Source organism: Leucobacter sp. NPDC058333 (assembly GCF_042726155.1).
GTDB lineage: Bacteria > Actinomycetota > Actinomycetes > Actinomycetales > Microbacteriaceae > Leucobacter.
Map to the genome: position 1 here is coordinate 1 of NZ_JBHXHV010000001.1, position 55,613 is coordinate 55,613.

Here is a 55,613-nt window from a genome sequence, read left to right on the forward strand (position 1 = left end):
TGTCGGGGATTATAAATTAAATTGGCATAAGACAATTTAAGTGCACACTATTGAGTTCTCAAAGACCAGACACCACCCGTCACCCCCAACCAAGGAGGTTCCGAACAGTAACTGTCATCTACCGCTGGGAGTGTTGAACACTCCAGCTGGACCACCCTGCGGGTGTCCACCTTGCGGTGAGATCGAGTCTCTTACTTTACACGCTCCTGCAAGACTTTTGCAAGTCTTGCTCTCGGTGATCGTAAGAGAGCCGAAGTCTGAGCCGGACTCGGCCGCTTTCGCGCCGTTTTCCGTCTTGCTGACAAGGGAATACATTACGGACTTTCTGCACCTCCAGCAACTGCAGCCCCCATCCCGGGCGTGTCTCGCGACGTTCCCGCTCCGTCCCCGTTCCACTCCCGCGCGAACGCGGGAAACCACGCCCCGCAGTTCACGGACGCCTGCCGTCAGACGGTCAATGCAAGCGCCCGAAACACCCAGGGGACACGAGAGCACAAAAAAGACCCCGACTCCGCTGATCTCTCAACAGTGTCGGGGTCTTGCTTGTGGCGGGTGAGGGATTCGAACCCCCGTAGGCGTTGCCAGCTGATTTACAGTCAGCCCCCTTTGGCCGCTCGGGTAACCCGCCATTGGCCACGCGAACGCGACCAGGAACCAACCCTAGCGGCTCGGTTGCTCGAACGGAAATCGAATCTCACACCGCTGCGACAGACCAAGACTGACCGTGGCAGTATCAGTGCATGACTGAACTTCACCCTGGACTCGCGTTGCGTTCGGCCCACGTCGCCGACATCTCGACCCCGACGTTCTATCGCATCGCCGCCCTTCGCCAGCTCGTCTTCGTCGTTGAGCAAGACTGCGTCTACCTCGACCTCGATGGCCGCGACCTTGAGCCCGGCACAGTGCAGGTGTGGGCTGAGGATTCCAACGGCGACATCGCAGCAACCGTGCGCATACTCGCGGAAGACAGCGCCGAGCCCGGCCTGCGCAGCATCGGTCGGGTCGTCACCGATCCCGAGTGGCGCGGCCGCGGTGTTGCGGCAGCGCTGCTTGAGGAGGCCATTGCCCAGTGCGCCGGCCACCCGATCTCGCTTCACGCGCAGTCTCACCTCGTCGCGTGGTACTCCCGGTTCGGGTTCGAAACGAACGGGCCTGAGTACCTAGAAGACGGGATACCCCACACGCCCATGCGCCTGGGCTAGCACGTGGGCAAGACGCAACCCGAGTAATGAGGGCTCCGCTCCCCTGACTACGGGTCGATCAAACCGTCAAGGCCGGGCACTGTCACCGCGAGACCGTGCCGATGCGCCCGCGCCGAGATCGCCTGCTCGCGCACAAGTGCGAGCAGCTCCACCGGACCAGCCATAGTCACGGGCTCGGCCCAGATGGCAACGCGATCCTGCCCGCCGAGCCATTCCGCAGCGCGCACGCGATCACCGTCGATGAGCCGCACACGCAGCGCGCGCGAGCCGTCGGCGGCCGTGGGCCCTGACACCGCGAGGCGTTCAAGCCAGTCGTCGTCGCGCTCAAGCGATACCTCGATCTCGCGCCGCTCGCAGTATTCGGCGAGCTCGGCTGGCAGCACCTCACCCGTCGAGATCGTAATGGGTGCACGTACCAGCAGCGCCGCCGCGACTACCCGCGCGAGCGAGACGACGGCACCGCCCTCGGCGAGCCTGATGTGCGTCGCTACGGGACGGTGGCGCACGAGATTTCGCTCGATGCCGAGCCCCACCGTATCGCGGTCGATGCCGAACGACGTGCGCCAGGTGAGCGCGTCGGCGAGCGCTGCGCGACGGAGCGCGTCGAAGGCCTCGTATTGCAACAGCGGTTGCAGCGTCTCGATCAACTGCTGCACCTCTGGCTCGAGCCCGCGCAGGTGGAGGGTGTCACTGCGACTGCCCTCGCGCGCACGCCAAGCGCCGAGCGCGAGCAATCGGTTGGGGCCTCCGGCGAGTCCCGAGAGACCCATGCCAGCGTCGTTCCAACCGCCGCCGGGTTGACGCTCGACGCGTGCGTGGGCAGTCGATAGGTTGACGGCCAGCGCGGCCGCGTCGATGCCGTCGAGCCAGACAGCGATCTCGTCGCCATCGTTCGAGTGGATCGCGGCGACGCCGCCGGATCCACCGCTGTTTTGCAACGCAATGGCTTCCGTGAGGGAGTGTGCCGTCGCGATGCCAATCACCGGCACTTCCCGGACGTCATCCCAGAATGACGCGTGTGCCGAGACCCCGAGGCGTATGCCGGGGCTCCAGACGCGCCCCTCTTCATCGAGTTGCACGGGTTGCACGAGCCACTCTTCACCTCGAGCGAGCTCGGTGAGCGCACGCCTCCCGGCAGCAGTCGGCACTGTGGCCAACGGGCCAAGCTGCACATCGAGCCCGTCGAACGCATCGCCGCCAGTAGTGGCGGCACGTTCAGGGTCAACGCGCGCCGTATCCCCCACGTGCAGCGCGCGTACGGCGTCGGCGAGACCGTCGCGGAAACGCTTCGATCGTGCCACACTTCCCAGCAGGATCACGCCGCGCGCGGCGCGTAATCCGCCGTGCGCCCGGCCGAAGGCGGAGTCGATCACGTCGGCCACCGCGCGGTCGAGATCCGCTGACGGGGTCACGAGCACAAATCCGCGAGCACGAAACCAGCCTTCGACCCGCAGATCGGGGCGGCGGTGCGCGAGCTCGAGTGCGTCGGCACGCGATCCCAGCACGACCGCGCGGTCGATGCCGGGGTGGGCCGCGAGTTCGGCGACGGTTCGGCCAACGACGGTGGGCTCAAGCCGCACAACTCCCGGGGTCAGGCCGCCGACCTCGCACTCCTCGATGAGCGCCGCCGCGGAAGCGTAGAGCCGCTGCGGCACTGCCCAGAGCACTCCGCTTCCCGCTCCCAGTGCGGCGAACACGGCCTCCGCCTGGGCGGCAAGCGGAGTAGGAGCGTCGGCCACAACGAGCACCAGCCGCTCCGGCACAAAGGTGGCGCCGCGCACAGCGCCAAGCCCCTCCGCCAACTGCCCGCTGTAGCGGGCTGCGTCGACGAGATCGTCAACCTCTGCGTCGAGTTCTGTAATGGGAGCGCCCGTATCAGCGGCGAGCAGCTGAATCAGTCGGTCACGCGCTGCGACAATCGCGAGGGCTGAGCGGCGCAGCCGCGAGGCCCGGGTGCGATGCGGCTGCGCCGACCAGGCCTCGGCGCGCGACCGCGCCTCGTCGGCGACGTGTTGGGGGTCGAGATCTGCAGGCGACAGGGCGATGGTCTCGTTCGCCTCGTCAAGCTCGCGCGCCTGCTCGCCCGCGTGGGTGAGCAGCTCTCTGGCCCACTCGCGGTTGGCGGCAACCGTCGCATCGGTGCCCGGCTCGTTGGCGAATCCGGACTCGGAGACGGCCGGGATCGCGCGCGGCGGCGCGATCGCCTCGAGGGTGAATTCGCCGGTCGAGCCCCGGGTCAGCCCGAGCACCGCGGCCGTGAGCCCGCCGGTCTCGAACCGGGCCGGTTCGTCGGGGGCTCGATAGAACAGCGCACTGTCGCGCTCCGACGGATCCCACTCGCGCGCACGATTCTGCGTGCGGTGCGAACTCGGCGCCGGCTCGAACGCGCGCGCCGCCGCCGTCGCGAATTCGGCCCACGCCTCCGCCAGCGACCCGGTGCCGCTGTCGGGCTGCTCGGGGCTGCGGGCGACGAGTGCCTCGAGTCGGGAGATGCCCGATTCGGGGTCGGCCGCCTCGGCAGCGACACCCACGAGCAGATCAACAGCGCCGCCAAACTCCTTCGGAGGGACGACGGGAATCGCGACGCGCACGTCCGGCAGCGACTCTCGCAGCACCGCAGCGAGGCCGGGCGCGGTGCCACTGCGCAGCTGCACCGCGCTGAGTTCGAGCGAGCCGAGCTGCTCGGCCAGCGCGACAGCGGCGGCCAGTACGCACACCTCTTCGGTCGCGAGCACGGGGCGCAGCACGGCCGCCCGACCCGGGTGCAGCGCCAGTTCCAGCAGCCGCAGCAACTGCGCGAGCACGTCGGCTCGTTCCTCGATCACGGGCACCGGCAGGCCTGAGTTAATCGAGGCGATGCGTTCGGCACCCGCGACACCGCCGATCCCGATCACCACCTCGGCTGGCGCTCCGCCGTCAGCGACGCGGCGCTGCGCCCACCGGCTCAACCGGCCGTAGTGCTCCCGCGACTCGGGCAGCTCGGCGAGCAAGCGAACGCCAATGCGCGCGCGGTCGAGTGCCGGGTCAACGAGCGCTCGCACGGCGATCTCCGGGAGCATGCGCGCCCAACGCACGTCGCGCGCCTCGAGATGAATAGTGGTGCCGTGCTCCGCCGAAGCCCGCAGTATCGGCTCGAGCGCGGCAGCGGCTCGCGCGACGTCATCGTCAAACGACCACTCGGTGCCGCCCGGTGCAATCCGCTGCGGGTCGACCACCAGGTGACCAATGGTCGAGTGGGCTGCGAGCGTCACGAGGCGCTCGATTTCTCGCGCCGCGCCCACTCGGCCGTGCACGCCGTCCCCGAGCGGCCGCGTGACGGGCTTGAGCCCCGCATCGACGTAGCTGCGATGTGCGTCACCCAGGGCGGTGCTGCCGGCGCCACCCGGCAGTTTGGCGGCGAGCACGAGACCGGAGACGCGATCCCGAAGCCACCGGCGAGCGACCGGCATCACGGCCCACGGCAGCCCGAGCGACGTCGCGCCGCCCGCCCGCACCGCGAAGCGATCGCGCGCCGGCATTGAATCGGGCACCTCCTGCGACATCGCGTGCAGGCCGAGCGCTGAGGCGAACGCGTCTTCCGTTCCCGCGACGAGCTCGAGGAGCCGCCGCGTGAACTCGAAGCTGTCTGGATCACGACGCAGGCCCTCAAGGAGGGCTGAGCTGCGCGGTTCGAGCGTTGCACCGGGAGCGCGGTTGCGCAGCGCCGTGATCCACTCGCTCGCGAGCAACTCGGAACGATCGGACACGCCGTCCCACACCGACGTCGGGGCGATGGGTTCAGCTGCCATGACCCCACTGTATGAGGGTCACCGCGGATTCGCGGGAGCGCGCGCCGAGGCGCTGACCTCCCGCCAGCGGATCAAGCCAAAAGCGCGCGATCGTCGAGCTGAGCGCCCTTGATCTTCGCGAACTCCGCGAGCAGACCCGGCACGGTGAGGTGCTGCTTTTGCTCGGCCGAAGCCTCGAAGACGATGTTGCCCTCGTGCATCATGATCAAGCGGTTGCCCAGGCGCAGCGCCTGTTCCATGTTGTGCGTGACCATCAGCGTCGTGAGCTTGCCCTGCGACACGATGCGGTCGGTGAGTTCCGTGACGAGTGCTGCGCGCTGCGGATCGAGCGCTGCGGTGTGCTCGTCGAGCAGCAGAATGCTCGGGTGCGTAAACCCCGCCATGAGCAGCGATAGCGCCTGCCGCTGCCCGCCCGACAGCAGACCGACCTTGGCCGTGAGGCGGTTTTCGAGGCCGAGTTCGAGCGAGGTCAGCTCTTGCCGAAAACGATCGCGCAGCGTGCGGCTGAGCGCGATCCCGAGCCCGCGGCTCTGACCCCGACGCTCAGCGAGAGCAAGATTCTGCTCGATCGTGAGGTCGGGCGCGGTGCCCGCCATTGGATCCTGAAATACGCGACCAATGAACTTGGCGCGCTGGAATTCCTTGAGCTTGTTGACGCGCTGACCGTCGATTTCGATGCTGCCGGAATCGACGCTGTAGCGACCCGAGATGGCGTTGAGCAGCGTGGATTTACCAGCACCGTTCGAGCCGATGACGGTGACGAAGTCGCCCTCTTCGAGCTTCAGACTGAGACCACCGAGGGCACGGCGCTCATTGACTGTGCCGGGGAAGAAGGTCTTTTCGATGCGGTCGATGGTGAGCATGCGGCTACCTTCCGGCGGTGGTGTCGGGGCCCGAGGGCGCGTCGGCTGGCTGCGTTACGGACGCCGCGGGAGCGGGATCAGCCGCTTCCGCGGCAGGCGCTCCAGTCGTCGCCGGTGCGATCACGACGTGACCACCCGAACGACGCAGCGACGGGAATTTGCGGAGGAAGCCCCAGCGCGGCAGCAACAGCGCGAGAATCACAAGCAGCGCCGTGATCAGCTTCATGTCGTTCGGGTCGAGCCCGGCGCGCAGGGCAAAGAAGATGATGAGGCGGTAGATGACCGCGCCGAGCACAACGGCGAGGCTCGCAAGCCAAATAAAACGCTGACCGAAGATGGCCTGGCCGAGAATCACCGAGGCCAGGCCGACGAGGATCAGGCCAACGCCCATGCTGATGTCAGCAAAGCCCTGATACTGCGCAACGAGCGCCCCGCACAGCCCGACGAAACCGTTCGAGATTGCGAGCGTCAAGATGGTGGTGCGATCGGTGCTGACACCGAAGCTGCGGATCATCGGGCCGTTGTCACCGGTGGCCTGGATCGCGAGGCCGAGGTTCGTCGAGAGGAACCAGTCGACGATCACTTTGAGCACGAGCACGGCGAGCAAGATGATGGCGACGCCGCCCCAGGTGCCGAGCAGATCACCCTCGCGCAGCGGAGTGAAGACTGTCTCTGCGCGCAGCAGCGGCAGGTTCGCGGCGACCGCCGTGCCCTCTTTCGCCGTGCCCATGATGCGCAGGTTGATTGACCAGAGCGCGATCATCGTCAGGATGCCCGAAAGCAGCCCGTCGATGCGGCCCTTCGTGTGGAGCAGGCCGGTGATAATGCCGGCGATGACCCCCGCCCCGCCACCCGCGAGGGTGGCGAGGACGGGGTTCTGACCGTTCGTGATCAGCGCGGCCGCAACGGCGGCGCCGGTGGTGAAGCTGCCGTCAACCGTGAGGTCTGGGAAATTGAGCACTCGGAACGTCAGGTAGACGCCGAGAGCCATCACCCCGTAAATGAGGCCGAGTTCGAGCGCGCCGATCATGCGATGGTCTTTCTGTTCGTGTCGTGGATTCGGGTAAGACCCGAATTACTCGACGGTCTCCGCCTGATCGAGAATGTCCTTCGGGATCTCGACGCCCATGCGCTTCGCGGCGCCCGGGTTCACCACGTAGGTGAAGCTCTTCGAGACCTCGACTGGCATTTCAGCGGGGTCAGCGCCGTCCTTCAGAATCTTGATGGCCATCTCACCGGTCTGGTGACCCAGGTCGGTGTAGTCGATGCCGAGCGTCGCGACGGCGCCGCCCTCGACGGTGCCAGCCTCTGCGCCGATCACGGGGATCTTCTTCTCCTCGGCGACCTGCACGAGCGACGAGATGCCCGAGACAACGAGGTTGTCGGTCGGCACGTAGATCGCGTCGACATCACCGAGGGCCTCGGTCGCCTGCGCGATGTCGTTGGCGGTGGTCACGGTCTTCGTGACGATCTCGATGTCGAGATCCTTCGCAGCGGCCTCTGCGGCCTTGACCTGCACCTCAGAGTTCACCTCGCCTGAGGCGTAGACAATGCCGACCTTTTTTGCATCGGGCACGATCTCCTGCAGCATCTTGAGCTGCTCATCGAGCGGCGCGAGGTCGCTCGTGCCGGTGACGTTGCCGCCGGGGGCATCGTTCGAGTCGACGAGCTCAGCCGAAACAGCGTCGGTCACCGCGGTGAAGACGATCGGCTTGTCGGTGATTGCCTGGGCGGCTGCCTGCGCGGCGGGAGTGGCAACGGCGAGAATCAGGTCGTTGTCGGAGGTGGCGAAGCCCTGCGCGATGGTCACGGCGGTGGCCTGCTCGGCGTTGGCGTTCTGCTCGTCGAAGGTGACCGTTTCACCCTCGACGTAGCCCGCATCGATGAAGGCCTGCTTGAAGCCCTCGGTTGCCGAATCGAGTGCGGGGTGCTGCACGAACTGGCTGATGCCGATCTTTACGGACTTCGCTGCGGCATCGTCGCCGCCCGCTGAATCGGATGATGATGAGCAGCCACTGAGGGTGAGCGCGGCTGCTGCGGTGAGACCGGCGATCGCGAGTGCGCGGCGTCGGAACGAGGTGTGTCGCATGGGTATCGAATCCTTCGTAAGGGGCGTCGCCGGGTCAGTGCTTCGGCGAACTGAGCGAGTCGGCGAGAACAACTGCCGATCCAAGCATCGTAGACCGCGGGGCACCCAGGAGCGCAAACCCTGGCCGCTTCGTGACCGAGCCGTTGTGTTGCGTGCTCGAAATGCGGGGCAAACTGCGAGGTCGAGTTGTAGGTCTCGTCACAGCGGTCAAGTACCCGCGGCCGCACGGCGGCAACGCTCGGGCGGCCAACCCACGCGCTCGATATACTGAGTTTTCGGCATCGGCGCACCCCGCGCCCCACGAAATCGGAGCGACCATGGCAGTGACCACTGGGTCAGATCGAGCACGCGCGACGCTCGCCTACCTGCGTCGCAAGATCACGACCGGCGAGTGGCCTGTCGGCGGTCGGATTCCCATTGAGCCAGAGCTCGCTGAGCAGACCGGTGTCGGTCGCTCGACGGTGCGCGAAGCGGTGCGGTCGCTCGCCAGCATCGGCATGCTCGAGACGCTTCCCGGGCGTGGCACGTTCGTGCGCTCTGCCGCTCCGACCAGCTCACTGCTGAATGAATTTCTCACCGACTTCACACTCGAAGAGATCTTGAGTTACCGACGGGCACTCGAAATCGAGGCTGCCCAGCAGGCCGCCCTGCACCGCACCGACGAAGACATCGCTGCGCTCGAACGCGCAGCCGTCGAAGAGGTCGGCTGCACCCGCTGCCCCGTGCTCGGCTTCGCCGGAGACGTCGACACGGCCTTCGACAGCCGCTTTCACCGCCTCGTCTTCGACGCGGCCAAGAATCGGCTGCTCGCCGCGCTCTACGCGGGCATCAACGATCGCCTCCGCACCCCCGAGCACCGCGGCCGGCTCGCGAACGTCGCGACCGGCGCCGAGATGGAACGCGATCACGCCCGCGTACTCGACGCGATTCGTCGCCAAGACTTCATCGACGCCGTGCACGCGATGGTCAACCACGTCGATCACGACGTGGTGATTGTGAACGACCAGCACGAGGTCGTTCCCCCGCTCGTGCGCTCGCCCGAACAGCAGCAGCGCATTGACGACGCGCAGCTCGCCCAAGATCTGACGCAGGCGCAGGCCCAGGAACTCGCCCAGCAGCAGTCACGCGCGTAGCTCGCACCATGGCCACGAGCGACCTCGGCAGCCGGCCCGCGCCCATCGTGCGCACCGTGGCCGGAGCCGTGCGCGGCACGTGGGAATCGGTTGATCCGTGGCAGTCCGGCGGCGAACCAGTTGCGGTTTTTCGAGGCATTCCCTACGCCGAGGCCCCGGTCGGTGAGCTGCGATTCGCCGCGCCGGTGCACCGCGCGGTCTGGAGTGGCGTGCGAGACGCCACTCAGTTTGGGCCGACGCCGCAGCGGGGCGAGACCGGCATCACGCTGATTCCTGAGCACTCGATCGCCGGCGACGACACGCTCAGCGTCAACGTCTGGACACCGGCGCCTTCAGTGGCGGCGACTGCGACAGCAGCGGCCGCGGCGGCTGGGGTGCGCGAAGACGCCGGCGCAGGGTTGCCCGTGATCGTCTGGATTCACGGTGGCGGCTTTGTGTCGGGTTCACCCGCGAGCCCGTGGTACGACGGACGCGCGTTCGCGGTGCACGGTGCGGTGTGCGTCACCATCTCATACCGGCTGGGCTTCACGGGCTTCGGCTGGATCGAGGGCGCGCCCCCGAACCGCGGCGTACTCGATTGGGTGTGCGCACTCGAGTGGGTGCAGCAGAACATCGCGGCATTCGGTGGCGATCCGGATCGCGTCACCATCGCCGGGCAGTCGGCAGGCGGCGGGGCGGTGCTCACCCTGCTCGGCGTTCCCTCGGCGCGCGGACTGTTCTGCGCGGGCTACGCAATGTCGGCGGCGGTCGCGGCACCGTCGGTGAGCGCTGCGGCCGAACGCACCGACCATCTTGCCCGCCTCGCGGGCGTCAGCGCAGATCTCGCCGGCATTTCGGCACTGAGTGAGGAGCGCCTCCTTGAGCTGCAGCGCAAGATCACCGTGCCCGCTGCACCGCGCATTATTCGGGACCTGCACGGCTTGCTGCGTGATGGGCTGATGATCGGGCCGCTCGCTGACGGCGAGATCGTTCCGCACGACACCGTTACCGGCGTGACCGCCGGTGCGAACGCCCACGTGCCCCTCGTGCTGGGCACCGCCGACGACGAACTGGTCGGCCTGTTCACCCCGCGCCCCATCCTCGACCACGCGCCGAGGCGGGCCCTGTTGCGCGCGCTCGGGGCGACACCAGCGGTGGCGGATCGGTGGCTCGCTGATCCCGAATCGCTTTCGACCGCCAGCAGCGTTGTGCTCGTCGGCCGCTATGCCACGGACGCCGTATTTCGGGCGTGGGTGCCGCGCATCGCAGCGGCCCGGAGCGCAGCGCCGGGCGCGGGTGACACCTGGAGCTACCGCTTTGCCTGGCACGCCGACGCCGGTGAGATGACGTCGACCGGCGCGCCAGCCCCGGTGTTCGCCGGTCACTGCATTGACGTGCCCTTCGTGTTCGACCGGCTCGCCGAGCCCGGGGTCGAACGAGTAGCGGGGCCGCATCCGCCGCAGGCCATCGCCGATTCTGCGCACGGCGCGCTGCTCGCGCTCGCGCGCGACGGTGCTCCCGGGTGGCGCGCCGACAACGCCGGCCGCGGACCCAGTCGCATTTTTGACGTGCCCGAGCGCGAAGAAGAGGACGCGTACGCTTCGGCACGCACCCTCCTCGATACGGCTAGCTGAGCTCGCGCTCGGCGTAGGTAGTGAGCGCGTCGCGTACGAAAGTTGCGCCCGCGATTCCGCCATAGTTTGCCGCAAAGCGCTCGTCGGCGACGTACATCTCGCCGAGTCCGCGCACGTAGCCCGCGATGTCACCGTTCGGGTCCGTGGCCGGGGTGCCCGGGATGCCGCGCAGCCAGGCGACGTGCCTCGCGGCGAGATCTTGCGCCTCGGCTGAGGTCGGATCGGTACCGCGTTCCGCAGCTACCGTCCACGCGGCCGAGAGTTGCGCCGTGCGCTCCTGCCAGGTCGCTCGCTCGTCTCCGCCGAGACCGCGCCACCACTGGTCGCTGTCGGCGTAGGCGCGAGTTCCCCAGCGTCGCTCGACCTCTTCGCGGTGCTGCGTGTGATCGAATCCGTCAAACATGTTCTCGGACATGAGATCTCCTGTCGTGTGAGCAGCGCTCTGCAGCGCTGCGATGGTGCGTTCCACCGCGCCGATCTGGGCGGTGAGGCGGTGCTGCTCCTGGTGCAGCAGGGCGAGGTGTGCTCGCAATATGTCGGCCTCGGCGGATGCGGCCCCGCGATCCGGCGCCGCTTGTGTGTCTTGCTCAGCGAGCACCCTGCCGATCGCATCGAGGCCGAGACCCAGTTCGCGCAGCAGCAGCACGCGCTGCAGGCGCACGAGCGCGCGGTCGTCGTAGTAGCGGTAGCCGTTGCTGCCGATCTCTGTGGGCGGCACGAGCCCGATGCTGTCGTAGTGGCGCAGCGTTCGCGACGTCGTGCCTGAGGCTTGTGCGACCTCTTGCACGCTGCGTAAGCGCGGCGAGGGTGTCGCGAGGTGTGCGGGCCGTGCGGCGTGAGCTGAGCGCATGGGGCTCCTTTCGGGTCGATGGTCGCGTTGGGTTTTGGGTCTGCGGTTGGGTGTGCGTCTGCGTTCGGCTCCACGATAGAACTTGACGTAACGTCAATGTCAAGGCGACGGGCTCAGCGAGTTGCTCGTACGATTGACGAGTGAGTGAACCCAAGATTCTGCTGTACTACGTGTTCGCCCCGATCGCAGACCCCGAGGCCGTGCGGCTGTGGCAGCGTGAACTGTGCGAATCGCTCGGGCTGCGCGGGCGCATCATCATCTCCCCGCACGGCATTAACGGCACTGTCGGCGGCGAGCTCGACGCCTGCAAGCTGTATTTGCGGCGCACGCGTGAATTCGGACCGTTCGCTGGCCTCGAAGTGAAGTGGAGTTCGGGAACGGCGTTTGACGGCACCCCCGAGGAGCGATTGCACGGCGTCGACCGTGGGCCCCGCTGGAAGCGCATCGCAGATTTTCCGAAGCTCAGCGTCAGAGTGCGCGACGAGCTCGTCGCGTTCGGCATTCCCGCCGAGACCCGCGTGGACGCCGACGGTGTCGTCGGTGGCGGCACTCACCTGTCACCCCAGGAGGTCAACGATCTGGTCGCTGAGCGCGGCGACGACGTCGTCTTCTTCGACGGTCGCAACGCGTGGGAGGCAGAAATCGGGCGCTTTCGCGGAGCCGTGGTGCCCGACACCCGCACCACTCACGACTTCATCAAGCAGATCGATGCCGGCGATTACGACGAGCTCAAAGGGCGGCCCGTCGTCACCTATTGCACGGGCGGCATTCGCTGCGAGATTCTGTCGGCGGCGATGCTCGAGCGCGGCTTCGGCGAGGTCTACCAGGTCGACGGCGGCATCGTGAAGTACGGCGAGGCGTTCGGCAATGACGGGCTCTGGGAGGGGTCGCTCGCCGTGTTCGACGGCCGCGAGTCGATCGACTTCGCGCCGGGCGCCGCGGTGATCGGCGAGTGTCGCGTGTGCGGCGCGCAGTCGAGCACGGTGTCGGACTGCGCCGACGCGTCCTGCCGCAACCGCTTCGTCGTGTGCGCGGCGCACGAGGGCGCACCCTGCGCGGAGCACGCCTAACGCGTCACCCGCCTGCTCTCGCCACCCACCCACCCAGCCACCCACCCCACCCAAACCGGAGCGGGGTAACTCTTCGGGGGTGTTGGTCGTGCGACACCCGTCACAAGTTACCCCGCTCCGGTTTGGGTGGGGAGGGTGGGGTGGGGGTGAGTGGGTGGGTGAGGATGGGTGAGGGTTAGTGGGCGGCGACCCAGGCGATCCAGTTTTCGGCGGAGAACGCCGGATCCAACTTTGCTCCGACCATCGGGAGCGATCCCAGCACGGCCAACCCGGCATCTTCTCGCTTCGCTGCGACCGCCAGCGCCCAGGGGTCACCGCCACTCTCAGCGACGAACTCGTAATACGAGCCAGCCGCGTCGTAGGCGGCGGCCGCATCCGCAGAGTCGAACCGCGCATCCGCCAACGCATCTTCCCCCGCTTCACCGACGAGCTGTTTCACGGCGGGCGTGACGAGATCGCGGCGTTCTGATCCCGATCTGGTTTCCATAAACCGCGCAAAGCCCTCGAGTACCGCCGGCGATCGGAACGTTCCGGAGTCGGGAACGGCCGCGAAGTGCAGCACGTGCGCGAACTCATGAACGAAGGTCGGGATCAACTGGTCAGCGGAGCCCGGCCCAGCGACCACGTAACTCCCCGAGTTCTCACGACCCGTCGCGACCCCGGGCTCGATGAGATCGGTGGGACGACTCGGGCGCACCGTCGGGCGCGCGACCGCTGCGGCCTTGATCACCGATGGCTCTGTGGGACCAAATGCCCACTCCGAGAAGCGATCAGGATCATCGGTAATCGCTGACAGGAATCCGTCTTGCGGGATCTCTGCACCGAGCTGCTCGGCCGTATCGAGCGCGAGCACGGCTGCATCCTCCGCGTTATCGATGTTGGCGTCGACGAGCGCCCGCTCGGATTCCAATCCGAACAGCACGACGTGGGCCCGCTTCTGGACATACAACGGGCCGTCGTCCCAAGGGTTGGGCGCGCCCTTCGGTGAGAACGATGTGATCTTGAGATCCGCCCCCTCACCACTCGTCTTGATCGTGTAGTAACTGCCGTGCAGCAACTTTTGTCCCGCGTCGGACCGGCCACTGCTGCGCACAGGCGCCGCGGTGAACGGGAGTTCGAGGCCGACGAGCGCCTCCTGGGTCCCGTCGTCGTTCGTGAACGGCTGGATGTACCCGTCTTCCCAGCCGAGATCCTTCGATTGATCCCACCACTGCGCGAGCTGCGTGGCGGCATCACCCTCCGCGAATGCGAGGAATGCCTCTCGGTCGCCCGCCCGCATCGCGTCGTTCATGTCGGCCCAGGCCGCCTCGAAGAGTGTGAACTCGTCGTAACCGGCGTCTGTGCCCCACGGTTCGGAGTCGACCGCGGTCGCGAAATCAGCCGCGGCTCCCGCTTCGGGTCGCTGCGGGAAGGCAATCAGGATAGCCACGCTCACGAGGACCGCAGCGATGACAAAACTGACCGCGGCGATCGTGAGTCTCAGTGCTTTCGTACTCATCGCGCGACCTCTTTCTGAATGCCCAGGATCCGCAGGTGGTAATCATCGAACGTGATCATCGCGCCTCCGACACTCGCCGCTCCGAGTGTGACGATGTAATCGCCGTCCGATGTACTGATCGGGTACTGCGCGAGAAGCGGATTTCCCTCGAGCGGGGTGCGGAGCTTGAAGGACGATTCGGGGACGTGCGACGCGTCGAACAGGGGGAACTCTTTCGCCAGCAGCTCGAGATTCACGTCATCTCCAATCACTGACGAACCATCCTCCCTGAGCCAGCAATCGGACTTCAATTCTCCGTTGGTTCGTGCTGCGTTCGAGAGCTGCGCGAAGACGCCGCCGACGCTCGAGCACGTTGTGCCGCCACCGCGCTCAGTGGTTTTCAGGGTGGTTTTCGCGGGCGTCTGGCCCATTCCGGGATTCGCGCCGGAGGCCTGCGGCGACGAAAGGGCCGTCGCTCGCCACGGTCCGATTGCGGTCGGAGTGCGATCGGCGTCCGCCCGATCCGGGGTGTCGTTGCCATAGTAGAACGGGCGGGTGAGCCAAAGCTGCTGCGGGATCGCGAAGGTAAAGTCGCTGCCGAACGTGGTGTACGAGTACTTCAGGTCGATCATCACGAAAGCCGTGTCCGCCTGCTGTTCATCGACGGTCTCGTCGACCTGCGCGCTGCGCACGAATCGCGGTTCACCAGCCCTGGCAGACATGGTGACGTCGAGCGCCTGCATGGTGGCCTCGTCAAGTCGAAGCGGGGAGCGGTCGAGGGTGGAATTTCGCATCCGGTTGCTCGACAGGTCACGCCACGCGTCGTCTTCCGCGGTGGTCGCAGATGCGACGAACTTCTCCGCGACCTTCGCCGCGTCACCGGTCCCGTGGGCGCGCGCCTCTGCGCCCGCGACAACGATGCCCGCCCCGGCGAGAAGCACGAGCACGACGCCGGCCGCGAGCACGGCCCAGGTTCCGGCGTTCCATTTGCGAGACGTCGTTTGAGGGCGGCGTCCGCGGGCCTGGGTGCGGGCAGGTTCGCGGGCAGGCGCCGATCCGGGTGCCGCTTCTGGCTCCGCTCCGGGATCCGCTCCAGGATCCGCTCCGGGCTCCGGGTGAATTGGCGGCGTGGCCATCAGATGCTCCTCCTCATGAATCGCGCACCGCGTACCGGCAATCCGCGCATCGAGCATACTTCACGCGCGGTCGCTGTGCCGCGTTGCGTTACGCCCGCGCTGAGCCGCCGCCTCGCCTTGCCCCTCCCCTCCCCGCCGCCTCTCCGGAGCGGGGTAACTATTAGGGGGTGTTGGCCGTGCGACACCCCTCACAAGTTACCCCGCTCGGGTTTGGGTGGGAGGGGTGGGGAGGGAGGTGTGGGGTGGGGTGGGAGGTGTTTGGTGATGAGGTGGAGGAGGGGGTGGGCGGGGGCGGCAGCGACAGAGGCGTCGGCAGATTGCGCCGACGCCTCTGCTGCGAGTCGGGGGCGGTCGATGTAGGGGGCCGACGCTTCGACGAGATCCTCGAATGATGTCACCGAGCGCAGCCCGCCCGTGGGCAGTGCTACCGTCCAACCGTCGCCGAACACCGCGATCCTTAGCCGGCCGCCACTGAGGCGCTCCAGCTCGCGCGCGGCGCGCGCCGCGCCGCCCCGCCCACCCCACAACTCATTTAATTGCAGGGTTGCGGCGCTCAAGCGCGCGCCTCCCGGGCAAGCTCCACACACGATCCGCCCCCTCCTCTCTGCCGGGACTCCGCTCGAATCCCTACGGCATCACATCGCCGCTGTTGGGGCCGAGCGTTTGCCCCGTGTACAGGTCGCCGCTCGGGGACGCCGCGAGCAGCAGCGCGGTCGGCGCCACCTCCTCGGGCCGCCCAAAACGACCGATCGGCAACTCGGCACGCTTCGCCGCCCTCCAATCATCGGAGAGCCCGGAGATCAGCGGCGTCTCGATCGGGCCGGGCGCGATCGTGTTGACGAGAATCCCGTGCGGAGCCAGTTCAAGCGCGAGCGCCTTGCCGAGACCAATCACACCGGCCTTCGCCGCCACGTAGTGCGCGAGCCCCGTACCGCCCTTAATACCGAGCTGCGACGCGACGTTAATAATGCGCCCGCCGCCCCGCTTGATCAGGTGCGGCGCCGCGTACCGCGACGTGTAGAACGCGCCGGAGAGATCGACCGCGATCGTGCGCTCCCACGCGGCCGGGGTCATCTCGAGCACGGACGTCTCGTCGAGAATCCCGGCGCTGTTCACCACGATGTCAATACCGCCGTGGCGGGCCGCGATCTCGTTTGTCACGGCCTCCACCGATGCGGCGTCTGAAATGTCTGCGATGTGCCCGCTTACTGGAGTCCCACCGACGAGCTCGGCGAGGGTGCGTTCGAGTGCCTCCTCGCGCAGCTCGACGATCGCGACCGTCGCTCCTTCAGCGTGGAACAGTCGCGCGATCGCGGCACCTATGCCGCCACCGGCGCCGTAGACAACCGCCACCCGATCACTGAGTTGTGCCATTATTTCGGTCCTTTTGCTTGTCGGTTCGGAAATACATCAGCGAGGAATCAGCGCACGGCGGCCGGGTCAACTCGGCCAGCGCACAGTGAGCCCACCGTCGACGATCAGCTGCTGCCCGGTCACGTAAGCCGAGTCGTCGGAGGTCAAGAACCGGATGACGCGCGCGGCCTCGTCAACGTTGCCGACGCGACCCCAGGGAATGATGCGTCCAGCTGCCTCTAGCCCGTCTTTGCCGAGCGAATTTTTGCCGTCGAGCGACTGGGGGCTCTCGATCAGGCCGGGAATCACGGCGTTCACGCGAATCTTTCTCGGTGCGAGTTCGACCGCGAGCGAGCGGCAAATGCCGAGCACGCCCGCCTTCGACGCGGCGTAGTGGCTGTGATTCTCCCAGCCGTAGACGCCGCCGGCGATCGACGAGGTCGCAACCATCGCGCCCGCCCCGGCCATCACAGCGGCGCACGACCGGAACGTGCGCAGCACACCCGCGAGGTCGACCTGCAGCATGTCGTCCCAGGCATCGTCGGTCATTTCTTCGAGCGACTGACGACGCAGAATCCCCGCCGCAGCGATTGCGATGTCGAGCCGACCGAACGAATCGATCGCTGCTGAAGCGAGGGCGTCGGTGCCCGACGTGTGACGCACGTCCATCTCGACAGCGACGCAGCGGCCACCGGCCGCCTCGACGAGCTGGATCGTATCTGCCGCACCGTACGGGTCTCCCGGGTACACCCCGATGACCGAGTGCGCGCCGGCGCGGGCGTAGGCGACGGCGAGCGCCTGCCCGATCCCGCTCGCGCCGCCGGTGATGACCGCGACCTTGCCTTCCAAACCATCATCACGTGCGGTCATCGTGCGACCTCCGAAACCTCGCTGGCGCCCGCATTCGCGCCCTCGTCATTCGACCCAACCCTGCGCGTGAACATCATCGCCACGCCAGAGAGCAGCATGAATAGTGAGCCGGTGAGCACGGCCGCGACGCCGACCGAGATTCCGGCGGAGAGCATGATCGCGAGCAGTGCCGAACCGGTGATGCCACCCACCGGCGCCATCACGTGGGCAACGTTGGTGCCCATTCCGCGGACGTGCGCCGGGAACGATTCGCCCATGTAGTACAGCAGCGCCGCGTACGGGCCGGTCAAGAAGAACAGTGTGAGCGCGTACATCACGTAGATGAATCCGGTCTGGCTCGGCCCCATGAGCATGATCAGGCTCATGATGCTGCCCAGCGTCCACCCCAGGATCACGGTCAGGCGGCGGCCGATCTTGTCGCCGATCCAGCCGTGGAAGACGTAGCCGACGAAACCGACACCGTTCGCGAGCACGAGCACGAGCAGTGCGTTGTCGAACGAGATGCCCTTCGCCTCGACGAGCACCGTGGTGCCCAGCACCGAGAAGATCTGAATGCCGACCCAGTTGGCGAACCATGCGAGCGCGAGGGCGATCGTGTGCTTACGCAGGCCCGGCCCGAACACCTCGCGCAGGCCGCCGGAGCTCCCGACGTTCTCATCGAGCTCGTGTTCTGCTGCGAGTGTCGCGGCACCGGCAGTATCGCCGGATTCGCGGCGGCGCTTGACCTCGCGCATGGCAGCGAACGTCGGCGATTCTGGCAACCGCGAGGCGAGCAGCACCACGACGATCGACAGCACGCCGGCGACGACGAAGCTCCATCGCCAGCCGATGATCGGGAGCAGCAGCGCCGACAGCCCAGCCGAGACGAGCGCGCCGATGGGCCACCCGCCCTGCACGAGCGCGTACATCAGCCCGCGGTTCTTGACCTTGCGGTAGATCTCGTTCAGGTAGACCGCGTTCACGACCTCCTCAGACATCGAGAAGCCAGAGAACGCCCGAATGATGATGAGGCTCGCCGCGCCGGCAGCGAGCCCGGTGAAGCCGGAGGCGACCGCGCCGCCAATCATCAGCAGAATGAGGGCGCGCTTGCGGCCGAGTCGGTCGAGGATCGTGCCGATCGACAGTGACACGACAAACACGCCAATGGTCGCGTAGGTGTTCACGGCGGCCATCTCGGCCGTCGTCCAGCCGAAGTCTTCAGCGATGACGGGAAGCAGGGTGCCGAACAGCGTGTAGTCGTAGACGGACGCGACCCAAGCGATGAAGCAGACGATCGACACCTGGGTGATGGTTGACTTGGTGATGACGACGTTCCACGGCTCGACGGAGTGCGTCGAGCCCGGTTTTGTCGTGGTGTTCTGAGACATGGGTTCCTCTTCGAACAATCAGATCTGAGTAAACGGGCGAGCGCTAGGCGCGGGGAAAGCGGTGAGCAAAGTCGCGGGCGACGTCTTCCATGAACATGAATTCCACGCCGTCATGCTGGCCGATGTGGTCGAGCAGCCGCTCGAGCATGAGCAGGTTCTGCGGGCGTCCGCTGACGTCGGGGTGAATGGTGATCGGGAACACTGCGTAGTCGAGCTCGCGGTACACCCAGTCGAACTGATCGCGCCACAGCGTCTCGACGTCGCGCGGGCTCACGAACCCGTGGCTGTTCGCGCTCCCCTTGATGAACATCATGGGCGGCAGGTCATCGAGGTACCAGCTCGCCGGAATCTCGATCAGGTCGGTCTCAACCCCGCGTTCGAGCGGCTTCATCCACTCCTTCGCGGAGGCGGCGTCGTAGTTGATCTTCGTCCACGTGTCGCCGACGCGTACGTAGTACGGAGTGTGATCGTTGTGCATGAGCGAGTGGTCGTACAGGAATCCGCGTTCGAGCAAGATCTCGTTCGTGACCTTCGAGAACTCCCACCACGGTGCAACGTAGCCGACCGGGCGCTTTCCGGTGCGCGATTCGAACAGCTCGATGCAGTGATCGAGCACCTCGGTCTCTTGCTCGCGCGTCATCGCGATCGGATTCTCGTGGCTGTAGCCGTGCACGCCGACCTCGTGCCCCGCGGCGACGGTCGCCTCGAACTGCTCGGGGAAGGTCTCAATCGAGTGCCCCGGCCAGAACCAGGTCACCGGGATCTCGCGGTCTTGCGCGAGCTTCAGCAGCCGGGGCACGCCGACCTCGCCCGCGAACAGGCCGCGCGAGATATCTCCCGGCGAATCCTGGCCGCCGTAAGATCCGAGCCAGCCGCCGACTGCATCGACGTCGATGCCGATGGACACCATGATCTTCTTTGACATTGTGGTTCTCCTTGTGCGATTTCAGGTGAAAGGGATGGGGGTCTGGATCGGTCCCCGCGCCGCTACGAGGCGTGGCGACCGAATCGGGTGCGAAGGTCGTGAACAGTGGTGAAGTCTGGCTGCGCGAGCAGGGTTGCGGCGAGCATGCGCGCCTGCGGAGCACTCAGCTCGCCCGCAGAGATCGCTCCGGCCCGCAAGAGATCGGCGCCACCGCCGTTGCCGTAGATCGGTGAGATCGGGCCGGCGGCGACCCGGCTGGCGAGCACCACTGGCGTGCCCCGATCGGTCGCACGCGCGACCGCCTCGGCGAACCCGGGCGCGGCATTGCCGACGCCGGTGCCGACGAGCACGACGGCATCAGCGTGCGCCGCCGCGTGCTCGAACAGCGCGGGATCGGCGCCCGGGTAGCTCATCACCATCTCCACGCGCAGTCGATCGAATGCCGGATCAGCGGCGAGCGGAGCAGGTTCGCTGCGGGCCGTCGCGTGCACCGCGATGCCGCCCGCACTGCGACGAGCGAGGAGCACCCCGCCCGCGAACGGGTTCGGGTCGATGCTGTGCATTTTGCGCGTGCCACGCGCAGCGAGCAGATCACCGCCGAACGCGATGCCGACACCGGCGCCCCGCCCCGGCGACCCGGCCACGCCGGTTCCCCGAAGCTCGACCGCCGCCGCGAACTCGATCGCGTCGCGCAGGTTCCGCGGGCCGTCGGGGGCAATGTTGTCGGCGGCGAACTGCGCTCCCGTGAACACGATCGGCGATCGCCCCGCGTAGTAGAGGGACGTGAGATACGCCGTTTCTTCCATCGTGTCGGTGCCGTGCGTCACAACGACGCCCGCGACGCCCGGCTCCGCGGCCGCGGCGGACGCCGCCTCGGCAATGTGGCGCATCTGCGCAAGGGACAGCTGGTAGCTGCCGACCGTCATGAGGTCGCGAATCTCGATGTCGTGAGGACCGGCGAGCCCGGCGACCAGGTCGCTGCCGGAGTGTGTCGCGACCGCGCCGCGACGAGGATCGCCGGTCGACGCGATGGTGCCGCCAGTACCGATAATAATGACCTTCGCCACGAATGACACTCCTTTGGGTGATTCGGATTCGAACCTTAGACGCTATTCTGCACGACACAATCGATTGCCGCAAACGTGTGTCGCAAACGATTGTGTTACGGATAGGTAAAGATCTCTCTGCGATCCTCATCTGATTCACTCGGCCGGGGATCGGTACTATTCAGACACGGATCCAGTTCGGTCTCCGCCCGCAATGCAGAATGAGGCTCCCCCGATGCAATCGCCCCGACCTGTCACGCTGAAGGCGCTCGCCCAAGAGCTCGGCCTGAACGCGTCGACGGTGTCGCGAGTACTCAAGGATCCGACCGACGAAAGCGGGCGCTGGGCCTCCCCGGGCACGGCCGCGAGGATCCTCGAACTGGCTGATCAGCGCGGCTATCGTCGCAACCCTCACGCAGCGTCTCTCCGCACAGCGCGCTCGAACATGATCGGCGTGATCGTGCCGCGGCTGCAGGACTACGTGCTCGCGACTATCTACGAGGGAATCGACCAGGCGGCGAGCGCCCGCGGCTACTTCACGATGGTGTCGAACTCGCTCGACGACGAGGACGCGCGGCGCGTGAAGGTTGAGCGACTGCTTGAGCAGCGCGTCGACGGGCTCATTTTCGGAGACGCGCGATTCGATCAGATGTCGGTGTTCGAGGAGCTTGATCGCCGCGATTTTCCACACGTGCTCGTGAGTCGTCGCGTACCGAATCAGGTCTCGGTCACCTGCGACGACGTGCGGGGCGGGCAGCTGATGGCCGATCACCTCTGGGATCAGGGCCGCCGCACGTTCGGCGTCATCGCCGGGCGCGCAGGTACCTCGACCTCGCACGACCGCACCGGCGGATTCGTCGACCGGCTGCGCGAGCGTGGCGTACCCGAGACAGACATTCGCGTCGTGCACGGCGGGTTTGACACGGCCGCGGGCCGCATCGCCGCCGACGAGTTGCTCTCTCGCGGTGACGCACCCGAGGCGATATTTGCGACCAACGACTTCGCCGCGATCGGCGCACTGGGTGCGCTGCAGGCGCGCGGCATGCGGATCCCCGATGACGTCGCGCTCTGCGGCTACAACGACACCCCGCTTGCCGCGGGCGTGAATCTCACGAGCGTGGGGTCCCCGATGCACGAGATGGGAGTGCGCGGGCTGGAACTGCTGTGCGAGATGCTTGGCGGTGCGCGCCCCGAGAGCGAACTGTTGACCCCAACCTTGGTGATCCGAGCGAGCACGGCGTAGGGCGCTCGCCTTCTACGCCTACCTCCCCCGACCCCCCAAACTCCCCTACCCCCTACCTCCCCACCCCCTACCCCGCGCTTCTCGCGAGCGGGGTAACTTTTGAGGGGTGTTGGTGGTGCGACACGCGCCACAAGTTACCCCGTTCGCCCGGGGGGGGCGTGAGGGGGAGGGTGGAGTGGGCGGGGGCTACGGGGTCGGGAGGCGCGGGATCGCCGCGATCAGGCGCTGCGTGTAGGTTTCGCGCGGGGCTGCAAGCACGGACGCGGTGTCGCCCGCTTCAACCACGCGCCCGGCTTCAAGCACGACGGTGCGCTCGCACGTTGCCGCAACCGCGCCCAAGTCGTGCGACACCATCACCAGCGCGAGCCCGTGCTCGGCGCGCAACTCGTTCACGAGCTCAATCACCTGCGTACGCGTACTGACGTCGAGCGCGCTCACCGGTTCGTCGGCGATCAGCACGCGCGGCTGCACCACCGTCGCGCGCGCAATCGCGATGCGCTGCCGCTGCCCGCCAGAAAACTCGTGCGGATACCGCTCAGCCGCGTCCTCGGGGAGCCCCACCGACTCCAGTGCCTCGCGCACGCGCTGCCGCGCCTCTTCGCCGCGGGCGAGGCCGAGGGATTCGAGCGGTTCCGCGACGATGCGGTCCACGCGCTGCCGGGGGTCGAGCGACGAATACGGGTCCTGAAACACCGCCTGCACGCCAGCCCGAAACCGACGCATCAGCGCGCGATCGCGTAGCCGCAGCGGTTCGCCGTCGAAGCGCACCTCGCCGCGCTGCGGGGATGCGAGCCCGAGCAGCAGCGCGAGCAGCGTCGACTTACCGGCACCTGATTCGCCGACGATACCGACCGACTCCCCGGCGCTCACCGCAATATCGACGCCGCTGAGCGTGAGTCGTTTGCCGTACGAAAAGTCCACCCCGCGGGCCTCAAGCAGCGTCATGGTCTCGGCTCCGTTTCGGGCGCTGAGCCGTCAAGCGCGCTGTCGAGCACGCGCGCGTGCGCGACCAGCTGCTCCGTATAGGGGTGGTGCGGCGAGCGCAGCAGCTCAAGCACGCTGCCCGATTCGACGACGCGGCCGTGCTGCAGCACCAGCACTCGGTCGGTCATCTGCGAGACGACGGCGAGGTCGTGGCTCACGAAGAGCAGCCCCATGTTGCGCTCGGCGACGAGCCGATCGAGTAGCCCGAGCACCTCGGCCTGCACCGTGACATCGAGCGCGGTCGTGGGCTCGTCGGCGATGAGCAGTTTCGGCTGCGCCGCCAGGGCGATCGCAATTGCGACGCGCTGCCGCTGCCCACCCGATAGCTCGTGCGGAAACGAGCGCGCGAGCCGCGGTTCGTCGAGCCGCACCTCCGCGAGCGCCGCGCCCACGGCGGTCTCAAGAGCCGCGCCCGAGAGCCCGCGGTGGCGGCGGATCGGCTCGGCGATCTGCCGCCCGACGCGCATCAGCGGATCGAGCGCGGTCAGCGGTTCCTGGAACACGATGCCCGCGACGGGACCCCGCAGCGGACGCAGCGCATCCTCGCTCGCGCCGATCGTTTCCACTCCGCCGAGCTGCACCGACCCTGCGGCGCGGAGGCCAACGGGAAGCAGGCCGGTTACGGCGAGGGAGGTCAACGATTTGCCGGATCCGGACTCGCCAATCAACCCCACACGCTGCCCAGCAGACACCTCAAGATCGACCCCGTCAACGAGGGTTGCGTCGGCCGATTGCACCGTTAGGCCGCTGATGCGGAGCAGTGGCTCGCTCCTGTGCGGCAGCCGGTCACTCATGCGGACCTCCCCCGCCTGGTCGGATCGGTTGCGTCGCGCAGCCCGTCAGCGACGAAGTTCACGCCGAGCACCAGCACCACGAGGGCAATGCCGGGTGCGATCGCGCCGGCGGGTGCGGTGAGCACCGTGCCCTGCGCCTCCTGCAGCAGTCGCCCCCACGAAGCGTTGGGCGGGGGTGCGCCCAGGCCCAGGTACGAGAGGCTCGCCTCGGCGAGCACCGCCGCGCCGAACTGCAGTGCGAGTGTCACGGCGAGCGTCGGCGCCATGTTCGGAAGCAGGTGCCGCCGCACGATACCGAGCGTGCGCGTGCCGCTCGTGCGGGCAGCGATGACGTACTGCGATCCGACCGCGCGCTTCGCGAGGATGCGAGCCACGCGAGCGACGATCGCCGACATCGCGAGGCCAATCGCGAGAATGGCCGAGCCGAGCGATGGCGGTTGCAGGGCGACGATCAGCATCGCGGTGAGCAGCACTGGGAACGCAATTGCGACGTCAATAAACGCCGAAATCGCGTCGTCGAGCCACGGTGCGGCGAGCGCGGCGATGAGGCCGATCGTGACGCCGAGCACGGCGGCAATAATGACCGACCCGGCCCCGACCATGAGCGCGATCCGCGCGCCGACCATGAGCTGACTGAGCAGGTCGCGGCCGAGCTTGTCGGTGCCGAGCAGGTGCTCGGCGCTCGGGGGCGCGAGTCGCCCGCCCGTCGTGTCGTCGAGCGGAAACGGCAGCCAGACGAGCGAGACGAGCGCAGCGAGTACGACCAAACCGACGAGCACGATGCCAACGATCAGCGTGACGCTGCGGCGGGAACGCCGCGAGCCACGCCGCGAACTGCGCCGCGAGCTACTCTCCGAACCGCGCCGTGAGCCGCGATCGCGCGGTGCTCGCTCGCGAATACCCGGTGTCGCGCTCATGCACCCACCCCCACTGACCGACGCAGCCGCGGGTCGACGACGCGCTGCACCACGTCTGCGGCAAAGCCGACGATCAGCACGGCGAGCGTCGTGACCACGAGCACGCCCTGAATGGCGGCGAAATCGTGCCGGGAGATACCGTCGACGAGGTAACTGCCGAGACCCGGCAGCGCGAAGACGCTCTCGACGACCACGGCGCCGAGCAGTGTCGACGCGAGTTCGATCCCGAGCACCGAAATCACCGGCACGGCGCCGTTGCGTAGGCCGTGTCGCCACAGCGCCTCACCGAAGCCGGAACCGTGCGCGCGAGCGGTGCGCAGGTAGTCGCTCCCCAGCACGTCGAGCGTCGCCGAACGCACGTAGCGGGTGAGCGACGCTCCCATCACGCACGCGATGGCGAGCGCTGGCAAGACGAGCGAGGAGATTGCCCCCGCCGGATCAGCCCAATCGTCGATCGGGAATCCGCCCGTGGGGAACCATCCGAGTACCAACCCGAAGATCCAGACGAGAATGATGCCGACCCAAAACACGGGCACCGCGATCCCGAGCTGCGCGACCCCGGAAAGCAGCACGCCGTACCAACGATCCGCCCGGACAGCCGCGGTGACGCCCGCTAGCAATGCTCCGACCACCGCGATGACGAACGCGAAGAGTGTGAGCGGGATGGTCACGACGAGGCGCGCCGCGACTTCGTCGCCGACCGCCACGCCCGTGATCAGCGAGTCGCCGAGGTCGAATCGCAGCATCTGCGCGACCCAGCTGCCGAACTGCGCGAGCAGCGGCTGATCGGATCCGACCTGGGCGCGCGCAGCCTCGACCTGCTCGGGCGTCGCGTTCACAGACAGCAGCGCGTTCGCGGGATCTCCGGGCAGCAGTCGCAGCAGGATGAAAATCAGCACCATCGCTATGGCGAACGAGCCCAGCAAGAGGAGGCCGCGCCGGATCACGTATCCGAGCATCGGCCCTCCCCTCCTGCGACTGCGCTGATCACGCGTTGTGCGTCGTTTACGCGTGGTGCGCGCGGTTCACGCGCCGTGACTACTCCTTGACGATGTTATAGGCGAAGAACTGCGAGTTGAGCCCGTTGACCGGGTATCCCTTCACATCGTTCGATGCCACGACGATCTGCGGGTACAGGTACAACCACGCGCTCGCGGCGTCGCCGGCGATCTGGCGGTTCGCCTGCTTCAACAGATCGGTCTGCTCGTCTTCAGTGCTGGCCTGCTCGGCGTCGCTGATGAGCTTCGTCACCTTCGCATTGTCGTAGCCCCAGTAAAAGTCTGGGTTGCCGTACCAAACGACGTCGCGATCGTTCACGTGTTCCTGCAGCGTCGCCTCGAAATCGTGATCCTTGAACACCTTGGTGTACCACTCGTCAGCGCTGATTGTGTTGATCTTGACGGTGACGCCGACCTTTTTCAGCTCCGACTGTAGAAACTCAGCCACCGCGGGGTGCGGGTCATAGCTCGGGGTGTCGAGCGTGAATTCGAAGCCGTCGCCGAGGCCCGCCTCATCGAGCAGCGTCTGGGTGCGCTCGGGGTCATACGGATTCAGGTCTGTGAGATCTTCGTACCAGGGGTCGGTCGGAGGCACCATCGATCCGGTGACGGTTCCGTAGTCACCCCAGATCGCGTTCAGCAGCTTTTCGCGATCAATTGCCGAGTAGATGGCCTGGCGCACCTTCACATCGTCGAACGGCGCAACCTTGTCGTTAAACGCGAGCAGTTCCTTGGTGGTCGACTGGCCGTCGTTGACGGTGAACTTGCCGCCGTCTTCGAACTGCGACAGCGAATCAGGATTCTGCACGCTCGTGATGAGGTCGATGCGGCCGCTCTGCAAGGCCGTATCTTCAGCCGTCGCGTCGGTGAAGTAGTTGTAGACAACCTCGGCGTTCTTCGCGGCGTCGCCCCAGTAGTCGTCCCAGCGGTTCAGCGACAGGCTGCTGCCGCGCTTCCATTCGCCCACGGTGTAGGGGCCGGTGCCGTCCTCGGACTTCTCGAGGTCGGTCGCGTCGGAGTTCACGATCCAGATGTAAGAGAGCAAGTACGGGAACGAGATCGAGCGTTCCTTGAGCGTGAACACCACGGTCTGGTCGTCGGGCGTCGCGATGTCAGAGACGACCTCGACGCTCGACTTGCGGGCCGACTGCGAGTCGGGGGCCACAACGGCCTCGACGCTCGACTTCACGTCGGCGGACGTCATCGCCTTGCCCGAGTGGAACTTCACGTCGTCGCGCAGCGTGAACGTGTAGGTCAGGCCATCGTCGCTCATCTCGTAGCCCGTCGCGAGCAGCGGTTCCGTCGTGCCGTCGTCGTTCAGACGGTAGAGCGCCTCGTACACGTTGCCCGTGAGCGCCTCGGTCACGCCCTGACCACCGCCCGCGGTGTTGCTCAGGTTGATGGGTTCGTAAAGCGAGCCGATGCGGATCGTGGCGTCGGCGCCACCCGCCGACGCGCCGCCATTCGACGCGCAAGCGGTGAGCGCGATCGCGGCGACCGCGATGGCACCGACCGCTGCAAGCGCAGATTTCTTGAAGGAGGGCATGGTGTTCCTTTGGGTGAGGAGGCCCGGGCGGGCCTAGAAAAAAGGGGGGGGGACGCCGGCGAAGGCGGAATTACACCGTGTAGATGTCGAAACCGTCAGCGAAGCGCGGCAGGCGCTCCCCCGCGTGCACCGGCCACGGGAGTCGGTTTTGCGCGGGCGGCATCGGGCAGTTGTACTGCGCCGAGAAGCCGCACGGCGGCACAAACGCGCGGTTGAAGTCGAGGCGCACGTGGCCCGTTTCGCCGTACTGGTCTGCCTCGCGCTCAACGAACAGGAAGCGCCCGGCGCCATACGTGCCGGTCTCGTCATCGCGCCCGTTCGTCGGATCGCCGAACACAAGCAGCAACTGCCCTGCGTCGTCAAACGCCGCGAGCGTGAACGTCTGCCCGTCGCGCTCGAACGTGATGTCGCCAGGCACCACGAGATCGCGGCTGCCGCCGGCATCGCGAATGTGTTCGAACGGCACGGTACGATCCGCCGATACCGGGGTAAATTCTGCGTCGATGATCCAGCTCGGGTCGAACGGGAAGGTCTCGATGCGCTCGAAGGCGCGGATCGCGGGAGCGTTTGCATCCCACACTCGCAGGCCGAATTCCGCGTGTCCGGTCGAAATGTTCTTCCGTTCGAGCGGGGTCACGGTGATGCCCGGCTTCGCCGCAGCACGCTCCGACTCGACGAGGCGCTCGGCCTCTGCGGCGTCGATGTCGGCGTGGGCGTTGGCGGCGCCCGCGGCGTTGGCTGCGTTGGCGGCGCCGCCCGCAACGCCGCCCGCGAACCAGCGGGTCTCGATGAGGCTCAGGTTGCCCGTCGCCGAGGTGACCGCTGCGTGGCGCGCTGCGCGCCACGCGTCGTGCTGCGCCTCGGGCGAGTGCGGCTGCGCGTTATCGGCTGGTGCGGCTGGTGCGTCGGCTGCGTTCATTGTGTGTTTTCCTCCTGAGCCCGTGGCCGCGCCCCGGGATGAAGCCCCGCGAATGCCACGCATTCACAATCTGCAAGTATCGCGCATCCCGGCTAGACACGCGAACGCGCAAGGAATGAAACGACATCCGCCGCTCCCCTATTCCGCTGCGCGCGTACGCCCCTCCCCACCTCGCCCCACCCCTCCCACCTCCCCACCCCTCCCCGGCCCCATACCGGAGCGGGGCAACTTGTAGGGGGTGTCGCGCCACCGACACGCGTCGTAAGTTACCCCGCTCCGGTTTGGGGTGGGGTGGGGTGGGGTGGATGGTGCATGCCACGTTTGCGCAGGGGCATGATCTACCATTCCGGCATGGCTACACCTTCGCGCACACAGCGCATCATCGCGCGCGTCACGTCGCCGCGCCCCACCACCGGCGATGCCGCACCTCGCCCAGTCACGGAACGATCGCTCGACCGGCTCCTCGCCGTACAGCGCCCACCCGTGCTCGCGCACCTGCGCCGTATCCGCAAGAAGTATCCGCACGCGACCCCCGACCAGATCGTTCGGGTGCTCGAAACGCGCTACCTCGCCACCGTCACGGCGGGCGGCGCTGGCGTCGGCGCGGCCGCGGTGATTCCGGCGGTGGGCACCGGGATCGCGCTGGGTCTCGCCGGGGCAGAAACACTCGGTTTCGTCGAGGCGACGGCGCTCTTCGCGCACTCCATCGCGGAGGTACACGGCATTGCGGTCACCGACCGCGAGCGCACTCGCGCGCTCGTACTCGCACTCATGCTCGGCCAGGAGGGCGCAGATCTTGTGCGCCAGGTCACCGCGCAGGCGGTCGGCGGGGGTGGATCCCGACGTGATTACTGGGGGAAGATGCTCACCTCGGCTGTTCCTCGGTACGCCATGGGCCCGCTGCTTGACCGACTGAAGACGTCCTTCATGCACCGTCTCGCGGGTATTGGCGGTGCATCGGTGATCGGCAAGGTGCTGCCGTTCGGCATCGGAGCAGTGGTCGGCGGCACCGGCAATCACCTGCTGGCGCGACGCGTCATCAAGGCCTCGCGGGAAGCGTTCGGCCCCGCCCCGTACGTGCTGCCGACCGAGCTCGAGCCCGTGCGCGGCCAGCTCGCGCAGCCCGTGGAGCACGTGCAGCAAGCGCAGTACGCACAGCCGACGCAGTACGCCCAGCCGACGCAGTACGCGCAGCCCGCGCAGTACGCACCGCCCACGCCTCCCGCGCAGTAGATCCCCCGGCTGCTGGCCCCGGATCGAAAGGCGCTCGCCGCGCCCGCCAACTACCAGATCGTGACGCGCTCCGCGGGGTCCAGCCACAGGCCGTCACCCTCGCTCGTCTCGAACGCCGCGTGGAACGACGCGAGGTTGCGCACGATCTGGTTGCAACGGAATTCGTTCGGCGAGTGCGGATCGATCGTCAGCAGCCGCACCGTCTCTTCAGGGCGCGACTTCTGCTGCCAGGCCTGCGCCCACGCGAGGTAGAAGCGCTGCGCGCCGGTGAGCCCGTCGATCACCGGCGACTCGGCGCCGCCGAGCGACCGGAGGTACGCCTTCCAGGCGATTTCGAGGCCCGAGAGGTCGCCGATGTTCTCGCCGATGGTGAGTTCGCCGTTGACCGTCTGCCCGTCGGCGCCCTCGGGCGACAACGCGTTGTACTGTCCGATCAGCGCGCTCGTCAGCTTCTCGAACGCCGCGCGATCGTCTTCGGTCCACCAGTCAGTGAGCTTGCCGTCGCCGTCGTAGCGCGAGCCCTGATCGTCGAAGCCGTGGCCGATCTCGTGCCCGATGACCGCGCCGATTGCGCCGAAGTTCGCCGCATCGTCCCAGCTCACGTCGAAGAACGGCGGCTGCAGGATCGCCGCGGGGAAGACGATCTCGTTGAAGCCCGGGTTGTAGTACGCATTGACGGTCTGCGGAGTCATGAACCACTCGTCGCGGTCGATGGGCTTGCCCACTTTGCCGATCTCGCGCGCAAACTCGAGCTCGGCGACACGGCGAGAGTTGCCGGTGAGATCGCCGGCGTCTGCGGCGAGCGCCGAGTAGTCGCGCCACTTCACCGGGTAACCGATCTTCGGGGTGAACCGGTCGAGCTTCTCGAGAGCACGGGTGCGCGTCTCGGGGCTCATCCATTCGAGGCGCTCGATTGAGTCACGGTACGCCTCGATGAGGTGCTCGACCAAAATGTCCATGGCTGCCTTGGCGCGCTCGTCAAAGTGGCGCTCGACGTAGAGGCGGCCGACCGCCTCGCCCATCGCGCCCTCGACGAATGAGACGCCGCGGCGCCACCGCTCGCGCTGCTCTGGAGCGCCCGTGAGCGCCGTGCCGTAGAAGTCGAAGTTCGCGCGCGAAATCTCTTGCGACAGCAGCGCGGCAGACGACCGCACGAGGCTCCATGCGAGCCACGCACGCCACGCATCGAGTTCGTCGGCGACGAGCAGCTCGGCCAGGCCGGTGATTGCCTCGGGCTGGGCTGCGACGACCTCGGCGAACGCCGATTGCGGTGCCCCCATAGCGTCGAGGTAGGCGGTCCAGTCGAGCTGCGGAGTCAGTTCTTGCAGCTCGGCGAAGGTGCGCAGGTTGTACATTTTCTGGATGTCGCGGCTCGCGACCTTGTCCCAGTGTGTCGCTGCGATGCGCCGTTCGAGCTCGTAGGCGAGACCGGCCAGGCGCTCGGCATCTGCGACCCCCGCGAGGCCCAGCATGCGCGCGATGTGCGCCTGGTACTGCTCTCGGATCTGTGCAAACTGCTCTTCGCGGTAGTACGACTCGTCGGGCAGGCCGAGGCCACCCTGCATCACGAACACGATGTAGCGGGCTGGATCGCCCGGATCATTGTCGATGTACATGCCGTAGAAGCCGCCCAGGCCCTGCCGCTCGAACTCGGCGACCACGGTGAGCAGCTCGTCGATCGAGCCGACCGCCTGCGCGCGTGCGATGTCGGCGGTGATCGGCTCGGCGCCCAGGGCGTCTGCCCGCTCAACGTCCATGAAGCTCGCGTACAGCGCCGCGACCTTGTCTGCCTCGGTCGCAGCTCCGTCACCGGCGGCTGGCGCTTCGGTACCGGTGATGATGTCGCGTACGGCCTCTTCGGCGTTCTCGGCGAGCACAGCAAACGAGCCATAGCGAGCCTTGTCTGCTGGGATCTCCGTGCGGTCGATCCAGCGACCGTTCACGTGGCGGTAGAGGTCGTCTTGCGGCCGCACCGCAGGATCGAGTTCGGTCAGGTCGATTCCGGAGGTGGACGCTGCGTTGCTCATGCGACCACCCTACTGGTGGCGTCAGGCATTCCTATGAGCGTTTCGCCGCCAACCGCTACCGTTGATCCATGACCTCAGCCGCCCCGCGGGCCGAACGCCGCGGCATCGACCGAAGCATCGCGCATCTCGCGATCCCGGCGCTGGGCGCGCTCATCGCGGAGCCACTGTTTCTGATTGTCGACTCCGCGCTGATTGGCCACCTCGGCGCCGTGCCGCTCGCGGGTCTCGCCGTTGCCAGTGCAATTCTGCAGACCGCAGTGGGGCTGATGGTGTTTCTCGCGTACGCGACGACGCCGCTCGTCGCACGGCGGCGCGGCGCGGGGGATCTGCCGGGTGCCGTGCAGGCGGGTGTCGATGGCCTGTGGCTCGCCCTCGGCGTCGGAGTCGTGGTCGGTGGCGCGCTCTGGTTCGCGAGCGGCCCCCTCGTGGCGGCCTTCAACACGGCCGAAGACACTGCGCGGCAGGCACTCGCGTACCTCTCGGTCTCGTGCCTCGGCATTCCGGCGATGCTCATCGTGTTCGCCGCGAGCGGCCTGCTGCGCGGCCTCCAAGACACGCGCACACCGCTCGCGGTAGCGACGATCGGCTTCGCGCTCAATGCGCTGCTGAACTGGTGGTTCATCTACGGGTTGGGGTTCGGCATCGCGGGCAGCGCATGGGGCACCGTGCTGGCGCAGTGGGCGATGGTCGCCGTCTATCTCATCGTCGTCGTGCGCCACGTGCGCCGCACTGGCGCGAGCCTGTTGCCACGGCGTGATGGCGTCGGCCACGCGGGTCGCAGTGGCGGCTGGTTGTTTATTCGCACGGTCGGGTTGCGCGCCGCGCTGCTCGTGACGGTGTTCGCGGCGACGAGCCACGGCACCGCGGCGACCGCCGGATATCAGGTGGTATTCACCATATTTACGACCGCGGCGTTCGCGCTCGACGCCCTCGCGATCGCGGCGCAGGCGCTGATCGGCGACGCTCTCGGTTCCAGCAACCGGGATCGCGCGCGAGCGGTGATGCGTCGCACCGTGTTCTGGGGCATCGGGTGCGGCGTGGTGTTCGGCGGCGCTCTCGCGCTGGCGAGCCCCGTGATCGGCCGCGTGTTCACGAGCGACGCAGAGGTGCTCACGATGTTGCCAGGCGCGATTCTGGTGCTCGGCGTTTCCCTGCCACTCGCTGGGCTCGTGTTCGTGCTCGACGGCGTCTTGATGGGCGCGGGCGACGCGCGCTACCTCGCCTGGACGAGTCTCGTGAATCTCGCGGCGTATCTGCCGCTGCTCTGGGCGCTCACGGTGCTGGTGCCCACGGGCACCGGTGCGCTCATTGCGCTGACCGCGGGCTTCACCGTCGTGTTCATGGCTGCGCGCGCGGTCACCCTCGGCATCCGGGCACGCGGAGAGCGCTGGATCACCCTGGGCGTCTGAGCCTCACCGCGATCTGCGCACGCTCGCGCGTGGCGACGGCGCGCGTTGATACGCTGAACTCCTTCGGTCCGTCGAACTGCACAGGAGCCTCGTGACCCGCTCGCCCGACCCCCGCTTCGCCGTGCGCTGGACATACGGGGTACTCGTTATTTTCGCCCTACTGGGCTTTGGCTTCGGCAGCTGGCTGGGGCGCCTCCCGTCACTGCGCGACCACCTGGGCGCCAGCACGCTCGAGATGAGCTGGTTCGGTCTCTCCCTCGCGCTCGGATCACTCACCGGACTCGTGTTCTCGGGCCGCACGGTGTCGTGGCTCGGCCCTCGGCGCACGCTCGCCGTCGGCATCACCGGCCAGGCATTCGCGCTGCCCGTTGCTGCGACGCTGTTCTGGGTGGGCGCCCCCGCGCCCGCGGTCGTGTTCCTGGTGATCTACGGGCTCACATTCGGCACCTCGGACGTGGCGATGAACGTCAGTGGCGCGGGCGCGGAGCGCGCACTCGGTAAACCGCGCATGCCGCTGCTGCACGCCGCCTACAGCCTCGGCAGCGTGAGTGCGATGGGCGTCGCAGCGCTCGCAGAATCGACGGGCATCATCGTGCCGGTGCACCTCGGAGGCGTGTACGCCCTGATCCTGATCCTCGCGATCTTCGCGCTGCCGAATCTGCCGCCGGGCAACCGCGACGAACCACTCCCGGAGGGGATCCCGAACGTGCACACGGGCCCCATTCCAGTGCCCACGACGACCGGCGGTGTACCGATCGGGGCCCGCCCGTATTCGCCGTGGCGCGAACCGCGCATCATCGTGATCGGGCTGATCGCGATGTCAATGGCGCTGGCCGAGGGCACCGCGAGCGACTGGTTGCCGCTCGCCCTCGCCGACGGCCGCGGTTTCGCGAACGAATCTGCGGCACTCACGCTCGGTGTGTTTTTCGTGTCGATGACGCTCGTGCGCATCGCCGGGTCTTGGCTGCTCACTCGCTTTGGGCGTGTGCGGGTGCTCCGCGGGGGCGCGATCCTGGTGATCACCGGTCTCGCGTGCGTGATCCTCGTCCCGTTCTCGTGGGCCGCGATTGTGGGGGCCGTGCTGTGGGGCGTCGGATGCGCGTTTGGGTTCCCGATCGGCATCTCTGCCGCGGCCGACAACCCCGCGACAGCGACGCGTGACGTGGCCGCCGTTTCGGCCATCGCTTACACCGCATTTTTGCTCGGCCCGATGAGCATCGGATTCCTCGGCGAGCACGTCGGCCTGCTGCAGGCATTCTGGCCGCTCGCTGCGTTTGCCGCGTTCGTGTGCCTCGCCGCGCGCGCCGCCCGCGAGCCTCAGCTGGGCTTCGGATCATCACGCTAAGCCGGACCCGGTAAACTCTCGCGGGTGCGAATCGTTGTTGCAGACTGCTCAGTCGACTATGCAGGCCGCCTCTCGGCGCACCTGCCGCGTGCGAAGCGCGTGCTCATGCTCAAAAACGACGGCAGCATCCTCGTGCACTCGGACGGCGGCTCTTACAAACCGCTGAACTGGATGAGCCCGCCGTGCTCACTCTCCGCCGTCGAACTCGATGAAGATCAGACCAGCGCCGGCATCGTCGAAGCGTGGCAGGTCACGCACAAGAAGACCGCTGACAAGCTCATCGTGTCGCTCTTTGAGGTGTTTCACGATAGCTCCCACGATCTCGGCGTCGACCCCGGGCTCATTAAGGACGGCGTCGAGGCGCACCTGCAAGAGCTGCTGGCCGAACAGATCGAGCTCGCGGGCGAGGGACACACACTCGTGCGCCGCGAATACATGACCCCGATTGGCCCGGTCGACATCCTGGCGAAAGACGAGAACGGCGGATCGGTAGCGATCGAGATCAAACGCCGCGGCGGCATTGACGGCGTCGAGCAGCTCACCCGCTACCTCGAACTAATGAACCGCGACCCAAAGCTCGCGCCCGTCGTCGGCGTCTTCGCCGCGCAAGAGATCAAGCCGCAGGCGCGCACGCTGGCAGAGGACCGCGGCATCCGCTGCCTGTTGCTCGACTACGACGCGATGCGCGGCATGGAAGACAAGAACACGCTGTTCTGAGCCTTTTGAGCTTCTGAGCATCTGAGATGAAGCCAACATGGAGCTTCCGGCCGAGCGACAGCTCTGACGCGAAGTGGATGGCCGAGGTGCGGGCCGAAGTGATGCGCCCCGACCTCGAACGCCTCGGTCGCTTCGATGCGACGCGGGTGCGGCAGCGCTTTCTCGACGCCTTCGCACCGGAATACACGCGTGTGATCGAGGTGGACGGTCACGATGCAGGGCTCGTCGCGATTCGACCCGATGCCGAGAGCTACTGGATCGAGCACTTCTACTTGGCGCCGCACCACCAGGGTGCGGGTATCGGCGGCGAAGTGCTCACCTATCTACTCTCTGACCCTGGGTACGCAGGGCGAGTCTTCCGGCTAAACGTGTTGCAGGGAAGCTCGGCGCGCCACCTGTACGAACGACACGGCTTCGAGCTCGACCACGAAACCCCCATGGACATCTACATGCACCGCACCCCACCCTCGCACACCCCCACCCCGGTCGAGAGCACTGAAATGGACCGTAAGTCACGGCAATAACGGCCATTTGCGTGCGTTGGATGAATTGCACAGGCGATGCATGTTTCAGCATGAAGATGACTAGCCCAGCGTCGAATTTACGGCGTGGAATTTCTTTGGTCCCCCACCTGTGGAATGCTGTCGATCATGGGGTATTTGATTCATGGGGGCCATGAGTACGAGTTCGAAGACCGACTTCTGCTGCACTTGAAGTTCGTGATCGGACAAAAACTACGTAAGCAGGAATGTTTCTTCCTGAGCTGGCACAGGGGAACGGGTGAGGGCAGCGGGCGGGTTTCCGTCTGGTTGTCGCCCTACGTAACGGTGGCGTTCCGGTTCTCGGGCAGCCGCGAGCCGGAATACAACCAGATCTGGTTGAAAGCTCTCACCGCGCTTGCGCACACGCCGCGCGGCCTCGTCGTCATCTCAGAGGACGACGCCGAACGCTATGCGAAGAAGAATCCAGATCTCGTCTGAGCTCATCTCGTCTGAGCTCATCACGTCTGAGCTCGTCACGGTGACGTCGAGCGGCCACCTCAGGGCGCGAGGCGCTCAGCTACCCAGCTGACGCCCTCGCGCCGCACCGCGAGTTCGAGCTGTTCGGCGCCACCGTCGCGCTTCACCGTGCACCGCCAGCCGGTGTGACGCTCATCCGAATGCGTAATGAGCGGGTGCATGTGCCCATCGGGCACCTCGATAATGGGAAGCGGGTCGCCCTCGACCCGCCACCTGGAACGCTCAAATACGAGCCGCGCTGGCCGACCCTCGACCAACCAGACGACGACGGTGTCGTCGCTCATCGACATCTGTGGACCGATCACTGTTTCGAACATACGTTCGAGTGTAGACGCATCGATCCCACGACATGCCGACTACAGTGACGCAAGCAATTCGGCATTCCGCCACGCAATCAGACCGCGCAGATACGGCACCAGCACGACGTCCTCGACCAACCCACCAAAGACTGGCGACGCGAGCGTAATCGTGTCGCTCATGCGGGTGCCCATGCGCGCGCCCACAGCCGCATCAGCACCAATCGCTTCAAAAACGTGCTCGTGCCGGAAACGCCGAAATGGCCCGGCAATCTGCTCATCAACAAACCTGAGCGGTGCCTCGAGCTCGGTAATGCGCGAGGTCATCGTGAACCAGACGCCGAAGTGCCGCGCCCGCCACGTCACGTGCTCGCCCAGCCCGATCGATCCCGACGTCACCCCACCGATCGCCCGCTCGCGCGACCGTGCCATCGAGGCGACGTGCCGATCAATATCGAGCGAGGCCGCGAAGAGCACCTCCGGCGGCACGTCGGCCACGGTCACCAGGGTGAAGGATCGGGTCACCCGTGTTCACTCCCCCGCTGCGCCCGGCTCAGGGTCAGCGCCAGTGAGCTCGCGGCGATCCAAGCCGAAGTGAATGAGCAGCGCGCCCGCGAGAAACACCGAACCCGTCGTCGTGCCGACCGTCCCGATGAAGCTCACGAGCCCCATGAACACCCAGTAAAAATCATTTGCGCCCACGAACGCCGGAGTCAGGAAGTTGAGGGCGTAGCTACACAGGAACGACAGCACCATGATGCCGACGCCTACCCAGGCGAGTACTTTCAGGTTCTTCCGCACGCGACCACCCCTCAGCTGCGGCGCTCGTCGAAACGCACAGCGCCTGAGCCCTACGCTAACGAACTCGTCGCGTTTCCCATACCCGCTGATCGAGTCCCCAAGAAGTCCAGGATCATCGACGCCACCGGCTCTGGGCTACGAATCATTGCCTCGTGACCCCGATCCGGGATCTTCTCCATCGTGCCGTCTGGCAGAGCCGCTGCAACCTCGGCCACCCAGTCGAGCGGGCAGACGCGGTCGACCTCGCCGCTCAGCACGAGCGTGGGCACCTCGATGTGCGGGCAGATCGCCTCGATGCGGTGCGCCAGCATGAACCGCAGCTTGTTCAAGAACCACTTCGGGCTCGTCTTCGCGTACTCCCACATGCCGAGCAGCAGCACCCGGGGCGTCTCTCCCGCAAGGTCTTGAACCATGCGCAGCCCCTGGCGGATCGCCGTGCGCTCGTGCCGATTCACGGTCGGGGCAATGAGTACGAGTGCCTCGACGAGCTCGGGGTGCCGGTACGCGACCTCGGCAACAATCTGCGTGCCCATAGAGTGCCCGACGAGTACCGCCCGCCCCGGCACCCGGTCGCGCACGAACTGCGCGATGACCTCGGCCGTCTCTTCGAGCGTCGCGACCGTGCCCGGCTCGGGCGAGTCGCCGAACCCCGGCAGATCGACTGCGAGCACTCGCGCGTTCGCCGAGAGCTCTTCTCCGACTCCCGCGTACACAACGCGTCCCATGCCGATGCCGTGTATCAGCACAAACACGCGATCGCCGCCGTCGACTGGGCCACTCGTCTCCGTGTAGGCCATCGTCACCGGGCCGTGTTCGTAGGTCAGATCACGCGAAGCCATGAGAGCAGGGTACCGTGAGCCCGGCAACGACAATGTCGAGCCCCCGCTCGAAGGAAGCGTCGAGATCGGCTGCGGGATCCGCGTCTGGTCGTGTGGTCTGGACCCCATCCGCGGCACCACTGTCGCCGTCGCCGCCCCCCACGAGGCCGCCGAGCGCACCGAGCGCCGCCGCCTGGCGATGCGTCTGCGTCGCCTGCGCGTGGCCGAATGTGTAGAGCAGCAGCGTGCGCGCGCCGTCGGCCCCGACGAGTGCTGCGAGCCGTCGCTCGACGGCCGACGATCCGAGTCGAAACGCGGCCGCGGTCGCCACGACATCCGCCCCGTCACGCACCTGAAGCATCGCACCCCGCAGCGCGAGACAGATGAAGCGCGCGCGGTCGGTGTCGTCGGACGCGGCAGCATCACTCACAGAGAGCAGCTCAGGATCGGGCACCGCGGCGACAATCTCGTCGGCCATGAGCGCGAGCAGGCTCTGCTTGTTGGGAACGTGATGGTACAGCGCGCTCGGCTGCACATCGAGCTCGGCGGCGACACGACGCATTGAGCATCCTTCGAGACCCTGAGCGTCGAGCACGCGCAGCGCTGCGGCGACGACATCGGAGAGCGTGTTGCGCATTTCCCCAGCCTAGCGCTAACCTGAACACTGTTCACCAGAACACTGTTCAGGTTGGTGTCATCACCGGCCGCCGAAGCGCATCGAACACCACGCGCGCACTACGCTGCGCACGACACACTCCGGAGGCATCGTGACCGCTACTAACCCAGCCGCCCCGCCGCACGAGGCGCCGAACGAGACGCCGCACGACACTGCAACGCATGCCGCGCCCCGCCGCCGCAGCGTCGCGACCGACCTCGCTCTCATCGCCACATTCGCGGCGCTCATCGCCGTCTGCGCCATCATTCCCGGCATCAGCCTCGGCCCCGCCTCGATCACGCTGCAGACACTCGCGGTGTTGCTCTCGGGCGCGGTGCTCGGTGCCAATAGAGGGTTGCTCGCGGTGCTGCTCTACATGGCGGTCGGCGCAGCCGGTCTTCCTATTTTCAGCGGCGGCTCGGCCGGGCTCGCGCCGTTCGCCGGGCCGACCATTGGCTACCTCGTGAGCTTTCCGCTCGCCGCGTGGCTCACCGGCTTTATCGTTGAGCGTCTGCCGCGGCGCAAGATCGCCACGAGTGTGCCGCTGATCTTTCTTGCCGGTCTGATCGCAAACCTCGTCTTCGTGCACCTCCTCGGGCCGCTCGGCCTCGCGTGGCGTGCTGACATGACCATTGGCGCGGCTTTCCTGTTCGACCTCTCCTTCTGGCCCGGCGACCTCATCAAGACGCTACTCGTCGCCATCATCGCGACCGCGGTGCATCGCGCCTTCCCCGCCCTGCTACCCTCTCGTCGATGACCACTGACGCGCACGCAGCACCCGCGGCACCCGGCTCGAATGAGTCGGGTGCCGCGGGTGCTGTCGCGGGTCGCGCTGCGGCGCAGAGCGCGGTGCACCTGCGCGACGTCATCGTGACAGCGCCAACCGCGACGGAAGACCTCACGATCTTGCGGTTGACCACGCTCTCGCTCACCGAACGCCGTGTCTCGATCATTGGCGGTAACGGGTCGGGCAAGTCGACGCTCGCGCGACTTGTCAACGGGCTCGTCGAGCCCGCAGCGGGTTCCGTCGGGATCGAACTGGGCGAAGAAGATGCGTCGGCTCGAATGCTCGACACCCGACACGACGGGGCAGCCGTGCGCCGCCGCGTCGGCTTCGTCTTCACCGATCCCGCCGCGCAACTCATCATGCCGACGGTGATCGAAGACGTCTCGCTCTCGTTTCGCCGCAGCCACCCCGACAAGGCTGAGCGCCGTGCCGCGGCCCTCGCAGCACTCGAACGCTTTGGGTTGCAGCACCTCGCCGACCACAGCGTGCACACGCTCTCAGGCGGGCAGAGACAGTTGCTCGCCATTACGTCGGTGCTCGCCACTGACCCCGCGATCCTCGTCGCAGACGAACCCACGACCCTGCTCGACCTGCGCAACGCCAGCATGATTGGCGACCTGCTGATGTCGCTGCCGCAGCAGGTCATCGTCGTGACCCACGATCTCGACCTTGCCGCCCGCGCCGACCGCACGCTCGTGGTCGAAGACGGCCGCGTGGTGTTCGATGGAGCGCCCGCCGCCGCGATCGCGCACTATCGACGCGCGGCGACCCAGCCACCCGATCACCTCAGCACCCCGATCAGCCGGTGACGCGATGATCTCCGCCTCACCGCTCGGCGAATACATCGCCCGCCAGAGCCCGCTGCATCGACTCAGGCCTGGCGCGAAACTGCTCGGCCTCTTCGCGTTCGCGATCGCGATCATGGCGACTGGCGGCCCACTGTTCACCACTGGGGGATTGGTCATCGGCGTGGTGCTAGCGGCACTCGCCGGTCTGCGCGGTCGCGAGTTCTGGCGGGTGTCGCGTCGCTTCGCCCTGATCGCCGTGCCGCTCCTCCTGTTTACCTCGACGAGCGCGGCATTCGCAAGAGACGGCGGCTGGGGGGCGAGCGGTCTCATAGTGCCGAGCGCCGACGCCTGGGCCGCCGGTTTCGCTCGCGGCTACTCCGTGATCGGCGACCTGTTTGCGTTGATCCTCGCCGCGAGCACCGTCACCGCGAGCACCGCCGTCGACGACATGCTCGACACCATCACCTGGCTGATCGGGCCGCTCAGGCGCTTCGGCGCGAAGCCGGAGCGGGTTGCCCTCGCATTCTCGCTCGTGATCAGAGCGATCCCGAGCATCCTCGGCATCGCCCACGAGACTGCCGCGGCCGCCCGCGCGCGCGGGCTCGAACGCGACCCGCGAGCGCGCGTCGTACCGCTCGTGTTGCGCACGGTCGCGCATGCGCAGCTCACCGGCGAGGCACTCGCAGCGCGCGGCATCGGCGAGGAGTGAACGCGTAGGCTGGTGCCCATGACCGAGCAGCCGCCGATCCCAGATGACGTGCACGCCGACTACGCGAACGAGGCGGTGCGTGAAGCCCTCAACGCACTGCAGGCCACCCCCGATTACGAGCATCTCGCAGCCTTTCTGAATGCGCTACGCGACGGCTACCTCGTCGTCGATGTGACCGGCACACCGTCGAAGAAGCGCGGGCACCGTGCGCGCACCATCCGTTCGACGACGGGCAAGCCCGTGCTGCCCATCTTCACGTCGATGGCCGAATTGCGCGCGCTCGCGCCCGCTCGCCGCGGTGAGCAAATCAAGGGCGCCGTAATGCCCGCCCGCGACGCGCTCGCGCTGATCGGCAGCGACCAATTCGTCGCCGCCGAGTTCGACAAGGCCTCCGCCGCACTCGTCATGCTACGCAAATACGTCATGCTCGCCTCAGGCGAGGGCGAAATCACGGCCGAGCTGCTCGAGGGCATGCGCTAGCCAGATCGAGCGTGGGCGGGCCAGGTGGGTCCGTCGCCTAAAAGTGCATCTGGCGGAGCGTGCCGTACTTGATGAGGATCGCCTCGAGCTCTGGCAAATCCTTGTACTCGAATTGCACGCGCTTGTTGGCGCCGTCGGCGATGATGATGTCGGGGCCGTTCGAGAACGTGAGCGTTGCCCACGGCGAGCCCCACACGACGGCGCCGGCGGCGTCACGGGCAGCGACGCCCTCCGCATCGAAGTCAACGATGACGGCTTTGTTCGTGCCCTTCACCGGGAACGAGACAGGAAACTCGGCGCGCTCCCACGGCTCGAAGTAGACCGACAGACCGAGTTTCGCCTTCGGCCATCCGGCTCGCAGGCTGCGTCCGACGCGCGACACTCGCAGGTCGGTCGGCACACCCTCGCCATTCGGCCCGGGCACCGGCACAGCCTCAACAATGCTGCCAGCGGGATGCGCCTGCCGAAACAGTTCTTCTTGGCGCTTGTCGTGCAGTTCCAGGTCAGTACTCTCAAGCACTGGCTGTCCCCCGGTCCAGCTCACGCGAGTCTGCCAGGTCGGCGCCTCGGCCACACGCTTCTTGCGCGAGCTGCGAATCCCGAAGAAGACGATTGCGACGAGCACCAGCACGCCGATGCCAAGAAAGATCAGAATGCCGGTGTCATCGCTCACGAAAGTAGCTCCTCAGTCGCGTTTGAGCGGGGCGCATCCCCGCCAGTCGAGTTAGACGGTCTTCATGCCGAACGCACGCACGGCCTGCACGATGCCGAGTACGAGCATCGAGATGCCGAGCAGCAGCCACAGCGTGACCGCGCCGAGCAGCGGCGAGAGAATCAGGGTGAGACCGGCGAGCACGCTGATCACGCCGTGAATGATGCCCCAGACCCGGTTCGGCGCCTGCTTCAGCGTGGTGAACGCGAGCACACCCTCGAACAGCCACAGCACGCCGACGGTCACCGACAGGAAGATGGTGAGCAGCGCAGCGGTCGCACCGAGGTTGACGAGCATCACGACGCCGCCGATCACGTACAGCAGCCCGAGCACGATGTGCCCGGTGCGCGCCCAGCCACCGATACCGCGGCCGAACAGCGCGGTGCCGAGGTAGACAACGCCGACGACGAGCGCGTAGGCCGCGGTCACCGCAGCCACGATCTGCATCGTTACCGCACCCGACTTCGCGGGGAAGAAGATAATCAAGAGGCCCAGCACGACGGCGATGAGGCCACCAATGCCGAGTGCGGTGCGAAACCCATCGCCCAGTGAAGACTTCTGAGCGGCTCCGGTTGCTTGTGTAGACATGTGTGCTCCTCGATCGTGTCCCTATGGCACGCCTTCACGTACCCCCACCCCTCATCATGGCGGAAGCTGAGCGAAAGCACGAGAGGCGTGCACGGGAGATGTGAGAGCTAGCGAATCTCCCCGTTAAAGGTCCACTGTTCGCGGGGTACCCCTTCGACCGTTACCCAGGTGTCTGGGCGCGCGCCGTCGGGCCCCGTGCAGTACTCAGCGACGAGTGCGTCGACCGCGACCGCGAGCCGTTTCGCGAGCTCGGGGTCGTTTTGCAGCCGGTGTTCGAACATCTTGATCGTGACGAGCGGCATGGCGTTCCCTCCCTCTTCCTATGACCAGACCCGCGTGAAGCGGGCTGTGCGCTCAGCGCGTGCTGCGAGCGCCTCGTCCATCGTGACGGCCTGGAACCGCACCTTCGTGCCGGGGGCCATGCGCGCGAAGAGATCCATGTCGGCACTGATGACCGTGCCGGCCTGGGCGTAGCCGCCGCCAGACACCGCATCGCAGTGCAGCACGATCGGCTGAGTGCCACCGGGGATCTGGATCGAGCCGACCGCATAGCCAGCGTCCGTGATGTTCGACGGATCCTGACCGGCGCCAAACGGCTGCTCTTCGTGCTTCCACTCCGCACCGGGGCCGTCAAAGCGCAGCCCCATGCGGTCGGCGACGGGCGTCAGCGTCCACTCTGCCTCGGTCAGATTCGCGAGTCCGCCCTCGGTGAGTTTGTGGTCGTATAGGCCGAGCATGATGCGCACGGTGACCTCGCGACCAAAGTCGGGGCGCCACTCCTCAGGCACCTCGTCGAGGCGCGGCAGGCTCTCGGGGAGCGGCTCGCCGACGGGCACGACGTCGCCCGCCTGCAGCGCCCGACCCTCGAAGCCGCCCATCTTGCCGATGGGGTAGGTCGAGCGCGAACCCAGCACCTCCGCCACATCGATGCCGCCGGCCGCCGCGATGAAGAACTTCGCGCCGCCCTTAATTACACCGAACGACAGCTCGTCGCCAGGAGCGAGCTCGACGCGCGAATACTCCGCGACGGGAGCACCGTTGACGAGCACGTCGACGGGGGCGCCAGTGACGGCAACCACCGTCTCGGCGTCGACGCGAATCTTCGGGCCAAGGTAGGTGCACTCAAGCACCGCCTCGTCGCGGGTGTTACCGACGAGCCGGTTCGCGAGCGCGGCGGAGTACTGGTCCATCGCACCGCCCTGCGGAATACCGAAGCGGTAGTACCCGAAGCGGCCACGGTCTTGCACCGTGGTCGCTAATCCCGGTGTGAGAATCTCAAGCGACATCGAGGGCCTCCAGCAACGTGCGGTTGTAAGCGTCGGGGTCAGCGAGGGCGTCGGCCAGCGTAAACGTGACCTTGGCCTGCTTGTAGCGGTAGGTGCCAGCGGCGACCTGCGCCTCGATTTCGCGGTACTCGGCCTCGTCGACCGGGCGGTACTTCACGATGTCTCCGGTGCGGAAAAGCACCATGAAGTCGGCAAAATCAGCGAGCCGCTGTTCGGGATCGAAAATCGGCGTCGGCGTGATCCCGAGCATTTGATAGCCGCCCGCGCCCCGCACCGAGTAGTGCGCGGTGAAGCAGCCACCGTAGCCGATGGTGAGCGCGGGGGTGTCGGTGCGTGGGCTCAGGTACTTCGGCACTTCGAGCTGCCGCTCGCGCGGTGTGAGCTGGAAGAGGAAGGGAAGCCCCGCGACGAAGCCCACCATCGAGACGATCCAGGGGGTTTCGTGGTGCCGACGAATGAACTCTTCGGCCGACGCGAGCCCGTTCACCTCCGCGCTGTAGTCGAGGTCCGTGCCCTCGGGGCGCTGGTGGAAGCCCTCGCGAAAGCGCTCCTCGACCTCTCGCGTGTAGGGATCTGCGTACCAGACGGGCATCTCGACGATGCGGGTGTCGAGCTGCTGCACCGTGGCCTTGCGCACCTCGGACTCGATCTCGCGCAGGCGCGCCTCGAGCACACCGTGGTCGAGCGCGTCAGGGTCGAATCGCACGAGGAGCGAGGCATTGGCGGGGCAGATGTCGACGATGCCGTCGAGTGCGGCCGTCTCGAGCCCGAGCGCCATCGCGTTCGCGATGAAGTTCGATTCGAGCGACATATCCGGGGTGATCTCGACGAGCAAGAACTCGTCGCCTCCCCAGGTGTAGCGGGCGTGCTCTGGCAGGGTCATGCTGGCTCTCCCAACAGTCCGGGTACCGATTCGATGTAGGTGGTGTAGTGCTGCGCTGTGCCGAAGTCGTCAAGCTCCACGAGCCGCCGCATCAGCGGCACCGTCGTCTTGATGCCCGAGATTTTCGTCTCTTCGAGCACGCGCACCGCGCGGGCGAGCGCCTGGTCGCGGTCGGCGGCCCAGACGACGACCTTGCCGAGCAGTGAGTCATAGAAGGGCATCACGGTCTGACCGGCTGAGAAACCGAAGTCGGCGCGCACGCCCGGCCCGCCCGAAAGCTCGAGCGTCTCAATTACGCCGGGGCTCGGCATGAAGTTGTTCTCGGGATCTTCGGCGTTGATGCGGAATTCGAACGCGTGCCCCTCGAACGTGATGTCGGCCTGCGTGTAACCGAGCTTTTCGCCCGCGGCGACGCGCAGCTGCTCGCGCACGAGGTCGATCCCGGTGATGGCCTCACTGATCGGGTGCTCGACCTGTAGTCGGGTATTCATCTCGATGAACGCGACCTCGTGACGCACCGGATCGTACAGAAATTCGACCGTGCCCGCGCCCGTGTACTTGGACTGGCGCGCGAGCTCGACCGACGTCCCGCGCATTTGCGCGCGAATGTCGTCGGGCAGATCGGGGGCCGGGGCCTCCTCGATGACCTTCTGCTGACGACGCTGCATCGAGCAGTCGCGGTCGCCGAGGTGCACCCACGATTCGCCGTCACCGAAGACCTGCACCTCGACATGGCGGGCGCGGGTCACAAAGCGCTCGAAGTAGACGTCGCTCGAGCCGAACGCCGCGAGTGCCTCGGCCTGAGCGATGTCGACTGTGCCGCGCACGTCGGCGCGGGAGTTGATGCGGCGAATGCCGCGCCCGCCGCCGCCCGCCGAGGCCTTCACGACGAGCGGGTAGCCGATGTCGTCGGCGATCGCTTCGATGTCAGATTCGATGTCGAGCGTGCCCTCGGTGCCCTTCAGCACCGGCACGCCCGCGGCGATTGCCGCCTCGCGGGCACGGGCCTTGTTGCCCATGAGTTCAATCGATTCGGGATCGGGCCCGACCCAGACCAGCCCGGCCGCTTGCACGCGGCGAGCAAAGTCGGCGTTCTCAGAGAGGAAGCCGTATCCGGGGTGCACGGCGTCAGCGCCGCTCGCCTCGGCCGCCGCGAGAATCGCGTCGTGGTTGAGGTAGCTCAGCCCGGCAGGTGCCGGCCCGATGACGTGTGTTTCGTCGGCGTAGCGCTCAACGTTGGAGCCGCGATCGGCCTCGCTGACCACGGCGACCGTGGCAATGCCCATTTCTTTCGCGGTGCGAATCACGCGGATCGCGATTTCGCCGCGGTTGGCGATGAGAAGTTTCTTCACTGCAGGTGCTCCTTTGCTCCCGTCGCTGTTCATCAGTCGATCGTCGCGATGACGTCGCCGGGGCCAACCGTGCCGTTGTCTTCGACCGCGAACGAGGCCACCGTGCCGGCGGCGTCGGAGCGAACCTCGGTGAACTGCTTCATGATCTCGATGACGCCGATAGTCTGGCCGGCCTCGACGGTGTCACCCACCTCGACGAACGGTGCCTTCCCTGGGGCGGGGCTGCGGTAGAAAATGCCGGGGAGCGGTGCGATGACCTGTGAACTCATGTGTGTGATCTCCAGTGATGCGGTGTTGGGTAGAAGTGAGGAAGGGGTTCGTTACGCTGCGAGCGCGTCGCGCACGGCGTGCGCGACCTCGACGGCGTTCGGGGTGTCCGAGTGCACACAGACGCTGCCGAAGCTCATCGGCAATTCGGTGCCGTCGTTCGCGAGAATCGTGCCGGTCTCGACCGCGCGGCGCGTGCGCTCGGCCGCGGCTGCCGGATCGGTGGCGTGCGGCTGACGCAGGATGATGAGCCCGCCGTCAGAGTTGTAGTCGAGGTCGACGTAGAGTTCGCCGACGAACGGCACGCCCTCGCGCTCTGCGACTCGCTGGTGCGCGGAGCCCGCGATGCCGAAGATCGAGACGCCGAAGTCAGCTGCGACGCGCACGGCCCCGAGCATCAGCTCTTCGTCGCGGGCGAGCATGCCGTAGAGCGAGCCGTGCGGCTTGATGTGGTTTAGCTCGACGCCGGTCTTCCGCAGAAATCCGCTCAGGGCGCCGACTTGGTAACGAATGAGATTCTCGACCTCCTCCGGGGTGAGCTTCATCTCGCGGCGGCCGAAACCGACGAGGTCGGGCAATCCGGGGTGCGCGCCGACGCGAACGCCGTGCTCGCCCGCGAGCGCAACGGTGGCCGCCATGGCTTGCGGATCGCCCGCGTGAAAGCCGCAGGCGACGTTCGCGACATCGATGATCGGCATCAGTGCCGGATCGTTGCCGAACGTGTGGAGGCCAAAGGCCTCGCCCATATCTGAGTTGACAGTGATTTCTTCACGACGGTGTGCAGTCATGACGTTAAAGCTACGCCGTGGCCTCGCGCGGCGTTATTATGCAATCGCAAGAATGTTGAAGACTGATTTGTGCAACTGCAATGGAGGAGTCGAATGCGCATCGTCGACCTGCTCGCCGACCCGTCGCTCGATCTACGGCTCGAAACCCCATCTACTGCGAAGCGACTCGACCGCGAGATCGTGCGCTGCGCGCCGATGGAGCACCTCGATCCCACCCCGTATCTCGATGAAAACGTGCTGCTGCTGACATCGGGCATCGGCATGAACTTCATGGAGCCCAGCATCTGGGACGGCTACGTTGAGCGCCTCGCCCGCGTGCCCGTCTCGGCGGTCGCGTTCGCCGTGGGGCCGGCACACCGTCACCTGCCGCCCGGGCTCGTCACGGCCTGCGCCGCCTACGATGTGCCGCTGCTTGAGGTGCCGACCACGGTGCCGCTGCACAAGATCGACCAGTTCGTCGAGGAGTGGCTGCAGGCTGAGCGCCTGAAACGGTTCGACCGCGGCTGGCTGCTCGCCGACGAGTGCGCCCGACTCGCGAGCCAGGGCGCCGAGATCACCACGCTGCTCGCGGCGATCCACGCGGTCATCGAGGGGCCGCTCGCGGTCTACGACGCGTTCGACTCACTCATCGCGCAGTACCCAGAGACGGCGACGTGGCGCACGGGAGCGGGCCGCGCCGAGGGCCCCGATGTGCTCAGCATTCCGCTGCCGATGGGCCTGAGCAATCCCTGCCAACTCGCGGTCAAGCTGCACCGCTCTGCGATCGAGGTGGAGACGCTGCTCGCGCCGGTGACCGCGATCCTCGCGCTGCAATTGAATCGCGCCGTCGCAGTCGATGCGAGCAGCCACCAAGACATGCTGCGGTTCGTGAACCGCTGCGTCGGCTGGTCGGAATCGACGCGCAGCGATGTCGCGAACGCGTTTCACGAGCTCGGACTGAGCCGCCGGGCCGAGTCGGCGTTGGCCGTCGCCGACCTGAGCGGCGACCACGCCGCGGCCGCGTGGAAATTGCGCGTCGCGCTGCACGACGTCTTCCACGACGTGCGCGTCGCCGAAATCGACGACCGCCTGATCGCGCTCGCGCAGTTTCCCCGCGAGAGCTTCGCCGAGGCCTCTGAGCAGCTCCTCCTGATCAAGCCGGCCCTGCCGCTCGTGTACCGCGGCCCGATCCGCACCATCGATGAGCTGCGTATCTCGCTCGTGCACGCCCTCGATCTCGTGCACCACACGTCGAAGCCGGTCGTCGCACCGGCGCTCGGTCTGAGCGCCGTGGTTGCTGCGGCCGCGGGGCGCGGGGCGCGCGAATCGGCGGAGCGCTTTCTAGCACCGCTACTCGAGCACGACGAGCAGCGCAGCACGGAGCTGCTGCCTACGCTGCGCACCTGGATCCGCAACGACGCCCAGCCGTCGCGCACCTGCGAGGAGTTGTTCATTCACCGCAATTCGCTTGGCTACCGCATTCACCGCATCGAAGAGATTCTGGGGCTCTCCCTCGACACCCTGGAGGGCAAGGCGACGTGCCTCATGGCGCTGCGCCTCGTCGACATCGAGCCGTACTAGCGGCGGGGCGGGCCGCGCATGCAAGCGTCGCGCACATGCGAACCGCGCATGAAAACGGGCCGCCTCCGGGGTGTCCCGGAAGCGGCCCGCCAGTGTGGCGCGCGAGTGCTGCGCGCCGTGGAGTGCGACTAGGCGTGCACGACCTTGATCAAGCCGGTGCGGCTCGTCGGGTGCACCTTCCACAGGATCGCGTAGACGATGGCCGCCGAGACGGCCGTGAGGATCGGGCCCCACGTCGAACCGACGCCCGCGAGGTCGGGGTTGATCGTGCCGAGCTGCAGCATGACGAAACCGATCACGGTGCCGACGATCCACGAGATGAGACCGTTGCTATTGAATGCTCGGTAGTGCTGATCGCCGATCGCCGAGTGCTCCTGGTTCTCGCCGCGGTTCAACAGCACGTGCGTCAGCGCGATCGCGACCCACGCCGTAACGAGCACGCCCTGCCAGGCGAGCGCCAGCAGCAGGTACTGCACGATGGGCAGCAGCATCAGCAGGAAGATGATCAGCGACGAGATCAGCACCCACACGATGTTCGGCATATTCAAGCGAAGCACGCGCTCGCCGAACGCCTTCAGGTTGGCCGCGCCGAGGTAGTAGTTCGCCGTGTTGATGCGCGTCTGCGATGCGATGATCACGATCAGGCCGAGAATGCCCATGAGCGAGACCATGCCGCCGGCGACGCCGCTCTCGGAGACCTCCATGCCGGGAATCGTGAACGTCAGGAAGATACCGACGAATGCCGAGAAGCCGTAAGCGAGCACGTAGAACACCGGGCCGAAGGTGAAGACCTGGTGGAACTTGACGTCCTTCCGCTTGCCGAGCGCCGCGTAGTCCATCGTGAACATCATCATGATCCAGATGCCCATGTACCCGGCGAACGTCGCGAGCCAGCCCGGGCCGCCGAGCGAGAACGGCAGCGGTACCTCGGGCGCGTGGGTGAGCCACGCGTCGCTAAAGCCGTACTGCACGCCTGCCCAGATCACCGCGGCGATCAACCCGAAGAAGTAGAGCGGCATCAGCCAGCCGTTGAGCTTGTCGAGGAACCGCCGCACGCCGCCGATGATCAGCGGCGTCGAGTAGATCACGACGACCAGGCTCCACACCCACATCTCGCCGCCGAACGCAGCCATGAAGGCGTACGCGACAATCGAGCCCTCGAACACGGCGTAGTAGATCGCGACGAGCGCGAAGATGATCGTTGCGATCGACGATCCTGCGGTGCCCAAAATGGTGCGCGAAAACTGGGCCACTGTGGTGCGGTTGTTGAGCGCGTACTTCGAGAGCACTGCGTTGATGGCGCCGTACGCGATGATGGTCAGAATGATGCCGATGATCGCGTTGACCGTGCCATACGCAGCGGCCATTGCGGCACCGATGTAGACGAAGAAGAACGCGCTCGCAACTCCGTACCAGGCGAGAGCGAGCGATCCGCGCTTCATCTGGTCTTCATCGCTGCCCTGACGAGCGAGTGCGTCTGTGGCCTCGACGTCGTCGTTGGTCCCGGTGAGATTGAAACTCACGATGTGTACCTCCATTGGTATCCGGGTGTTGCCGCTCGACGATCTGCTCGTACTGCAGTGCACGAGATCGGAAGCGGCGGCGGGGTTCTGATGCCGCGTCGGCGGGTGCCGTTGCGGTGGGTGGGTCGGGTGCGCCTGGCGGCCCCACCGCTTGGCATCGGAACTTATTGTTATGGAAGGTGTGACGAACAAGTATTGTGCATCGGCGGGAACATTCCCGGTGCTTCTCGGTCATCTGCACAATGCGACTCAAAAATCGGTGGAGCATCATTGCTGCCAAGTCACGTCGCAGGGTGCACTGAGCGGGGGCTCCCCGGGCTGGTGTTCCCGGGGAGCCATCGCTCGGCGCGTGGCACCTCGCCGTTTATTCGCGACCGCTAGCGCTCCCAGTGCGCTGCCGAGCGCCGGGTCATTTGCTCGCGGTGCTGCCGGGTCGTTTCCTCGAAGAGCTCGCCAGTGCCCCAGTCGAGGATCACGCCGTGCCGGCGAATCACATCGAGTAGATCGATTTCGCCAGCGCGGTACTGCTCCGCCACGGTCGCGGGGTCGGTCTCGAGCCAGCCCCTGCGGTGCTGACGAATGTACGTCCGCTGCTCGGCCGTGCGCTCGCGATCCAGCTCGTAGAGATCGAGATCGGGATCGATGGGGGTGATGACGACACCGTAGTCAGCGGCGGCGCGCTCGATCGAGACGTAATCGTCGATCACGTCCTCGAGCACCTCCTCTGGGGTGCGGTCGAGCGGATCGCCGAAGCCACCGCCGCCCGCGGAGGGGCGATAGAACGTGTCGCCGGGTTGCACCGGAACCGACGAGAAGATGGAGCCCAGGAAGCGCTCGTTCTCGGTGTCGCGGTTGAGCCATACGCCGTGGGGAATGGAGGGCAGCCCGCCCTCGATGCCCCAGGTGATCGAGCGCGCTCGGTCGCAGCAGTAGCTCATGACCGAGGCGTCGGCGTCGGTCAGCGTGCCGCCCTTTTCGACGCCGCAGCCACCGCGGAACCGGCCGGGCCCGCCCGAGTCGGTGCCAATGCGGTGCATCGTGGTGAGCACGGGGGTCAATCGCTCTTGCCCTTCGCACGCCTGCACGGCAAGACCCACGCCGAACACCGGCGCCGTAGCCGTCGAGCCGTCCTTCGAGGAGCGGCCGCCCCAGCCGCCGGCCATCCAGTCGTACCACATGAAATACGGGTTCTCTTCGCGGCGCGAGTCGCGGCCGCCGACGAGCAGATACTCGAGATTGAATGCGCACGCCATCGCTCGCTCAGGCATGATCTGCGACCAGATCTCGAAAATGCCGTTCATGAGTTTCTCGTACGGGCCTGAGCAGAACCCGGTGACCGCGTGCGGCCAGCCGGCATTGACAACCGTGCCCTCTGGCCCGATCTCGGCGGTCACCGCCGCGTAAAAGCCCGAGTTCAGCGGCACGTCAGGGAAGAACGTCTTTGTGCCAGCGTAGATCGCCGAGAACGTGGTGCCGTAGCCCGAGTTGAGAAAGGTGTCGACGACACCCGCGCTGCCCTCGAGGTCGTAGTGAATGCCCTCGCCGTCGAGCGTCATCACGATCTTGACGGGCACAAGGCCCTCTGGTTTGCCCGGGTCAAGGTCGAGGTAGTCGACCGTTTCCCAGCGGCCCTGCGGCAGATCAGCCAGGCGGCGGCGCACGGTGCGCTCGACGTAATCCTGGGTCTCTTGCATCGCGAGCTCAACGGTCTCGGTGCCGTAGCGCTCGACGAGCCGCAGCACCTCGCGCTCGCACACCGCGGTGGCCTCGGACTGCGCGTGAAGGTCGCCGAGCGCCTGCTCGGGTGCGCGCGTGTTCGCGACGAGCAGCTGCGCAACATCGTGCAAGAAGACGCCCTTCGACCAGACGCGGATCGGCGGAATGCGGAGCCCCTCACCGAAGTGCTCGGACGCCGACACGTCGAACGACCCCGGCACCTTGCCGCCGATGTCGGCCCAGTGACCCTTGTTCTGCGCGAACGCGATGATGCGCCCCTCAGAAAACACCGGCCGCACGAACGAGACGTCATTGAAGTGGGTGCCGCCGCGATAGGGATCGTTGATCGCGAACACGTCACCGGGGTGAATGTCGCCGTCGAACTCCTCAATGACCGCCTTGGCCTGGAAGTGCAGGGTGCCGACGTGCACCGCGATGTCGCCGGAGCCCTGCATCACCGTGTTGCCGCGCGCATCGCAGAGCGCCGACGAGAAGTCGCGCGAATAGATAACGAACGAGTAGCAGGTGCGCAGAATCTGCTCACTCATGAGGTCGACGCTCGTGGCGAAGGCGTTCTTCAGCACCTCGAACGTGACCGGGTCGAGCGTCGTCTGGCGGGCGGGAGCCGCGCCGGTCGCGGCGACGGGGGCAATGGTGTCGCTCATCAGTTGATCTCCTCAAGGTGAATACGAATGTTGAGCCACTCGTCGATCTCGGCGTTCGTGTGCGGGGGCACGACCGTGGTCGAGTCGAGCTGATTGACGATTGCGGGGCCGCTGAACGCCGTGCCAGCGGCGAGCGCGTCGCGATCGTAGACGGGCGTATCGAGCCAGCCGTCTGCGCCGAAGTAGACCGGGCGGCGGCTTGCGGGTTCGCCCGGCGCTTGCTCAACGACCTCGGCCGGGCGGAACGACGGCTTCGGGATCTTACCGACGGCGGCGAGGTGCAGCTGGTACACCTCGACGGGAGCACCGTCTTGGCGGAAGGCGAACTCGCGCTCGTACTGCTCGTGGAATGTGCGCACCGCCTGCGGCAGCGCCCCCGGGCCGGTGCCCATCGGCACCTGCAGCGAGCGCCACTGCCCCTGGTACCGCATCGAGATCTTGCGCTGCAGCATGCCGTCTTCATCGGCCACGCCCTCGTGGCGCAGCCGGGCCGATGCCTCGTTTTCGAGTGCGACGAAGGCCTGCTCGATGCCCTCCTCGTCGGCTGCCGACGCGAGACCCGTGTACATGTGGGCGAAGTCGTGCTGAATATCGACGAGCAGGCACCCCATCGCCGAGGTCACGCCCGGGCTCGGCGGCACGACCACGGTGGGGATCCCGAGCTCGCGTGCGACGTCGGCACCGTGCAGTGCACCCGCGCCACCGAAGGCCAGCAGGGCAAAATCGCGCGGGTCGTAACCGCGGCGTATGGAGACGAGGCGCACGGCGTCGGCCATATTGGCGTTCGCCACCGCAACTACCGCGTGCGCGGCCTCTTCGAGCCCCATCCCCAGCGGTTCAGCGATCACGCTGCGAATCGCGGCTTCAGACAGCGACTTGTCGAGCTGCTTGACGCCACCCGCGAGCGAGGTGCCGAGGCGGCCGAGTACGACGTTCGCGTCGGTGTTCGTCGGCTGATCGCCGCCGGTGCCGTAACACGCGGGCCCCGGGTCTGCGCCTGCCGATTGGGGGCCGTTACGCAACGATCCGGCGATGTCGATGTGGGCGAGCGAGCCGCCACCCGCGCCGATGGTCAACACCTCGATCGACGGGAAGATGATCGGGTGACCGTACTCGACCTGCCACTCCTGGGAGACGCGCAGTTCGCCGTCGGCGACGAGCGCGATGTCGGTCGATGTGCCGCCCATGTCGAGGCTGACCGCGTTGTCGTAGCCGCACTGCTGGGCGATGTGCTTCGCCGAGATCGCTCCCGCCGCAATGCCAGAGGCGGCGAGCCGCACCGGGAACTTCTCGACGAGGCGCGGGGTCATCGAACCGCCGCCAGAGTGCAGCAGCAGGAGGTCGCCGCGGTAGCCACCGTCCTTGAGGCGGCCGGCGAGGCGGTTGACGTAGCCGGAGACGAGCGGTGCGAGCACCGCGTTGGCGACGGCCGTGTTGAAGCGGGGGTATTCGAAGATCTCGGGGAGCACCTCGGCCGAGGTCGAGACCGTCGCGTCGGGGATCGTCTCTTCGATGATCTCGCGCATGCGCGTCTCGTGGGCGGCGTTCGCGTACGAGTTCATGAAGCACACCGCGATCGTCTTCACACCGCGGCGGTGCAGCAGATCGGCGAGCTTGCGGGCCTCGGCCTCGTCGAGCGGGGTGATCGTGTTGCCGTTGAAGTCGATGCGCTCGGTGACCTCGAAGCGATCGCGGCGGCGAATGTACGGTTCGGAGACGTCGTTGTACGCGTCCCAGAGGTCGTCTTTGGTGCCGTCGCGAATCTCGAGCACGTCGCGGAAGCCGCGGGTCGTGACCATCGCGGCGGCCGGAAAGTTGCGGGTGATGAGCGCGTTCGTCGCGACGGTCGTACCGTGCGAGAACTGCGCCACCTGCGAGAGGTCGATCTCCCCGCGCTCGACGCCGTGCATCACGGCCTCCATCGGGTCGCTCGGGGTCGATGGCACCTTGGTGACGCGCATCTGCTGCGTATCGTCGTCGAAGATGCACACGTCGGTGAACGTGCCTCCGACGTCGACCGCGACACGGACGTTGTTCATGGGCTCCTCCTGGAGATCGTCATTGAGTTCCGGCTGCCTCAACCTTCGTGCGCCGCGGGGCCGCGGTCACTAGAGAAAACGAAGCTTTCAACGGACTGCATTGTAGAATTTCCAAAAATCACGCCGCTGGGCGATCTGAAACCTCCCGTTCACACAATGCTCGGAGCATTCCATGGCGATGACGCCCGAACCACTGCCCGAACTCGATCGACTGCGCACCACGCTCGACATCACGAACGCGCTGCTCTCGGCGGTCGCATCTACCGATCCCGTGCACGCGCTCACCGCACGCATCAGCACGATCTGCCGGGGCACGGCCGTCATTTACGACTTCGAGGGTTCGATCGTCGCGAGCACCGGCGAGGCACCGACCCAGCTGATCTGGAATGAGGTCGCGGCCACGCACCGCCGCGAACTGCACCTCGAGATCGGCCGGTGGGCGGTGCGCACGCGTCGCGTCGCCCTGCGCGACGGCGTGCATGTCATCGCGATCGCGAGCCGCAGCGCCGACACGCTGGATCAGCTCGGCGTGCTGCTGCTCGACACCTCCGAGCGCCTTCTCGGCGCCGTGCACGGCATCCAATACGGCGCAACCCAGCGCGATCGGCGCGACAACGAACAGCTCATTTCGTCGCTCTATGACGGCGTGCTGCCCGCCCGCGAACACCGCTTCTGGAGCCGGCTCTCGCAGTTCCGATTTCCGGCCTACGCCGCTATTCGCACGATCGAGGCAGCGCCGCTCGACGGGGCGACCGCGACAGAGGCCGACATCACCCACCTGCTTGCCCGCGCCCGTTCGGCCGATCTCCCGCTGCTCGTGATGCTGCGCCGAGTCGACATGGATTCCCCCGCCACGATCTCGGCGATCGTGACCGATTCACCGGCGAGCGAGCGCTGGATCGCGGAGATCTCGCACCAGTTTCTCGTCGGCGCTTCGGCACCGTTTTCTGCGCTTTCGCGCATCTCC

Annotated in this window: 52 protein-coding genes and 1 tRNA gene (1 of these 53 running past the window's edge); 17 read left to right on the forward strand and 36 right to left on the reverse strand. The window is 66.8% G+C overall.

Translation table 11 applies throughout. The annotated features are described in order from the left end of the window. Positions 1-546: 546 nt before the first annotated feature. Positions 547-628: transfer RNA gene (locus ACFWHR_RS00005), tRNA-Tyr, on the reverse strand. Positions 629-740: 112 nt separating this feature from the next. On the opposite strand from ACFWHR_RS00005, the gene ACFWHR_RS00010 reads away from it, so the two are divergent. Then, on the forward strand, positions 741-1,202 hold the full coding sequence (locus tag ACFWHR_RS00010; protein WP_382446213.1) for a GNAT family N-acetyltransferase: 462 nt from the start codon (positions 741-743) through the stop codon (positions 1,200-1,202). Positions 1,203-1,249: 47 nt separating this feature from the next. On the opposite strand, the gene ACFWHR_RS00015 is transcribed toward ACFWHR_RS00010, so the two are convergent. The 4 genes from ACFWHR_RS00015 to ACFWHR_RS00030 form a co-directional block, all read right to left on the reverse strand. Then, the gene (locus tag ACFWHR_RS00015; RefSeq protein ID WP_382446214.1) at positions 1,250-4,990 is read right to left on the reverse strand and encodes an aldehyde dehydrogenase family protein; all 3,741 of its coding nucleotides are present in this window, start codon (positions 4,988-4,990) and stop codon (positions 1,250-1,252) included. A 71-nt stretch (positions 4,991-5,061) separates the two neighbouring features. Then, on the reverse strand, positions 5,062-5,853 hold the full coding sequence (locus ACFWHR_RS00020) for an ABC transporter ATP-binding protein (protein WP_382446215.1): 792 nt from the start codon (positions 5,851-5,853) through the stop codon (positions 5,062-5,064). A 4-nt stretch (positions 5,854-5,857) separates the two neighbouring features. Beyond that, positions 5,858-6,883, reverse strand: a complete 1,026-nt coding sequence (locus ACFWHR_RS00025) for an ABC transporter permease (RefSeq protein ID WP_382446216.1) — start codon at positions 6,881-6,883, stop codon at positions 5,858-5,860. Positions 6,884-6,928: 45 nt separating this feature from the next. Next, entirely contained in the window at positions 6,929-7,942 is a 1,014-nt protein-coding gene (locus ACFWHR_RS00030; protein WP_382446217.1) for an ABC transporter substrate-binding protein, read from the reverse strand. Between the two features lie 317 nt (positions 7,943-8,259). Here ACFWHR_RS00030 and ACFWHR_RS00035 point away from each other — a divergent pair, with 317 nt between their 5' ends. After that, positions 8,260-9,075, forward strand: coding sequence for a FadR/GntR family transcriptional regulator (locus ACFWHR_RS00035; RefSeq protein ID WP_382446218.1), 816 nt, complete (start codon positions 8,260-8,262; stop codon positions 9,073-9,075). Positions 9,076-9,083: 8 nt separating this feature from the next. Next, positions 9,084-10,688 (forward strand): carboxylesterase/lipase family protein, encoded by a 1,605-nt coding sequence (locus ACFWHR_RS00040; protein ID WP_382446219.1) that lies wholly within the window; start codon positions 9,084-9,086, stop codon positions 10,686-10,688. Here ACFWHR_RS00040 and ACFWHR_RS00045 read toward each other — a convergent pair. Continuing rightward, positions 10,681-11,538, reverse strand: coding sequence for a TipAS antibiotic-recognition domain-containing protein (locus tag ACFWHR_RS00045; protein WP_382446220.1), 858 nt, complete (start codon positions 11,536-11,538; stop codon positions 10,681-10,683). The genes ACFWHR_RS00040 and ACFWHR_RS00045 overlap by 8 nt on opposite strands. Positions 11,539-11,678: 140 nt before the next feature. Here ACFWHR_RS00045 and ACFWHR_RS00050 point away from each other — a divergent pair, with 140 nt between their 5' ends. Next, complete coding sequence (locus ACFWHR_RS00050; protein ID WP_382446221.1) at positions 11,679-12,608, forward strand: rhodanese-related sulfurtransferase; 930 nt, start codon at positions 11,679-11,681, stop codon at positions 12,606-12,608. A 175-nt stretch (positions 12,609-12,783) separates the two neighbouring features. On the opposite strand, the gene ACFWHR_RS00055 is transcribed toward ACFWHR_RS00050, so the two are convergent. The 7 genes from ACFWHR_RS00055 to ACFWHR_RS00085 all read right to left on the reverse strand — a co-directional run bounded on the left by ACFWHR_RS00055 (position 12,784) and on the right by ACFWHR_RS00085 (position 20,803). Further along, positions 12,784-14,106 (reverse strand): hypothetical protein, encoded by a 1,323-nt coding sequence (locus ACFWHR_RS00055; protein WP_382446222.1) that lies wholly within the window; start codon positions 14,104-14,106, stop codon positions 12,784-12,786. Beyond that, positions 14,103-15,221, reverse strand: a complete 1,119-nt coding sequence (locus ACFWHR_RS00060; protein WP_382446223.1) for a hypothetical protein — start codon at positions 15,219-15,221, stop codon at positions 14,103-14,105. Before ACFWHR_RS00060 ends, ACFWHR_RS00055 begins: the two co-directional genes overlap by 4 nt. A gap of 627 nt (positions 15,222-15,848) precedes the next feature. Continuing rightward, positions 15,849-16,595 (reverse strand): SDR family NAD(P)-dependent oxidoreductase, encoded by a 747-nt coding sequence (locus tag ACFWHR_RS00065; protein ID WP_382446224.1) that lies wholly within the window; start codon positions 16,593-16,595, stop codon positions 15,849-15,851. 66 nt (positions 16,596-16,661) lie between these two features. Then, the gene (locus tag ACFWHR_RS00070; protein ID WP_382446225.1) at positions 16,662-17,444 is read right to left on the reverse strand and encodes an SDR family NAD(P)-dependent oxidoreductase; all 783 of its coding nucleotides are present in this window, start codon (positions 17,442-17,444) and stop codon (positions 16,662-16,664) included. Beyond that, a complete protein-coding gene (locus ACFWHR_RS00075; RefSeq protein ID WP_382446226.1) occupies positions 17,441-18,811 on the reverse strand; it encodes an MFS transporter in 1,371 nt (456 codons plus the stop codon). Before ACFWHR_RS00075 ends, ACFWHR_RS00070 begins: the two co-directional genes overlap by 4 nt. A gap of 43 nt (positions 18,812-18,854) precedes the next feature. Further along, positions 18,855-19,736, reverse strand: coding sequence for a polysaccharide deacetylase (locus ACFWHR_RS00080; protein WP_382446227.1), 882 nt, complete (start codon positions 19,734-19,736; stop codon positions 18,855-18,857). A 62-nt stretch (positions 19,737-19,798) separates the two neighbouring features. Further along, a complete protein-coding gene (locus ACFWHR_RS00085; RefSeq protein WP_382446228.1) occupies positions 19,799-20,803 on the reverse strand; it encodes an asparaginase in 1,005 nt (334 codons plus the stop codon). A gap of 214 nt (positions 20,804-21,017) precedes the next feature. Here ACFWHR_RS00085 and ACFWHR_RS00090 point away from each other — a divergent pair, with 214 nt between their 5' ends. Then, the gene (locus ACFWHR_RS00090) at positions 21,018-22,025 is read left to right on the forward strand and encodes a LacI family DNA-binding transcriptional regulator (protein ID WP_382446229.1); all 1,008 of its coding nucleotides are present in this window, start codon (positions 21,018-21,020) and stop codon (positions 22,023-22,025) included. Between the two features lie 186 nt (positions 22,026-22,211). On the opposite strand, the gene ACFWHR_RS00095 is transcribed toward ACFWHR_RS00090, so the two are convergent. The 6 genes from ACFWHR_RS00095 to ACFWHR_RS00120 all read right to left on the reverse strand — a co-directional run bounded on the left by ACFWHR_RS00095 (position 22,212) and on the right by ACFWHR_RS00120 (position 28,183). Then, positions 22,212-22,970: an ABC transporter ATP-binding protein gene (locus ACFWHR_RS00095; protein ID WP_382446230.1), complete on the reverse strand. Its 759-nt coding sequence runs from the start codon at positions 22,968-22,970 to the stop codon at positions 22,212-22,214. Further along, positions 22,967-23,803: an ATP-binding cassette domain-containing protein gene (locus ACFWHR_RS00100; protein ID WP_382446231.1), complete on the reverse strand. Its 837-nt coding sequence runs from the start codon at positions 23,801-23,803 to the stop codon at positions 22,967-22,969. The genes ACFWHR_RS00095 and ACFWHR_RS00100 overlap by 4 nt, the downstream gene beginning before the upstream one ends. Continuing rightward, a complete protein-coding gene (locus tag ACFWHR_RS00105) occupies positions 23,800-24,720 on the reverse strand; it encodes an ABC transporter permease (protein WP_382446232.1) in 921 nt (306 codons plus the stop codon). Before ACFWHR_RS00105 ends, ACFWHR_RS00100 begins: the two co-directional genes overlap by 4 nt. Next, on the reverse strand, positions 24,717-25,679 hold the full coding sequence (locus tag ACFWHR_RS00110; protein WP_382446233.1) for an ABC transporter permease: 963 nt from the start codon (positions 25,677-25,679) through the stop codon (positions 24,717-24,719). The genes ACFWHR_RS00105 and ACFWHR_RS00110 overlap by 4 nt, the downstream gene beginning before the upstream one ends. A 79-nt stretch (positions 25,680-25,758) precedes the next feature. Beyond that, positions 25,759-27,264: an ABC transporter substrate-binding protein gene (locus ACFWHR_RS00115; RefSeq protein ID WP_382446234.1), complete on the reverse strand. Its 1,506-nt coding sequence runs from the start codon at positions 27,262-27,264 to the stop codon at positions 25,759-25,761. Between the two features lie 70 nt (positions 27,265-27,334). Continuing rightward, positions 27,335-28,183: a DUF1684 domain-containing protein gene (locus tag ACFWHR_RS00120; protein WP_382446235.1), complete on the reverse strand. Its 849-nt coding sequence runs from the start codon at positions 28,181-28,183 to the stop codon at positions 27,335-27,337. 351 nt (positions 28,184-28,534) lie between these two features. Here ACFWHR_RS00120 and ACFWHR_RS00125 point away from each other — a divergent pair, with 351 nt between their 5' ends. Further along, positions 28,535-29,416, forward strand: coding sequence for a hypothetical protein (locus ACFWHR_RS00125; protein WP_382446236.1), 882 nt, complete (start codon positions 28,535-28,537; stop codon positions 29,414-29,416). A 50-nt stretch (positions 29,417-29,466) separates the two neighbouring features. Here ACFWHR_RS00125 and ACFWHR_RS00130 read toward each other — a convergent pair whose 3' ends face one another. Next, complete coding sequence (locus ACFWHR_RS00130; protein ID WP_382446237.1) at positions 29,467-31,443, reverse strand: M13 family metallopeptidase; 1,977 nt, start codon at positions 31,441-31,443, stop codon at positions 29,467-29,469. Between the two features lie 68 nt (positions 31,444-31,511). On the opposite strand from ACFWHR_RS00130, the gene ACFWHR_RS00135 reads away from it, so the two are divergent. The 5 genes from ACFWHR_RS00135 (at position 31,512) to ACFWHR_RS00155 (ending at position 35,894) form a co-directional block, all read left to right on the forward strand. Then, positions 31,512-32,852: an MATE family efflux transporter gene (locus tag ACFWHR_RS00135; protein ID WP_382446238.1), complete on the forward strand. Its 1,341-nt coding sequence runs from the start codon at positions 31,512-31,514 to the stop codon at positions 32,850-32,852. A 91-nt stretch (positions 32,853-32,943) separates the two neighbouring features. After that, entirely contained in the window at positions 32,944-34,197 is a 1,254-nt protein-coding gene (locus ACFWHR_RS00140) for an MFS transporter (protein WP_382446239.1), read from the forward strand. Positions 34,198-34,221: 24 nt separating this feature from the next. Continuing rightward, on the forward strand, positions 34,222-34,914 hold the full coding sequence (nucS, locus tag ACFWHR_RS00145; protein ID WP_382446240.1) for an endonuclease NucS: 693 nt from the start codon (positions 34,222-34,224) through the stop codon (positions 34,912-34,914). A gap of 26 nt (positions 34,915-34,940) precedes the next feature. Then, positions 34,941-35,438 (forward strand): GNAT family N-acetyltransferase, encoded by a 498-nt coding sequence (locus ACFWHR_RS00150; RefSeq protein WP_382446241.1) that lies wholly within the window; start codon positions 34,941-34,943, stop codon positions 35,436-35,438. An 84-nt stretch (positions 35,439-35,522) separates the two neighbouring features. Next, the gene (locus ACFWHR_RS00155; RefSeq protein WP_382446242.1) at positions 35,523-35,894 is read left to right on the forward strand and encodes a hypothetical protein; all 372 of its coding nucleotides are present in this window, start codon (positions 35,523-35,525) and stop codon (positions 35,892-35,894) included. A 59-nt stretch (positions 35,895-35,953) separates the two neighbouring features. Here the strand turns inward: ACFWHR_RS00155 and ACFWHR_RS00160 are convergent, their stop codons facing one another. The 5 genes from ACFWHR_RS00160 to ACFWHR_RS00180 are packed head-to-tail and all read right to left on the reverse strand — an operon-like array spanning position 35,954 to position 38,485. Continuing rightward, positions 35,954-36,250, reverse strand: coding sequence for a hypothetical protein (locus ACFWHR_RS00160; RefSeq protein WP_382446243.1), 297 nt, complete (start codon positions 36,248-36,250; stop codon positions 35,954-35,956). A gap of 39 nt (positions 36,251-36,289) precedes the next feature. Next, on the reverse strand, positions 36,290-36,754 hold the full coding sequence (locus ACFWHR_RS00165) for a cyclase (protein WP_382446244.1): 465 nt from the start codon (positions 36,752-36,754) through the stop codon (positions 36,290-36,292). 6 nt (positions 36,755-36,760) lie between these two features. Next, positions 36,761-37,030: a hypothetical protein gene (locus tag ACFWHR_RS00170; protein ID WP_382446245.1), complete on the reverse strand. Its 270-nt coding sequence runs from the start codon at positions 37,028-37,030 to the stop codon at positions 36,761-36,763. 50 nt (positions 37,031-37,080) lie between these two features. Then, entirely contained in the window at positions 37,081-37,869 is a 789-nt protein-coding gene (locus ACFWHR_RS00175) for an alpha/beta fold hydrolase (RefSeq protein WP_382446246.1), read from the reverse strand. Continuing rightward, complete coding sequence (locus ACFWHR_RS00180) at positions 37,856-38,485, reverse strand: TetR family transcriptional regulator (RefSeq protein WP_382446247.1); 630 nt, start codon at positions 38,483-38,485, stop codon at positions 37,856-37,858. The genes ACFWHR_RS00175 and ACFWHR_RS00180 overlap by 14 nt, the downstream gene beginning before the upstream one ends. A 130-nt stretch (positions 38,486-38,615) precedes the next feature. Here ACFWHR_RS00180 and ACFWHR_RS00185 point away from each other — a divergent pair, with 130 nt between their 5' ends. From ACFWHR_RS00185 to ACFWHR_RS00200, 4 genes are read left to right on the forward strand one after another with little or no spacing between them, the layout of a single operon-like run. Beyond that, the gene (locus ACFWHR_RS00185) at positions 38,616-39,260 is read left to right on the forward strand and encodes a biotin transporter BioY (protein WP_382446248.1); all 645 of its coding nucleotides are present in this window, start codon (positions 38,616-38,618) and stop codon (positions 39,258-39,260) included. Further along, positions 39,257-40,099, forward strand: a complete 843-nt coding sequence (locus tag ACFWHR_RS00190; protein WP_382446249.1) for an energy-coupling factor ABC transporter ATP-binding protein — start codon at positions 39,257-39,259, stop codon at positions 40,097-40,099. Before ACFWHR_RS00185 ends, ACFWHR_RS00190 begins: the two co-directional genes overlap by 4 nt. A gap of 4 nt (positions 40,100-40,103) precedes the next feature. Continuing rightward, positions 40,104-40,787, forward strand: a complete 684-nt coding sequence (locus ACFWHR_RS00195; RefSeq protein WP_382446250.1) for an energy-coupling factor transporter transmembrane component T family protein — start codon at positions 40,104-40,106, stop codon at positions 40,785-40,787. An 18-nt stretch (positions 40,788-40,805) separates the two neighbouring features. After that, positions 40,806-41,267, forward strand: coding sequence for an SseB family protein (locus tag ACFWHR_RS00200; protein WP_382446251.1), 462 nt, complete (start codon positions 40,806-40,808; stop codon positions 41,265-41,267). A 37-nt stretch (positions 41,268-41,304) separates the two neighbouring features. Here the strand turns inward: ACFWHR_RS00200 and ACFWHR_RS00205 are convergent, their stop codons facing one another. The 8 genes from ACFWHR_RS00205 to pxpA form a co-directional block, all read right to left on the reverse strand. Next, the gene (locus ACFWHR_RS00205) at positions 41,305-41,940 is read right to left on the reverse strand and encodes a hypothetical protein (RefSeq protein ID WP_382446252.1); all 636 of its coding nucleotides are present in this window, start codon (positions 41,938-41,940) and stop codon (positions 41,305-41,307) included. 51 nt (positions 41,941-41,991) lie between these two features. After that, positions 41,992-42,567, reverse strand: coding sequence for an HdeD family acid-resistance protein (locus tag ACFWHR_RS00210; protein ID WP_382446253.1), 576 nt, complete (start codon positions 42,565-42,567; stop codon positions 41,992-41,994). 107 nt (positions 42,568-42,674) lie between these two features. Further along, the gene (locus ACFWHR_RS00215) at positions 42,675-42,869 is read right to left on the reverse strand and encodes a 4-oxalocrotonate tautomerase family protein (RefSeq protein WP_382446254.1); all 195 of its coding nucleotides are present in this window, start codon (positions 42,867-42,869) and stop codon (positions 42,675-42,677) included. Between the two features lie 18 nt (positions 42,870-42,887). After that, on the reverse strand, positions 42,888-43,853 hold the full coding sequence (locus ACFWHR_RS00220) for a biotin-dependent carboxyltransferase family protein (protein WP_382446255.1): 966 nt from the start codon (positions 43,851-43,853) through the stop codon (positions 42,888-42,890). Next, on the reverse strand, positions 43,843-44,736 hold the full coding sequence (locus tag ACFWHR_RS00225; RefSeq protein ID WP_382446256.1) for an allophanate hydrolase subunit 1: 894 nt from the start codon (positions 44,734-44,736) through the stop codon (positions 43,843-43,845). Before ACFWHR_RS00225 ends, ACFWHR_RS00220 begins: the two co-directional genes overlap by 11 nt. After that, positions 44,733-46,088: an acetyl/propionyl/methylcrotonyl-CoA carboxylase subunit alpha gene (locus tag ACFWHR_RS00230; RefSeq protein WP_382446257.1), complete on the reverse strand. Its 1,356-nt coding sequence runs from the start codon at positions 46,086-46,088 to the stop codon at positions 44,733-44,735. The genes ACFWHR_RS00225 and ACFWHR_RS00230 overlap by 4 nt, the downstream gene beginning before the upstream one ends. A gap of 32 nt (positions 46,089-46,120) precedes the next feature. After that, positions 46,121-46,357 carry an acetyl-CoA carboxylase gene (locus ACFWHR_RS00235; protein ID WP_382446258.1) on the reverse strand — a complete coding sequence of 79 codons (237 nt, stop codon included), beginning with the start codon at positions 46,355-46,357 and terminating at the stop codon, positions 46,121-46,123. Positions 46,358-46,408: 51 nt separating this feature from the next. After that, on the reverse strand, positions 46,409-47,143 hold the full coding sequence (gene pxpA, locus ACFWHR_RS00240) for a 5-oxoprolinase subunit PxpA (protein ID WP_382446259.1): 735 nt from the start codon (positions 47,141-47,143) through the stop codon (positions 46,409-46,411). 93 nt (positions 47,144-47,236) lie between these two features. On the opposite strand from pxpA, the gene ACFWHR_RS00245 reads away from it, so the two are divergent. Further along, positions 47,237-48,703 carry a PucR family transcriptional regulator gene (locus tag ACFWHR_RS00245; protein WP_382446260.1) on the forward strand — a complete coding sequence of 489 codons (1,467 nt, stop codon included), beginning with the start codon at positions 47,237-47,239 and terminating at the stop codon, positions 48,701-48,703. Positions 48,704-48,831: 128 nt separating this feature from the next. Here the strand turns inward: ACFWHR_RS00245 and ACFWHR_RS00250 are convergent, their stop codons facing one another. The 3 genes from ACFWHR_RS00250 to ACFWHR_RS00260 form a co-directional block, all read right to left on the reverse strand. After that, complete coding sequence (locus ACFWHR_RS00250) at positions 48,832-50,241, reverse strand: purine-cytosine permease family protein (RefSeq protein WP_382446261.1); 1,410 nt, start codon at positions 50,239-50,241, stop codon at positions 48,832-48,834. Between the two features lie 362 nt (positions 50,242-50,603). After that, entirely contained in the window at positions 50,604-52,607 is a 2,004-nt protein-coding gene (locus tag ACFWHR_RS00255; protein WP_382446262.1) for a hydantoinase B/oxoprolinase family protein, read from the reverse strand. Then, on the reverse strand, positions 52,607-54,646 hold the full coding sequence (locus ACFWHR_RS00260; RefSeq protein ID WP_382446263.1) for a hydantoinase/oxoprolinase family protein: 2,040 nt from the start codon (positions 54,644-54,646) through the stop codon (positions 52,607-52,609). Before ACFWHR_RS00260 ends, ACFWHR_RS00255 begins: the two co-directional genes overlap by 1 nt. 172 nt (positions 54,647-54,818) lie before the next feature. On the opposite strand from ACFWHR_RS00260, the gene ACFWHR_RS00265 reads away from it, so the two are divergent. Further along, on the forward strand, positions 54,819-55,613 hold the 5' portion of the coding sequence (locus ACFWHR_RS00265; protein ID WP_382446264.1) for a PucR family transcriptional regulator. The gene runs 417 nt beyond the window's last position; the window shows 795 of its 1,212 coding nt (coding positions 1-795); the start codon lies at positions 54,819-54,821; its stop codon lies beyond the right edge, outside the window.

Bases quoted from the DNA above. Each gene is read 5' to 3' on its own strand.
- ACFWHR_RS00010 (WP_382446213.1), top strand. From the start codon at position 741: ATGACTGAACTTCACCCTGGACTCGCGTTGCGTTCGGCCCACGTCGCC.
- ACFWHR_RS00015 (WP_382446214.1), bottom strand. From the start codon at position 4,990: ATGGCAGCTGAACCCATCGCCCCGACGTCGGTGTGGGACGGCGTGTCC.
- ACFWHR_RS00020 (WP_382446215.1), bottom strand. From the start codon at position 5,853: ATGCTCACCATCGACCGCATCGAAAAGACCTTCTTCCCCGGCACAGTC.
- ACFWHR_RS00025 (WP_382446216.1), bottom strand. From the start codon at position 6,883: ATGATCGGCGCGCTCGAACTCGGCCTCATTTACGGGGTGATGGCTCTC.
- ACFWHR_RS00030 (WP_382446217.1), bottom strand. From the start codon at position 7,942: ATGCGACACACCTCGTTCCGACGCCGCGCACTCGCGATCGCCGGTCTC.
- ACFWHR_RS00035 (WP_382446218.1), top strand. From the start codon at position 8,260: ATGGCAGTGACCACTGGGTCAGATCGAGCACGCGCGACGCTCGCCTAC.
- ACFWHR_RS00040 (WP_382446219.1), top strand. From the start codon at position 9,084: ATGGCCACGAGCGACCTCGGCAGCCGGCCCGCGCCCATCGTGCGCACC.
- ACFWHR_RS00045 (WP_382446220.1), bottom strand. From the start codon at position 11,538: ATGCGCTCAGCTCACGCCGCACGGCCCGCACACCTCGCGACACCCTCG.
- ACFWHR_RS00055 (WP_382446222.1), bottom strand. From the start codon at position 14,106: ATGAGTACGAAAGCACTGAGACTCACGATCGCCGCGGTCAGTTTTGTC.
- ACFWHR_RS00060 (WP_382446223.1), bottom strand. From the start codon at position 15,221: ATGGCCACGCCGCCAATTCACCCGGAGCCCGGAGCGGATCCTGGAGCG.
- ACFWHR_RS00065 (WP_382446224.1), bottom strand. From the start codon at position 16,595: ATGGCACAACTCAGTGATCGGGTGGCGGTTGTCTACGGCGCCGGTGGC.
- ACFWHR_RS00070 (WP_382446225.1), bottom strand. From the start codon at position 17,444: ATGACCGCACGTGATGATGGTTTGGAAGGCAAGGTCGCGGTCATCACC.
- ACFWHR_RS00075 (WP_382446226.1), bottom strand. From the start codon at position 18,811: ATGTCTCAGAACACCACGACAAAACCGGGCTCGACGCACTCCGTCGAG.
- ACFWHR_RS00080 (WP_382446227.1), bottom strand. From the start codon at position 19,736: ATGTCAAAGAAGATCATGGTGTCCATCGGCATCGACGTCGATGCAGTC.
- ACFWHR_RS00090 (WP_382446229.1), top strand. From the start codon at position 21,018: ATGCAATCGCCCCGACCTGTCACGCTGAAGGCGCTCGCCCAAGAGCTC.
- ACFWHR_RS00095 (WP_382446230.1), bottom strand. From the start codon at position 22,970: ATGACGCTGCTTGAGGCCCGCGGGGTGGACTTTTCGTACGGCAAACGA.
- ACFWHR_RS00100 (WP_382446231.1), bottom strand. From the start codon at position 23,803: ATGAGTGACCGGCTGCCGCACAGGAGCGAGCCACTGCTCCGCATCAGC.
- ACFWHR_RS00105 (WP_382446232.1), bottom strand. From the start codon at position 24,720: ATGAGCGCGACACCGGGTATTCGCGAGCGAGCACCGCGCGATCGCGGC.
- ACFWHR_RS00110 (WP_382446233.1), bottom strand. From the start codon at position 25,679: ATGCTCGGATACGTGATCCGGCGCGGCCTCCTCTTGCTGGGCTCGTTC.
- ACFWHR_RS00115 (WP_382446234.1), bottom strand. From the start codon at position 27,264: ATGCCCTCCTTCAAGAAATCTGCGCTTGCAGCGGTCGGTGCCATCGCG.
- ACFWHR_RS00120 (WP_382446235.1), bottom strand. From the start codon at position 28,183: ATGAACGCAGCCGACGCACCAGCCGCACCAGCCGATAACGCGCAGCCG.
- ACFWHR_RS00125 (WP_382446236.1), top strand. From the start codon at position 28,535: ATGGCTACACCTTCGCGCACACAGCGCATCATCGCGCGCGTCACGTCG.
- ACFWHR_RS00130 (WP_382446237.1), bottom strand. From the start codon at position 31,443: ATGAGCAACGCAGCGTCCACCTCCGGAATCGACCTGACCGAACTCGAT.
- ACFWHR_RS00135 (WP_382446238.1), top strand. From the start codon at position 31,512: ATGACCTCAGCCGCCCCGCGGGCCGAACGCCGCGGCATCGACCGAAGC.
- ACFWHR_RS00150 (WP_382446241.1), top strand. From the start codon at position 34,941: ATGAAGCCAACATGGAGCTTCCGGCCGAGCGACAGCTCTGACGCGAAG.
- ACFWHR_RS00160 (WP_382446243.1), bottom strand. From the start codon at position 36,250: ATGTTCGAAACAGTGATCGGTCCACAGATGTCGATGAGCGACGACACC.
- ACFWHR_RS00175 (WP_382446246.1), bottom strand. From the start codon at position 37,869: ATGGCTTCGCGTGATCTGACCTACGAACACGGCCCGGTGACGATGGCC.
- ACFWHR_RS00180 (WP_382446247.1), bottom strand. From the start codon at position 38,485: ATGCGCAACACGCTCTCCGATGTCGTCGCCGCAGCGCTGCGCGTGCTC.
- ACFWHR_RS00190 (WP_382446249.1), top strand. From the start codon at position 39,257: ATGACCACTGACGCGCACGCAGCACCCGCGGCACCCGGCTCGAATGAG.
- ACFWHR_RS00195 (WP_382446250.1), top strand. From the start codon at position 40,104: ATGATCTCCGCCTCACCGCTCGGCGAATACATCGCCCGCCAGAGCCCG.
- ACFWHR_RS00200 (WP_382446251.1), top strand. From the start codon at position 40,806: ATGACCGAGCAGCCGCCGATCCCAGATGACGTGCACGCCGACTACGCG.
- ACFWHR_RS00210 (WP_382446253.1), bottom strand. From the start codon at position 42,567: ATGTCTACACAAGCAACCGGAGCCGCTCAGAAGTCTTCACTGGGCGAT.
- ACFWHR_RS00215 (WP_382446254.1), bottom strand. From the start codon at position 42,869: ATGCCGCTCGTCACGATCAAGATGTTCGAACACCGGCTGCAAAACGAC.
- ACFWHR_RS00220 (WP_382446255.1), bottom strand. From the start codon at position 43,853: ATGTCGCTTGAGATTCTCACACCGGGATTAGCGACCACGGTGCAAGAC.
- ACFWHR_RS00225 (WP_382446256.1), bottom strand. From the start codon at position 44,736: ATGACCCTGCCAGAGCACGCCCGCTACACCTGGGGAGGCGACGAGTTC.
- ACFWHR_RS00235 (WP_382446258.1), bottom strand. From the start codon at position 46,357: ATGAGTTCACAGGTCATCGCACCGCTCCCCGGCATTTTCTACCGCAGC.
- pxpA (WP_382446259.1), bottom strand. From the start codon at position 47,143: ATGACTGCACACCGTCGTGAAGAAATCACTGTCAACTCAGATATGGGC.
- ACFWHR_RS00245 (WP_382446260.1), top strand. From the start codon at position 47,237: ATGCGCATCGTCGACCTGCTCGCCGACCCGTCGCTCGATCTACGGCTC.
- ACFWHR_RS00250 (WP_382446261.1), bottom strand. From the start codon at position 50,241: ATGGAGGTACACATCGTGAGTTTCAATCTCACCGGGACCAACGACGAC.
- ACFWHR_RS00255 (WP_382446262.1), bottom strand. From the start codon at position 52,607: ATGAGCGACACCATTGCCCCCGTCGCCGCGACCGGCGCGGCTCCCGCC.
- ACFWHR_RS00260 (WP_382446263.1), bottom strand. From the start codon at position 54,646: ATGAACAACGTCCGTGTCGCGGTCGACGTCGGAGGCACGTTCACCGAC.